We start from the raw sequence: 57671 nt of genomic DNA, 5'->3' as shown, positions 1-57671 counted from the left end.
GAATGGCGCTGGGAGCGTAGCCGCATCAAGGCGAGCCGGCGCGTCGTCGCGCAACCGCTTTGGCTCGGCGACTTTTCGCTCGCGGGTAAAACGATTCTGTTGCACGCCGAGCAGGGGCTGGGCGACACGCTGCAGTTCTGCCGCTATGCGGCAATGGTGTCGAAGCTCGGCGCGAAGGTCATACTCGAAGTGCAGCCTGAATTGCGGCGGCTGATGTCCACGCTCGACGGCGCAGATCAGATCGTCGAAGCCGGCGAGCCGCTGCCGCCGTTCGATTGCCACTGTCCTCTGTTGAGCTTGCCGCTCGCGCTCGGCACGTCGCCCGGCAGCATTCCATCGTCCACGCCTTATCTTTCTGCCGAGCCCGCTGCGGCGCGCGCATGGGGCGAGCGTATCGAGGCCGACGCACGAGGCCGCCTCAAGGTCGGCCTCGTCTGGGCCGGCGGCAACCGCCCGCACGTGGCGGAGCTTCGCAAGAACGACGCGCGCCGTTCGCTCACGTTCGCGCGCTTCGCGCCGCTTCTCGATGTGCCCAACGTGCAGTTCTTCAGTGTGCAGAAGGGGCCGGCGGCGCAACAATTGACTGCCGGCGAATGCACCGCGCATGTCGTGGACCACACCGTCGAACTGCGCGATTTCGCCGACACCGCAGCGCTCGTCGCGAACCTGGATCTGGTGATTTCCGTCGACACATCCACCGCGCATCTCGCCGGCGCGCTGAACAGGCCGGTGTGGATTCTGAACCGCTTCGACACCTGCTGGCGCTGGATGCTGGAGCGCAACGACACGCCCTGGTATCCGCGCGCGAGGCTCTTCAGGCAACCGTCGCTGGGCGATTGGGACAGCGTGATGGAAACCGTGCGCGCGGCGCTCGCCGACCACGCGCTCGCGTGGACCGGCGTAGACTGAACGTCCGTTTAAATGACGGCTATGCCACGGAGATTCATCAATGGAATACAGACATCTGGGTGCATCCGGTTTCAAGGTGCCGGTGCTGAGTTTCGGCACGGGCACGTTCGGCGGCAAGGGCGATTTTTTTCAGGCGTGGGGCTCGACGGACGTCGATGAAGCACGGCGTCTGATCGACATTTGCCTCGATGCGGGCGTGACCATGTTCGACACCGCCGACATCTATTCGCGCGGCGCTTCGGAGTCGGTGCTCGGCGAAGCGCTGAAGGGCAAGCGCGATAAGGCGATCATCTCGACGAAGGCGACCTTCCGTTTCGACGACGGTCGGAACAACGTCGGCTCATCGCGCTTTCATCTGATTCAGGCAGTGGACGCTGCGCTCAAGCGCTTGCAAACCGATTACATCGACCTTTTTCAACTGCATGGTTTCGACGCCAGAACGCCGGTCACGGAAGTGCTGTCCACGTTGGACGACCTGGTGCGCGCAGGCAAGATCCGCTACACGGGTGTGTCGAACTTTTCCGGCTGGCATCTGATGAAGTCGCTGGACACGGCGGACCGCTACGGCTATCCGCGTTATGTCGCGAACCAGACTTACTACTCGCTCGTGGGGCGCGATTACGAGTGGGAACTGATGCCACTCGGCGTCGATCAGGGCGTGGGCGCCGTGGTGTGGAGCCCGCTCGGCTGGGGACGTCTGACCGGCAAGATCAAGCGCGGCCAGCCGTTGCCCGATACGAGCCGTTTGCACAAGACCGCCGACATGGGACCGCCGGTGCCGGACGAGTATTTGTACCGCGTGCTCGACGCAATCGACGAGATCGCCGTGGAAACCGGCAAGACCGTGCCGCAGATCGCGCTGAACTGGCTGTTGCAGCGTCCGACGGTGTCGACGGTGCTGATCGGCGCCCGCAATGAAGAGCAGTTGCGGCAGAACCTGGGCGCGGTCGGCTGGAACCTGACGCCGGAGCAGGTCGCGAGGCTCGATGCGGCGAGCGCCGTGCGGCCGGCTTATCCGTACTGGCATCAGGAAGGATTCGCCGAGCGCAATCCCAAAGCGGTTTAGGCGGGCGGTTCGCTGCGAGTTCTAACGCGTGAGCCCGGCGGCTCGTCACGAGTGCCCGGACTCACGCGCGCTGCAAATCCGTTCAGGCCGCTGTTTTGAGCCGCTTCAGACCGCTGGAGCGGCGCCTGACACGCCTCAAGCCAATCCGCCGTTTGCCCGCAGCACTTGCCCGTTGACCCACGCGGCTGCCGGGCTCGCGAGAAACGCCACCACCGACGCAATATCTTCCGGTTGCCCGAGGCGCTCCAGCGGCGGCATCTTTGCAAAGTGTTGAATCTGCTCGTCGGTCTTGCCGTCGAAGAACAGCGCCGTCGCGACCGGGCCCGGCGCCACCGCGTTCACCGTGATGTTGCGCCCGCGCAGTTCCTTCGCGAACACGTGCGTGAACGTTTCCACCGCGGCTTTGGTCGCGCTGTAGATCGCGTAGCCAGGCATGTTCAGCGCGACGGTCGTGCTCGAAAAGTTGATGATGCGTCCACCGTCGTTCATGCGGCCCGCCGCTTCACGCAACGTATTGAAGGTGCCCCGCACGTTGATGTCGAACGTGCGGTCGTACAGTTCGTCGCTCGTGTCGGCGAGCGGCGTCGGCTTGATCACGCCGGCGTTGTTGATCAGCACGTCCACTTTGCCCAGCTGCTGCTCGGCGGTTTCGAACATGCGGCGCACGTCGGCAGCCTTCGACACATCGGCCTTCACCGCCACCGCCCGGCCACCCGCGCCGTTGAGTTCGGCGACGAGCGCGTCGGCCTCGCTGGAACTGGACGCGTAATTGACGACGACCGCAAAACCGTCGGTCGAGAGGCGTCGCGCAACGGCGGCGCCGATGCCGCGCGATGCGCCGGTAACGATAGCGACTTGTGCGTTCCTGATCGTGTTCATGGTGCGTTTCCTTTTCGGTATTGGGTTGGTGAGTGAATGATGAACGCTTTGTGCATCGAGATAATCGAGTTAGACTCGCCATCATCATTCGATCTTCTTTAACAATACCTCCCATATGGACCGTTTCGAGGAAATGCGTGTGTTCGTGCGGGTAGCCGAGCGGCAAAGCTTCACGCGTGCGTCCGACGACTTGCAGATACCGCGCGCCACCGTGACGAACCTCATCAAACGTATGGAGGAGCGGCTCGGCGCGCGGCTGCTGGAGCGCACCACGCGAACGGTTCGCCTGACGCCCGACGGGCAGGCGTATTACGGCCGCTGCGTGCGGTTGATCGCCGATATGGAAGAGGCGGAGGGCTCGTTCTCGAACCTGGCGCCGAAAGGTCTGTTACGTGTGAATCTGCAAGGCACGCTTGCTCGGCACTTCGTCGTGCCGACGCTGCCGGCGTTCCTTGCACGCTACCCCGATATCGAACTGACAATCGGCGAAGACGACCGCCTGGTCGACCTGGTGCGCGAGGGTATCGACTGCGTGCTGCGGGCCGGCACGCTGCAGGATTCGTCGATGGTCGGGCGGCGTGTCGCGCAACTGCAGCAAGTGACCGTGGCGAGCCCGACTTATCTGGAGAAGTATGGCGAGCCCGCCGATCCGTCGGTGCTCGAATCGCACCGCGCGGTCAACTATGTGTCGAGCGCAACGGGCAAGCCGGTGCCGCTCGAATTCGACATCGAAGGCCGCATTACGCCGATGCTGTTGCCCGGCGCAGTGTCCGTGACGGGCGTCGAACTCTATACGGGTTCGGCGGTGGCGGGGCTCGGCATTGTGCAGGTGCCGCGCTATCGCGTATCGGATGAACTGGCAAGCGGGCGTCTTAAGATCATTCTCGCGAATTTTCCGCCGCCGCCGATGCCGGTGGCCGTGCTGTATCCGCAGAATCGGCAACTGTCGTCGCGGGTGCGCGTATTTGCGACGTGGCTGCGCGATATCTTCGAGGCGGCGGGCACGGCGTGAGGGCGCGCCGCCGGGTAAGGTCTCGTGGGATGATGTGCGCCGCACATCGGGTGCGGAACCTGCAATCAAGGGAGCAGCAAGATGATCGATGGACTGGTGGGCGGGCGCCTGTATGGCGAGGCGCAGCTTCGCACGGGGCAAAACGGAACGCGCTTCGTGACCTGCAAGCTGCGCGCGGTCACCAATGACGGCGACACGATTTTCGTCAACGTGATTGCGTTCGATAACGGCGTGCAAACCGCGCTGCTTGGGTTGAGCGACGCGGACAGCGTTGCGCTGAGCGGGGCAATCACGCCCAAGGTGTGGACTGACAAGAACGGCCTGGTCAAACCGGCCGTCGACATGGTCGCTCACAAGCTCCTGACAGCCTACGAAGCGCGCAAGGACGGAGACGGCTGACGGCTGACACCGCGCGCGGCATGGCGCCGGCCGTGTGGCGGCGCGTTATGACACGACGTGCGCCAACCGTGGCCGGTGCGCGTCGTGGAAAACTGTATAAATATACAGTATAGTGTTCAACTGCAAGTGGGGCGCGGCTTCAGCGCCTTAGCGCCCGTTTGCACTGAACTTGCGCGGTCGCGAGGCGTCCGTGAGAGGTGGCCCACTCATTCAGACGGTCGAAAAATTGTCATCCAACGGCATCATCAAGATTCGCGGCGCGCGCCAGCACAACCTCAAAAACGTCGATCTCGACGTGAAAACCGGCGAAATGACGGTCGTTACCGGTCCGTCCGGGTCCGGCAAGTCGAGCCTCGTGTTCGACACGCTTTACGCGGAAGGGCAGCGGCGCTACGTCGAAACGTTTAGCGCGTACGCGCGGCAGTTCCTTGATCGCATGGACCGGCCGCAAGTCGACCGGGTCGACGGCGTGCCGCCCGCCATCGCGATCGACCAGACCAATCCGGTGCGTAGTTCGCGCTCCACCGTCGGCACCATGACGGAGCTCAACGACCACCTGAAGCTGCTCTACGCGCGCGCGGCCGAACTGTTCGACCGCAAGACGGCGCATCAGGTGCGTCACGACACGCCCGAAACGATCTACGCGGATTTGCTCGAACGCACGGAACAGGACGATCCGCGGCTGGTCGTCACGTTTCCGGTCGAGTTGCCGGAGTCGGCGTCCGAACAGGAAGTGGAGCAGTGGCTGTCGGCGAGCGGCTACACGCGCGTGCAGGCGCAGCGCGAGGTCGAGTCGCCTACCGGCAGGCGCAAACTGCTGGACGTCGTCGCGGATCGTTTCCGCCTGCGCCAGGCGGACAAGCAGCGCGTTGTCGAGGCGATCGAGGCGTCGCTCAAGCGCGGCGGCGGGCGCGTGAATATCTACGTGCTGCCGCCGGCTTCCGAAGGCCAGCAGCCGCCTGAGGCACAGCAAGCCGAGCCGCAAATCTGGCGCTTCTCCACGGGGCTGCATAGCCCGGAGAGCGATCTGCGCTACGCCGATCCGCAACCGGCGCTGTTTTCGTTCAACTCGGCCTACGGCGCGTGCGAGGTCTGCCGCGGGTTCGGCCGCGTGATCGGCGTCGACCTGGGTCTCGTGATTCCAGACGCGCGCAAGACGCTGCGCGACGGCGCGATCAAGCCCATGCAAACGCCGGCGTGGAAGGAGTGTCAGGACGATCTGATGCGCTACGCGGCCAAGGCCGACATACGCCGCGGCACGCCGTGGGGAGAACTCACGGACGCCGAGCGTGACTGGGTGATCAACGGCTCGCCTGACTGGAATGGCAAGTGGCAAAGCCATTGGTACGGCGTCAAACGCTTCTTCGAATATCTCGAATCGAAAGCGTACAAGATGCACATCCGCGTGCTGCTGTCGAAGTACCGCAGCTACACGCCATGCGAAACCTGCGGCGGCGCGCGCCTGAAAACGGAATCGCTGCTGTGGCGCCTCGGCAGCAAGAAGAACGCCGACGACGTGCTGACACCAGCACAGCGCTTCATGCCACGCGGCGTCGAGTGGAACCGTGCTCAGCTCGAAGCGTTGCCCGGCCTCACCGTGCACGACCTGATGCTGATGCCGATCGAGCGCATCCGCCGCTTCTTCGACGAAATCAGTTTGCCGAGCGCTTTGCTCGACGACGCGCTCAAGCTGCTGCTCGCCGAAGTGCGCACACGCCTCAAATACCTGTGCGACGTCGGGCTCGGCTACCTGACGCTCGACCGCCAAAGCCGCACGCTGTCGGGCGGCGAAGTGCAGCGGATCAATCTCACCACGGCGCTCGGCACGTCGCTCACGAAAACGCTGTTCGTGCTCGACGAGCCGAGCATCGGCCTGCATCCGCGAGATCTGAACCGGATTGTCGAAGCCATGCATCGTCTGCGGGACGCGGGCAATACGCTAGTGGTGGTCGAGCACGATCCGTCGGTCATGCTGGCGGCGGATCGCCTGATCGACATGGGGCCGGGGCCGGGCGAGCGGGGCGGCTCGATCATTTACGACGGTGCGCCCGAGGCCATCCGCTCGTCGGGCACGCTCACCGGCGAATATCTCGGCGGGCGCCGGCACGTGGCGGACGCGGCGCACTGGTCGCAGCGCCCGGTCGACGCAAGCACGCCGCGCATCGTGCTCGAAGGCGCGACCGAACACAATTTGCGCGACGTGACGGTGGAGATTCCGTTGCAGCGGCTCGTCTGCGTAACCGGCGTGTCGGGCTCCGGCAAATCCACGTTGCTGCAAGACGTGCTCTACCCGGCGATGGCGCGGCACTTCGGTCTCGCCACCGAGTCGCCCGGCGCATTTCGCAGCCTGACCGGCGCCGACCAGGTCACCGACGTCGTGTTCGTCGACCAGTCGCCGATCGGCAAGACCGCGCGCTCCAATCCGGCGAGCTACGTCGGCGCGTTCGACGAGATCCGCAAGCTGTTCGCGAAGGCGCCGCTTGCGCAACAACGCGGCTATGGCCCGGGCATGTTCAGCTTCAATTCCGGCGACGGGCGCTGCCCGACGTGCGGCGGTTCAGGCTTCGAACACATCGAAATGCAGTTTTTGAGCGACGTGTATTTGCGCTGTCCGGACTGCGACGGCCGCCGTTATCGCGCCGAACTGCTCGAAGTGAAGATCGAGCGCGGCGAACCCGCGCGTGCGTTGAGCATCGCAGACGTGCTCGAACTGACCGTCAGCGAAGCTGCCGCCTATTTTTCGAAGGACGCCGAAGTATTGCGCGTGCTGCAGCCCATCGTCGACGTGGGCCTCGAATACGTGAAGCTCGGCCAGCCGGTGCCCACATTGTCGGGCGGCGAGGCGCAGCGGCTCAAACTCGCGGGCTTTCTCGCTGAATCCTCGCAGGCGCGCACCGCGCGCGGCGCGAAGCAGGCAGTCGCCAAACGGCTTTTCATGTTCGACGAGCCGACCACCGGTCTGCATTTCGACGATATCGCCAAGCTGATGCAGGCTTTCGGCAAGCTGCTGGCAAGCGGCCATTCGCTGATCGTGATCGAGCACAATCTCGACGTGATTCGCGCGGCAGACTGGATCATCGACCTTGGTCCAGAAGGCGGCGACGGCGGTGGCCGCGTGCTGTGCGCCGGCACGCCGGAAGACGTCAAGGGCTGCCCCGAATCGCATACCGGCGAAGCGCTGTTGCACTACGACCGCGCAATGAGCGCGGCTGCAGAGCCTGCTGAGGAGGTTTCGCAAGGCATTCCGTTGCAGAAGGCGCTGAGCGCGGCGCGCGCACGCCGCGCAATCGAAGGCGAAGACGTGGTACGCATCGTCAATGCGCGCGAGCACAACCTGAAAGCGCTGGACGTCGACATCCCGCATGGCAAGTTCAATGTCATCACCGGTGTGTCGGGGTCGGGCAAGTCGACGCTCGCGTTCGACATTCTTTTCCACGAAGGGCAACGCCGCTATCTCGAATCGCTCAATGCGTATGCGCGTTCCATCGTGCAACCCGCCGGCCGGCCTGAGGTCGACGCCGTGTACGGCATCCCGCCGACGGTCGCGATCGAACAGCGTCTGTCGCGCGGCGGTCGCAAGAGTACAGTGGCGACCACGTCCGAGGTGTGGCATTTCCTGCGCCTGCTGTATGTGAAGCTCGGTTTGCAGCATTGCATTCATGACGGCACGCCGGTTACGTCGCAAAGCGTCGAGTCCATCGCCGCGCAATTGCTGCGTGACCATAAGGGACAGCACGTCGGCTTCCTCGCTCCGCTCGTGGTCAACCGCAAGGGCGTGTACACCGATCTAGCGAAGTGGGCAAAAGCGCGGGGCAATACGCATCTGCGGGTGGACGGCGAATTCGTGTCGGTGGACCCGTGGCCGAAGCTCGACCGCTTCCGTGAGCACACTATTGAATTGCCGGTCGCCGACCTGATCGTGTCGGCGGACAACGAAGCAGAACTGCGGCACGCGCTCGATCAGACGCTGGAAGTCGGCAAGGGTGTGATGCATCTGCTCGCACCGCTCGACGGTCTGCATGACGCAATAAACGGCGGGCAGCCCACCGCGAAGCTTGGCGCGGTCAAGGTTCTCTCCACCAAGCGGGCGTGCCCGGTTTGCGGCACGAGCTATCCCGAGCTCGATCCGCGCATGTTCTCGTATAACAGCAAGCACGGCTGGTGCACCACCTGTGTGGGCACGGGGCTCGCGCTCACGCGCGAGCAACGCGCCGCGTACGACGACACGATCGTCGTAGACGACAATCGCGGCCGCGAACAGAGTTTGCCGTCGGAAGAGCAGGAACCTGAGGGTCTCGTGGACGAACCGTGTCCGGATTGCGTGGGCACGCGTTTGAACCCCACGGCGCGCGCTGTCACGTTCGACGCGCAAGCCATTACCGACGTCGCGCAATGGACGGTGTCGGACACCCGCGCGTGGATCGACGGTTTGCACATGACAGGCCGCGACGCTGAGATTGCGCGCGACGTGGTCAGCGAGATCGGCAGCCGTTTGCAGTTTCTCGAAGAGGTCGGGCTCGGTTATCTGAGCCTCGACCGGGCGGCGCCGAGCCTGTCGGGCGGCGAGGCGCAGCGCATTCGCCTCGCCGCGCAACTGGGCAGTAACCTGCAAGGCGTCTGCTATGTGCTGGACGAGCCGACCATCGGCCTGCATCCGCGTGACAATCAGATCCTGCTGAACGCGCTGCGCAAGCTTGGCGACAAGGGCAATACGCTCGTGGTCGTCGAGCACGACGAAGACACAATCCGGCGGGCCGATCACATCATCGACATCGGGCCGGGCGCCGGCAAGCGCGGCGGCACGCTGATCGCGCAGGGCAGCGTGGCGGATCTGTCCGCGCAACCTGAATCGCTGACGGGGCAGTTTCTCGCAACGCCGATCGTGCATCCGCTGCAGCCGCGTCGCAAAGTCGTCGCGCCAGGCAAGCGCGCGGCGGCGGTGCCCGAGAACTGGCTGACCGTGCACGGCGGCAAACTGCACAATCTGCGCAACGTTACCGTGGGCATTCCGCTGTCACGGCTCGTCGCGGTGACGGGCGTCAGCGGCTCGGGCAAGTCCACGCTTGCGCGTGACGTGCTCATGGCGAATCTGCTCGACGCAGTTGGGCGTTCGGTGTTGTCGTCGCCGGCTACGCGTCGGGCGCGAGCGGCGGCAGAAGAGAAGCCCGCCGCGAACCGCCGTTCGAGCGTGCTCGCGCGTACCGCGCCGCGTGCTCCGCTGAACGTCACGCATGCGTGGCAGGGCTGCGATTCGATTACGGGTTGGGAAAGCATCGACCGCGTGCTGGAAGTCGATCAGACGCCAATCGGCAAGACGCCGCGCTCGTGTCCCGCAACGTACATCGGCGTGTGGGACGCAATTCGCAAGCTGTTTGCCGGCACGCTCGAAGCCCGCGCGCGCGGCTATACGGCATCGCGCTTCTCGTTCAACACAGGCGAGGGCCGCTGCCCGGCTTGTGAAGGACAAGGCGTGCGCACCATCGGCATGAGCTTCCTGCCGGACGTAAAGGTGCCGTGCGATGTCTGCCACGGGCAGCGCTTCAACCCTGAAACGCTCGCAGTGACGTGGCGGGGCAAGAATATCGGCGACGTGCTCACCATGGAAATCGACGAGGCTGTCGAGTTCTTTGCGCCGATCTCGAACATTGCCCATCCTTTGCAGTTGATGAAAGACGTGGGGCTCGGTTACCTCACGCTCGGTCAGCCATCGCCTACCTTGTCTGGCGGCGAGGCGCAACGCATCAAACTCGTCACGGAGTTGAGCAAGGTGCGCGACGACATTACGCGGCGCGGTCAAAAACCGCCGCATACGTTGTATGTGCTAGACGAGCCGACGGTAGGGCTGCATATGGCTGACGTCGCCAAGTTGATTCGCGTGCTGCATCGTCTCGCTGACGGCGGCCATAGCGTCGTGGTGATCGAGCATGACCTCGATGTGATTGCCGAGGCGGACTGGATCATCGACCTCGGACCCGAAGGCGGTGTGGGTGGCGGGACAGTCGTCGCTGCTACGGACCCCGAAGGAATAGTGCAGGTTCGCGCGAGCCACACCGGCGCAGCGTTGAAGCCTGTGCTCGACCGTACTGCACATGGCGGCGCGCGCGCTGCGCAAGTCGAAGCGGGCGAAGGCACCAACGGGTAGCAGAAACTTCGAGTCGCGCAGCAACAAAGAGAGGGCCCGCATTGCCGATCAGGCGATGCGGGCCCTTTCCATTCCACTAGAGCATGTTTAGTTCGAGATAACGTTTTGTTTAGTGCAATGTCACATCGTCGTATATCGCAAGCCGGGTTGGCACACGAGCAAATTCGAAAAACTTTAGAACGTCCCGTCGAAAAGGCCGGCAGTGCCAGATTGAAACAATGCCATCAAAAAAAGTTTGACGACCGATTTTGATTTGTTATTGTCCCTGTCCATTGAGTGTTTCATAACGCTTGGTGCGTTGGCGAGACACGCGCACCGGGCTCGTCTTCACGCTTTTCCAGCCTGATTGAAAGTCACGCGTCCGTAATTCGGCCGCCGATTCCGCTCGCGCTGGAAATTCGTAATCGCTTGCCACGACCGTCTGAGGAGTGGCCGAGCTTTGCGACATAGCAGTCGGACGAGCAGTGAGCGCCGCGCGAAACAATATTTGCTTATATCAAACAAATTTTGACTACATGATTCTGACTTGCTATGTTTCTGCCACCGTATGACATGGACCGCTACTTGAGCTCAGCCTTGCGCGAGTAGGCGGTTTTGGAGCAATAGTGTTCCCCAGTCAGTGAATCTTTCAACTCACTGACAGATCAGCTGGCAGAAGCAAGCTCGCACCGGAAGTGCCCTCGGCAGAATGCTAGTGGGTTGATGAAAAGTTAGGCATCCAGATTGTTGGTGTCGCAGTGAATGTGCCGGGTCGCGCCGAAAGTGACACGCCGCGAAAGCGCACAGGTTCATCTCGACATGAACATTGCACAAATAGAAAAGCTTTCATTTCTGTTAGGAAATTAGTAGTCCAATTCAATCGATTGAATTGGATTCGTACCGCCTTTCGCAAAGTGATTGGATTAAACGCAATTTAATCGTTTTGGACTTATTTGCACTAGTGCTGGGCATATTCGGTAAAGCGTGGTGCGCCGTCGTCGTAAAAAGGGCAGAGAAGTTCATAAGGCTTTTCTTTGCACAACAGGTGTGGTCTGACTGACAAGTGAGAAGGGGAAAATGAAACAAAGGGCATTGGCGTTGGCCATTAAAAGGATGCTTTGGGCAGAACTCGCCTTGTCGGCGGCTATGGCCGCACCGGCGTTTGCACAAAGCCAGCCGGCGACGACCGGCAATACCGCGGCCACTACGACGTCGGAAGCCACTCCGACAGCGACGGACTCGGGCAACGTAACGAAGATGCAGCGCGTGGAAGTCACCGGCTCGCTGATCCGCACGTCGGATAAGGTCGGCAATACCGAGGTGCAAACCATCACGCCGAAGGAAATCGAGCAAAGCGGTTACACGACCGTGGCTGATTTTCTGCGCGGCACCTCTGCCAATTCGGGCAGCAGCTGGGGCCAAACGACCATGAACAGCTCGGCGCAAGGCGGTGGCGGGATCGCGTTGCGCGGCTTGAGCGAGAAGTACACGCTAGTTCTGGTCGACGGCCAGCGCGTCGCCAATTACGGCAAGGCGGTGAACTTCACCGACACGTTCTTCGACGTGAACTCGATCCCGCTCAATATGGTGGATCACATCGACATCGTGAAGACGGGCGCCGTGTCGGTGTACGGCTCGGACGCGATTGCCGGCGTGGTCAACATCATCACGAAGAAGAACTTCCAGGGCTTGCAGTTCGACGGTCAACTGGGCAAGGCGCAGCATCCGGGCGACGCGCAGGGCAACTTCGGCGTGCTCGGCGGCTTCGGCGATCTGAATTCCGACCGCTTCAACGTAACGGCTGCGGCGAGCTATTACCGCGACACCGGTTCCTCGCTCGCCGATCGTTCGATGACGGCCAACCAGGACTTCAGCCAGTTCCCTGGTGGTCTGGCAGGCCCGCTCGGGCCGAACCAGCAGTCGTACTGGACGGCGCCTGACGGCACCAAGACCGCGCTCAGCCCATGCCCGCCCGGCAGCGTGTCGGCGGACGGCGGAGCGGAGTGTAAATCGAATCCCGCGAGCACGACCTCGCTGGTTCCGTCTACAACGCGTTTGAATGCGAAGGTGCGCGGCACCTTCAAGATCAATGACGACGTGCAGGCCTACGCGGACTTATGGGTGAGCCGCAACGAAACCGTGCAGAACGAGGGCCCGGCGGCACTGTCAAGCATAACCAACGCCTACAATCCAGCCACCGGCTCCGCGCTGCCGCTGTCGCGCACCGTTCCGGGGACCAATCCGTACAACCCGTTCGGCGCACCGGCGCAGATCAACTACACGTTCCCCAACACCATTTCAGCGGACACGGTGTCCACCTTCTGGCGCGCGATGACCGGCGTGAAGGGCTCGTTCACCACGCAGAAGTTCGGCGACTGGGACTGGTCTGCGGACTACGGTCATTCGCAAAGCACCGTGGACACGACCTACAGAAACATGTTGAACGTGGCGGGTGTCGAGAACATTCTGCAGAACGGCGTGTACGACTTCGCGAATCCGTCCGCCACGCCCAACGGGCTGAACGGCGTGTTCCAGAATGACTACGAGCAGGCGATCTCGAAGCTCGACAGCGTGACGGCGAAAACCTCGACCGGCAATCTGTTCAATCTGCCGGGCGGCCCCGTCGGCGTCGGCTTCGGTACGGAATTCCGCCACGAGAGTTCGCTGATCAATTCGCGCACGTACACTGTGCAGGGCATCACCGCGCCGGCCAACGTGCAGACGGTCGACGGCGAGCGCAACGTGGCCGCTGTCTACTACCAGGTCGACATTCCGATCATCCGCAATCTGACGTTCACGCAGGCGGGCCGTTACGACCACTACAGCGACTTCGGCGGCGCGTTCTCGCCGAGCTTCGCGCTGCGCTTCCAGCCGGTGCAGGCGCTCACGGCATTTGCGTCGTATAGCCGCGGTTTCCGTGCGCCGACGCTCGTCGAAAACTCGCAGGCAACCTATCTTGCGCACCAGAACCTGGTCGATCCGAACGATCCGAGCGGTGCGTCGACCAAGCGCTTTACGACTGAACAGGTCAATGGCAATCCGAACCTGCAGCCAGAGCATACGAAGAACTACAACATCGGCTTCCAGCTCTCGCCGGATTCGTCGACCGATATCGGCGCGGCGTTCTACAAGATTCACATCGACGGCGTGATCGGCACCAACGATCCGAATGCGGTGATGAACGCGAACGACCCGTCGACGGTGATTCGCAATGCGGACGGCACGGTCGCCTACATCAAGGAACAGTTCGTCAATCTCGGCTCGCTCGACACCGACGGCTTCGACATGAACTTCCGCAAGTCGGTCGGCACGAAGTACGGCACGTTCACGCTCGCCGGCGACTGGGCCTATGTGTGGCACTTCAAGCTGAACAGCCCCGGCGCACCGACGCAGGACTTCGCGGGTAACAACCTTGCGCTGCTGCAACCGTTCGGCGCGAGCAACCCGCGCTGGAAGGGCAACACGAGCCTGAGCTGGGACTATCGCAAGCTCACGACCACGCTCACGTGGCAGTACACGGGCCCTTACACGAATGCGGTGGCGGCCGAATTCGGCGACGGCGGCACGTTGTCGGTGGCGTCGTACAGCCAGTTCAACCTCGTGGCCACGTATCGCGGCTTCAAGCACTGGACCATCTACGGCGGCATCAACAACATTTTCGATCGCAAACCGCCGTTCGACGTCGAGTGGCAGGCCACGCCGGATATCACCGGCTACGACCAGTCGCTTTACACCAACATCGGCCGCTTCTTCCAGGTCGGCGCGACGTACCGCTTCTAAGTCCTCGATGTCTGTTTTTAAAAAGCAGTCTGTTTAGTCGGTCGGCTGCTTCGGCTCCCGTCTTCGGGACCGAAGCGGCCCAACTTTGTTAGAGACGCAACTGGAGTTCCCCGTGCTCAATACCCTTATCAACTATTCAGTTCAATCGATGGGCCTGATTCCCGTTCTGGCCTTCATCTTCCTGCTGGGCATCTCGATCATCGTCGAGCGCTTCATGTTCTTCTCGCGAGCGGTCAAGGCGGGCAAGACGCTCGAACATGATCTGAAGATGGTCGAGCCGGCCAATCTGTCCGACGCACAGAAAGTCGCCGAGCACTACAAAGCAACCGTGCAGGGCGAACTGGTCAAAAGTGCGCTGAAGGTGCAAGGCAAACCCGAAGCGGTGGTGGAGCGCGAACTGGAGGAAACCATCATGTTCCAGATGCCGCGCCTCGACCGCAATCTGTGGATTCTCGACACGGCGGTGACGCTCGGGCCGCTGCTCGGCCTGCTCGGCACCATCATCGGCATGGTCGAGTCGTTCAACGTGCTCGGCACGAGCGGCACCGCGAATCCGAACGGCGTGACGGGCGGCATCGGCCACGCGTTGACGGCTACCGCGTGCGGCCTGACGATCGCCATTATCTGCGTGATCTTCCTTAACTATTTCAACAAGCGTATCCGGATGACGGTCAATCAGTTCGATCTGATCAAGTCGCTGCTCGTGTCGCGGTTCGCCGCCTGAACATCCGCTTCCAAGGAGAAGGATCATGCGTAACCATCGCAGCCATTACCTGGGCGCGGAAGAGAAGGCGCGCATCGAGATCATTCCGATGATCGACATCATGATGTTCCTGCTCGTGTTCTTCATGCTTGCCACGCTGAAGATGATTCAGGGCGCGGGCATCAAGCTCGATCTGCCGCAATCGAGCACGGCGGAACAGTTGCAGCAGACGGTCAAGGTGTCGATCGGCGTCACGAAGACCGACGAGATCTATCTCGACGCGAAGCCGGTCACACCCGCGGAGTTGACCGCGCATCTGCAAGGGCTCGTGCATGATTCGAAGAAGGTCGACGTGGCGATCGCGGGCGACGAAGGCACGAGCTACAAGAACATCGTCAAGGTGATGGACCTCGTGCGCGCAGCGGGCATCAGCTCGGTTGCACTCGCCACCAATCCGACGACATGAGCTCTCCGGTACTCGACATGAAAGACCCGCAAAGCCGCCTGAGCGGCGCGCTCTGGGCGTCGTCCAATCCGGCGCATCATGGCCGCATGTCCATGAAGACTGCGCTCGCTGCCGCCCTCGTTGTCGAATTGCTGATCGTCGCGGGGCTCTCGCAGGTGAGCTTCAGGCAGGAGCCGCCCGCGCCGCGCAAGATCATGGAAGTAACGATGGCGCCGCCGCCACCGCCGCCTCCGCCCGAGGTGAAAAAGCTCGAGCCGCCACCCGCGCCGACGCCGGTAAAACCGCCACCTAAACAGCAGCAACCCAAGCCGCAACCGACGCCGAAGCCGCCCCCGGCGATGCCGTCGGCGACGCCGAAACCCGCGAACATCGCGCCCGCCGCCAATCCGAGCGCAAACGCTCCCGCACTCGCCACGGCGAACGCCACGCCGGGTCCAGCCACGGCGCCTGCCGCTCCGCCCGCGCCGGTGGCGCCGCCGGCGTTGCACGGCGTGGTCGACGGACGCGGTCACTGCCAGGCCGTGCAGCCGCAGATTCCCCGCCGCGCATTGCAAGAGGGACTGTCGGCAACGGTGATCGCACATCTGTCGATCAGTCCCGACGGCAGCGTCAGCGACGTAAAAATCGTGCGCGTGACACCGCCGACCTCGGTCTTCAACGACGCGGTCATCACTGCGGCCAGGTCGTACCGTTGCGAGAAGAATGCCGAGCCGTACGTTGGCGAGGTTGCGTTCTCGTTCAAGACCGCACCGAGCGACGACGACCAGTAAGGCGGCAGCCGCAGTGGAGAAGGGAGCGCGGGCGATGGCCGGAACCATCCTCGCGCGATTCGACGTACCGCGCGCCGGCTCGCAGCCGGCGCGCGACCTTTTAGCGTTTGGAAGAAATGAGACCTGTGAAGTTTCGCTGGCCGCGCGCGTTGCGCATGCTCGCATATCTGCCGCGGCCGGGCTCTTGCGTGGCCTCGTCGTGGGCGCGCGCGGTCGGCGTCGGTCTTGGTCTCTGCCTCGGTCTCGCATTGGGCATGACATGCGCGCACGCGCGGCCATCGATATCGCAATACGACGAGCCCCGATATCCGGCGAACTTCACCCACTTCGACTACGCCGATCCCACCGCGCCCGCGGACGGCACGCTCAGCTTTCAGAACTACAACGAATTGCAGACGTACGATTCGATGAATCCGTTCCTCGTGCGTGGCGCACCCGCACCGGACGTGCTGCACCTGATGTTCGACACGCTAATGCAGCGAAGCTGGGACGAGCTTGCGTCGGAGTATCCGTTGATTGCGGACGACGTGGAAGTCGCGCCCGATCTGTCGTCGGCGACGTTTCACATCAATCCGGCCGCGCGCTTTTCGAACGGCGATCCGATTACCGCAGCCGATGTCAAATATTCGTTCGACACGTTGACGAGCCCGCAGGCGTCGCCGATGTTCAACGCGCAATTCGCGGTGATCAGGCGCGCGGTCGTGGTCGACCGGGCCACCGTGCGCTTTGAATTCAGGCATGCCGAGCGCGGCGCGCCGCTGATTGCGGGCGACCTGCCGGTGTTCTCGCCGAAATGGGGGATGCGCGCCGACGGCACGCGCGCGCCGTTCGACCAGATCGCGAACGAGGTGCCGGTTTCGAGCGGCCCGTATCTCGTCGAATCGCGCAAGAACGACAAGGAGATCACCTACAGGCGCAATCCGGCGTATTGGGCGGCGGACCTGCCGTCGAGGCGCGGCATGTACCGTTTTGCGCACATCACGTTCAAGCTGTATCGCGACCACTACACCCAACTCGAAGCCTTCAAGGCCGGCGACGCCGATGCGATCGTCGAATACAGCGCGACGCAATGGGCGCGCAAGTACGTCGGCAAGAACTTCGACAATGGTGTGTTGAAGAAAGGCAATTTCGCGGACGGCCCCGCGCAGATGCAAGGCATGCTGATCAATCTGCGCAAGCCGATGTTCCAGGACGTGCGGGTGCGCCATGCCTTGACCATGGCGTTCGATTACGACTGGATGAACCGGATGATGTTCTACGGCCAGTACCGGCGCACCGGCAGCTATTTCGCTGCGAGCCCGTTCGGTGCGAGCGGCATGCCGGGCGAGAAGGAACTCGCGCTGCTCGAACGGTACCGCGCGAGTCTGCCGCCTGAAGTGTTCGGCCCGATGGTGAAACCGCCGGACACGCTGCCGCCGAATTCGCTACGCGGTAATTTGCGCGTGGCGCGCGATCTGCTCGCGCAAGCCGGCTGGCACTATCGCGACGGCGCGTTGCGCGACGCCAACGGCACGCCGATGAAGATCGAGATCATCGACGATCAGCCCGGCATGGACCGGCTGATTCTTCCGTATATGCAGGCGCTGGCCAACCTCGGAATAGAGGCGCATCTGCGCCAGGTCGACAGTGCGTTGTATCAGAAGCGGATCGACAACTTCGAGTTCGACATGACGACGTATATCTATCCGCCGGTCACCATTCCCGGTGTGGAACTCGCACGCCGCTTCGGCAGCGCGGCGGCCTCGCAGGTGGGCTCAGAGAACTACCCGGGGATTCGCTCGCCCGCAGTCGACTCGCTGATCCATGCCGCGCTCGCCGCGACCACGCTCGACGATCTGCAGGCGGCAACCCGCGCGCTCGACCGCGTGCTGATCAACTCGTATTACCTCGTGCCCGAGTATTACGCGCCGGGCGCGCGCATTGGCTACAAGACCACGCTCGGTTTTCCGGAGATCGTGCCGGCCACGTACCAGTACGAGGATTGGGTCATCGACTACTGGTTCGCCAGACGACCAGCCGCGTCACATTGAGTTCATCGGGAAGCGACATGCTTGCGTACATTTTCAGACGATTGCTGTTGATGGTGCCGACCTTGCTCGGTGTCGTCACGCTGACGTTCATCGTCACGCAGTTCGTGCCGGGTGGGCCGGTCGAGCAGGTGATGACGCAACTCCGCCACGGCGGTGGCCGTGGCGGAGACGCGGGGGCGGGCGGCGGCGGTTATCACGGCAGCCAGGGTGTCGATCCGCAGCAGATCGAGCAGATCAAGAAGCAGTTCGGCTTCGACAAGCCGCCGCTCGAGCGCTATGTGCTGATGCTCGAACACTACGCGAGCTTCGACCTCGGACAGTCGTACTATCAGCACGCAAGAGTATGGGACGTCATCCGCTCGAAGCTTCCGGTGTCGATCACGCTCGGGGTCTGGACGGTGCTGCTCACCTATCTGGTTTCTGTGCCGCTCGGCATCGCCAAGGCGGTGCGCAACGGCTCGCGCTTCGACACCGTGACGAGCGTGCTCGTGCTCGCGGGCTACGCGATTCCCGGCTTCGTGCTGGGCGTTCTGCTGCTGATGCTGTTCGGCGGCGGCACCTTCTGGCAGGTATTCCCGATGCGCGGTCTCACATCGGATAACTTCGGTGAGCTGAGCACATTCGGCAAGCTGCTCGACTATCTATGGCACATCGTGCTGCCGGTCACGGCCTCGGTGGTCGGCAATTTTGCGGTCGTCACGATCCTCACCAAGAACACGTTTCTCGAAGAGATCGGCCGTCAGTATGTGCTGACCGCGCGTGCAAAGGGCGCGACCCAGCGCGACGTGTTGTGGAAACACGTATTGCGCAACGCGGCGATTCCGCTGCTGACCGGATTGCCGGCGGCGTTCGTCGGGGCGTTCCTGAACGGCAATCTGCTGATCGAGACATTGTTTTCACTCGACGGCATGGGCCAGCTCTCGTACGACTCCGTGATTCGCCGCGATTACCCGGTCGTGCTGGGCTCGCTCTTTCTCTTCACGTTGATCGCCCTTATAACCAAACTCATTGCTGACGTCTGCTATGTCCTCGTCGACCCGCGTATCCAGTTCAACCGGCTTGACCGATGACGCGTCCGCCGCGCCGCGCGGGTTAGTGCCGTCTCCATGGCGGCGCACGTGGCTGCGTTTCCGGCGGCAGCGTCTGGGCTACTGGAGCCTCATGATCCTCGCTTCGCTGTTCGTTCTCAGCCTGCTGGGCGAAGTGTTGTCGAATGACCGGCCGCTCGTCGTCCGCTATGACGGGCATTACTATTTCCCGATCGTAAAGGACTATCCGGAGACGCTTTTCGGCGGGGATTTTCCGGCGCGCGCGAATTACCTCGATCCGTACATTCGCTCCCGGCTGGAGGCGAACGGCAACTTCGCGGTCTATCCGCCGAACCGCTTTCACTACGATACGATCGATTATTTCGCCGCACATCCGTATCCGGCGCCGCCCACGTCGTCGAACTGGCTCGGCACCGATCAATACGGGCGGGACGTGCTCGCGCGGCTTCTTTACGGCTTCAGGCTGTCGGTGTCGATGGCGCTCGCGCTCACGGTCTCGGGCGTGCTGATCGGCGTGGCGGCGGGCGCGGTACAGGGCTTTTACGGCGGGCGCACCGATCTGATCGGCCAGCGCCTGATCGAAATATGGAGTTCGATGCCGGACCTGTATCTGCTCATCATCTTCGCGTCGATCTTCGAGCCGACGCTGTGGCTCCTGTTCATTCTTCTGTCGATGTTCGGCTGGCTCGTGCTGTCCGACTACGTTCGCGCGGAGTTCCTGCGCAACCGTTCGCTCGACTATGTAAAAGCCGCACGCACGATGGGCCTGTCGAACGGGCAGATCATCTGGCGGCATGTGTTGCCGAACAGTCTCACGCCGGTTATCACGTTCCTGCCTTTCCGGATGAGCGCGGCGATCCTCTCGCTCACCAGCCTCGATTTTCTCGGGCTCGGTGTGCCGCCGCCGACGCCGAGCCTCGGCGAGTTATTGCAGGAGGGTAAGAACAATCTCGACGCCTGGTGGATTTCGGTGTCGGCGTTCGCCGCGCTGGTCGTTACGTTACTGCTGCTGACATTTATTGGCGACGCGCTGCGCAATGCGCTCGACACGCGTTCGCGCGGTTCAGCATTCGGGGGGGCGCCGCGATGAGCGTCACGTCGAACGACCGGCCGCTGCTTCAAATCGAGCGCTTTTCCGCAAGTTTCGGCGACAAGCTCGCGGTGCGCGAGCTGAACCTTTCCATCGCGCGCGGCGAGCGCGTTGCGCTCGTCGGCGAATCGGGCTCGGGCAAGAGCGTCACCGCGTTGTCCATTCTGCGGCTCGTCGATCACGCGCATTTGAGCGGACGCATTCTGCTCGACGGTGAAGACCTGTTGCGCAAGACCGAGCAGCAAATGCGCGGGCTGCGCGGCGCGGACGTGGCCATGGTGTTTCAGGAACCCATGACCGCACTCAATCCGCTTTTCACGATCGGCAAGCAGATCGCGGAAAGCGTGCGCCTGCACGAGGGCTTGCGGCCGAACGCGGCACGCTCGCGCGGCATCGAGTTGCTCAGGCGCACCGGCATTCCAGAGCCGGAGCGCCGCATCGACAGTTTTCCGCATCAGCTGTCAGGCGGCCAACGCCAGCGCGCGATGATCGCGATGGCGCTCGCATGCCGTCCTCGCCTGCTGCTCGCCGACGAGCCCACTACCGCGCTCGACGTGACCGTGCGCCAGCAAATCGTCGACCTGTTGATCGAACTCCAGGAACAGGAAGCCGCCGAGCGCGGCATGGCGGTGTTGCTGATCACGCACGACCTGAATCTCGTCAGGCGTTTCGCGCAGCGCGTCGCGGTGATGGAGAAGGGCGTGCTAGTCGAAACGAATACGACGCAAGCGTTGTTCGACGATCCGCGGCATCCGTACACGCAGCGTTTGCTCGACAGCGAACCGCGCCGCTCCATAGCGCCGCTCGAAAAAGGCGCGCGCCGTCTGCTCGAAGTGCAGGGGCTTTCGGTCGACTACAGCACGCCCGCCAAAGGTTGGCGGTCGCTGTTCGGCCGCTCCACGTTTCGCGTGGTACATGACGTCGATTTGAGCGTGCGGCGTGGCGAAACCCTCGGCATTGCAGGCGAATCGGGGTCGGGCAAATCGACGCTTGCGGCAACCGTGCTCGGTTTGAACAGAGCTGCTGCGGGTCATGTGCATATCGACGGTATGCCGTTGTCGGTGTTGAAGACGGCTGCTTCACGGCGGGCCTTGTACTCGCGCATGCAGGTGGTGTTCCAGGACCCGTTCGGCTCGCTGTCGCCGCGCATGACGGTCGAGCAGATCGTCGGTGAAGGCCTTGCCGTGCATCGGCCCGAGATCGACGCAAAGGCGAGGCGTGCACGCGTTGCCAGTCTGCTGGAGGAAGTGGGGCTGTCCGCCGACGCGATGCCCCGTTATCCGCACGAGTTTTCCGGCGGGCAGCGTCAACGGATTGCGATTGCGCGGGCGCTTGCAGTGGAACCGGAACTGCTGGTGCTCGATGAACCGACGAGCGCGCTCGACGTGTCGATCCAGCAGCAAGTGCTCGCTCTGCTGGTACATTTACAGAAAACGCGCAAGCTAAGCTACCTTCTCATCACGCACGATCTCGCTGTGATGCGGGCCATGGCGCATCGTGTAATCGTCATGAAGTCGGGGCGGGTCGTCGAGGCCGGTGATACGCTCGAGGTCTTGCATGCGCCGTCGCATCCCTATACGCGCTCGCTTCTGGCTTCGTCGCTGCTGATGGCGCGGCCGGATTCCACGCAAACCCTAAGGAGTGTGAATGATTGACGAACGCTGGGCGCAGGCCGCCCGGTCGCTTAAGAGCCGCGCGGAGTTCTGGTCGCTGCGCATCGTCGACGAACGGATCGACGATCACGAGGTTCGCAACGACATCGCGCAACCGCTGCGCACGGTGCGCGATCGTGGCGCGATGCTCATCGCGTGGGCCGGCGCGGGCGCCGGCTACGCGGCGACGGCGAATCTGTCGGCGGCGGGCTTGCAGCAGGCGCTCGATCTCGCCACCGCACGCGCCGAGGCGAGCGCGGCATTGTCGTTGATCGATCATCGCGAAGTGGCGCGTCCGTCGGCGAGTGGCGAGTACGTGTCGCCAAATGCGCAGCACACGCTGCCGGGCCGCGCCGAATGGATCGACCGGCTCGGTGCCGAATGCGCGGCGGCGAAGGTGGATTCGCGCATCGTCGAGCGTGTGGCCGCGATGCAGATCATTCACACCGATCAGCTCTACATGACCGGCGACGGCGTGCGGATCGATCAACGGTTCCGCTTCGTGATGCCGCAGTTGAGCGTGGCCGCGCATGCGAACGGCGACACCCAGGTGCGCACACTCGGCGGCAACTACGGCACGCTCGGGCAGGGCGGCATGGACGTGCTGGCGCGCTTCGGTTTCGACGGCTGCGGCCCGCGCGTCGCCACCGAGGCGCTGCAATTGCTCGCCGCGCCAAACTGCCCGTCGGGCAAGCGCGACCTTCTGCTGATGCCCGATCAGATGATGCTGCAGATTCACGAGTCGATTGGCCATCCGCTGGAACTCGACCGGATTCTCGGCGACGAGCGCAATTTCGCCGGCTGGAGCTTCGTGAAGCCGGATATGTTCGGCGCTTACCGTTACGGCTCTGAACTGCTGAACGTGACCTTCGACCCGGAGTTGCGCGAAGAAGCCGCAGCCTACGCATTCGACGACGACGGCTCCGAAGCGAACAAGGAATATCTGATTCGCAACGGCGTGCTCGAGCGACCGCTCGGGGGCGCGCTCTCGCAGCAACGCGCGGGCATGCCGGGTGTGGCGAATTCGCGTGCGTCGAACTGGAACCGGCCGCCGATCGACCGCATGGCGAATCTGAATATCGAGCCGGGCGAGAGTTCCCTCGACGAGATGATCGGCAACATCGAACACGGCATTCTGATGCGCACTAACACGTCCTGGTCGATTGACGATCATCGCAACAAATTCCAGTTCGGTTGCGAATTCGGGCAACTGATCGAGAACGGCAAGCTTACGCAGATCGTCAAGCAGCCGAACTATCGCGGCATTTCCGCAAATTTCTGGCGCAGCTTGAGCGCGGTCGGCAACGCCGACACGCGCGAAGTGTATGGCACGTCGATGTGCGGCAAGGGAGAGCCGGCGCAGATCATTCGCGTGGGCCACGCGTCGCCCGCTTGCGTGTTCAGCAATGTCGACGTATTCGGAGGTGCGTGATGAGCGACCTCATGTCACCGCGCGCCGCGCATGCCGTGGACTGGCAGCGACACTTCACGTCGCTCGCCGATGCGATCGAGCGTCTCCAGCAACGCGGCGAAACCACGCTCAGTTCGTTTGCCGGCGAGCAGTCCGACTTCGTTCGCTTCAACGCGGGCAAGGTGCGGCAAAGCGGCACCGTCTCGCAAGGCAAGCTGACCTTGCGTCTGATCGACGGCGCGCGTCAGGCGTATTCCACGTTGACGGTGTGCGGCGAGCTGGAGCAGGACGTCGACGACGTGCGCGCCGCGCTGGCCACATTGCGCGAAGGTCTGCGCGATGCCGCCGACGATCCTCATTTGCTGTTCGATACTTCCGCATGGCAGCGCACCACGCGGCGTTCGGGCAGATTGCCGGATCCGCACGGCTTGTTGCGCGTTGTCGCCGAATGCGCGCGGGGCCTCGATTTCGTGGGGTTTTATGCGGGCGGCACCATCGTGCGCGGCTTCGCGTCGACGCGTGGCAGCCGCGGCTGGTACGAAGTCGACAACTTCAATTTCAGCTGGTCGCTCTATGACCCGAGCGGTCGCGCGATCAAGACCACGTATGCCGGCGACGACTGGAGCGATGCCGTCTTCGCCGGCAAAGTGGAACAGGCGGCCACGCGTCTCGCGGTGCTCGCTCGCGCGCCTCGTGCGCTCGCGCCTGGACGCTATCGCGCATGGCTCGCTCCGGCGGCGCTTGCCGAGCTATTGGGCGTGACGGCGTGGCGCGGCTTTTCTGCACGCGCGCAGGCCAGTTCGCGCAGCGAGTTGTACAAGCTGCACGTGGGCGAGATCGCGCTGGATCGTCGCGTCACTCTCAGCGAAGAACTCGGCCTTGGCATCACACCGGGCTTTAACGACGACGGCTACTTGCGCGACAGCGTTGCGCTGATCACAGCGGGCCGCAGTGCCGGGCAGCTGACCAATGCACGCAGCGCAAGGGAATACGGCTTGACGCCCAACGGCGCGCTCGCCGAAGAGGCGCCGGCGTCGCTCGCCATGCAGCCGGGCGAACTGATGGACGAGGACGTGCTTGCGCAGCTGGGCACCGGGCTTTACATCGGCAATTTGTGGTACGTGAACTTTTCGGACCGGATGAATTGCCGACTCACCGGCATGACGCGCTTCGCCACCTTCTGGGTGGAGAACGGCCAGATCGCCGCGCCGCTCGAAGCCATGCGGTTCGACGACAGCCTGTATCGCCTTCTTGGCAGCGAACTCGAACAGATCGGCGCTCACGCCGAAATGCTTCTGAGCGACGGGACGTGGGGCGAGCGGGCGACGGGCGGCATGCAATTGCCGGGCATCCTCGCCAGGTCGTTCGAGCTGACCCTATAAGCACTGCGACGCGGCTCGCCGTTCGAGGCGAGTCGCGCGCCGGCCTCCCGTCTACCTGAACGGGGAGCTTCACACGCCATTCCAATCATCTGAAGAATAAGCGTTTCACCCGTGAAACGGCGCCAAAGAGCCGCAGATTAATCTGAAGAATAAACAGAGCGTGTTTCAGAAATGAAACATTTTGGACAATTTTAAAAGGCTCGCATAAACAGATAATCGCGCGAATAGAATCGTTACGCGCTAATTACCACGGCTGACAAGGCACATTCTGAATGTGCGAATAACAAATCCAATTAAAAGGGCCATTGCGGCGCACTGTTGTGTTCAGCTTTGAAACGTTTTGATAGCGTTCCAATGCCGCACACGCCGCGGCGCGTATGCACACGGCATTGGGAGGGGTAAGCGGGGCGGGCGCCAGTCCCGCGCCGGTCGTGCCGCGCCGGGCTTGGCGGCGGCGCCCGGTAGATTTTCCCGACCCCGATTCACTCATTGCCTAATTATTACTTGCATCAAATGAGAATAATTTTCGTCAGACGTTAAATGCCTGGCTAATTCCGTTGTTTTCAAATTTACTAACGCGATTCATTCAGCTAACATCGCTGATAATGCGTGAAGCGGCGTTCACCGATGTTGAATAGCGATTATCAGTTGATCCATATCGTCGGAGTAACGCGCGTCCTCGTCCAACCACGTAGACATTTTGAGGAAGACCATGTCCCACATCCACGTCGATTCCGCGAGGGTTACCTGGTTACACACACCGGCTGTCAATGTGCGCACAGCGGCGCGGCGAATTGGTGTGCTGTTGTTCGACGGCTTCTGGTTGCTTGGCCCCGGTACGGTCGTCGAAATGTTCCAGACCGCGAACGAACTTTCCGGTACGCGCCCAGGCGAAGAGCCGCCGTATGAAGTGCAGTTCCTGTCGCTCGACGGCGGCAGCGTGCCGAGCTCGTCGGCCGCGCGCATCTGGACCGATCGCATCGACACGCGCTATGGAACTGGCTTCGACGTCCTTTTCATTGCTGGCGGTCACGGCGCGCATGAGGCGGCGCGCGACCAGCGGCTGCTCGGCTGGCTGCGCTCGGTGCAGGCACGCACTCGTGCAATCGAAACCATCGGCGAAGGGCGGCTCGTGCTGGAGGCGGCCAATCCGGGCGACCCGGAGGCGCTGCAAATCGGCCGCTATGGTCGCGGCGCGGCGGACGCTATCCTCAGCGCGTCCAACGATCGCAACGACTGCGCTCGCAGCGCGCTGATGTTCATCAAGCGCGATCTAGGCGCGGAACTCGCGCGCAGCGTCGCCGAACGCGTGATGCCGGGCATGGCTGCGACATGGGTTCCGCTGCCCGCCGAGGGCGGCACGCTGAGCGTGGCGGAAAAAATCCGCGCGGCCGCGCGCTGGATGGAAGCGAACTGCGACCGTCCTGTGTCGGTTGCCGACGCAGCTCAGGTCGCCGCCATGAGTGAGCGCAATTTCCTGCGTCGTTTCAAGCATGAAATGCACGTCACGCCGTCCGACTACCTGTTGCAGGTGCGTCTGCGCATTGCTTGCAACTTCCTCACTGAAACCGAACTGCCGGTCGACAAGATCGCGCGGCGCAGCGGCACCGGCAACGGCGACCGCCTTGCAAAGATCTTCCGCAAGCGCATGGCGCTGTCCCCAACCGAATATCGCGCCCGCAGCCGGCTTGCCTCCTCGGAGCTCTGACAATAGAGCGCGTCTGTAGGGCAGGCTCGTCTCAAGGCCGCCGCGCGGACGCGCGGCGGTATCCTCGTTCTTTGTCGAGCAGCTTCTTACGGGCACAGTGGCATGGGCAACCAGGTGTTGGCGACGGCACTGCCGGAAGTGAAACTGATCGAGCCCGAGGTGTTTGGCGACCCATTCGGTTTCTGTTATGAGAGCTTTGCCGCGGACGAGTTTACCGCCGACGTCGCACGCGGTTTCGACTTCGTGCAAGACCGGCATCTGCGCGCGGTGCATGGCGTGTTGCGCGGACTGCACTATCAGGTCCAGCGTCCGCAAGGCCGGCTCATGCAGGTCGTGGCAGGCGAAATTTTCGATGTTGCCGTGGACGTGCGGCTCAATTCGCCGAACTTCGGCAAGTGGTGCGGCACGCACCTGAGCGCGGAAAACCATCGGCAGATCTGGGTGCCGCCGGGCTTCGCGCATGGCTTCGTTGTGCTTTCCGACGTCGCCGAGTGCCTGTGGAAAACCACCGAGTACTGGTTCCCCGAACTGGAGCGCTGCATCTTGTGGAGCGATCCGGACATCGGCATTGAGTGGCCGATCGATTTCGAGCCGATTGTCGGCGCGAAGGACGCTGCCGGGCGGCGTTTATACGAAGCCGAGAACATTGCTTAGCGCGCATGCGCGGTCACATTTGCGTTGTCGTTACTGCGCGGCGCGCTCAGTGGCTCCCAATGCTCCGTCGTTAACGTGCGGCCACCACCGCGCCGACACTCGCGGCCACCACGAACAAAGTGCCCGCGACCTGCAGAATACCCATCGGCTGATGCAATACGACAAAGCCTGCCACCGCGCCGATGGCTGGCTCTACACTCATCAGGATACCGAACGAACCTGCAAGCATATGACGCAACGCCACCATTTCCAGCGCATAGGGCAGTAGAGGAACGAGTATCGCAAGGCCGGCGGTCGCCGCGAGTTGGCCCGCGGCCACGTGCACGCCGCTCTGTGCGAGGCCGAAAGGCGTGGCCACGAGCGCCGCCGCGATCAGCGAGACCGACAGGCCTTCCAGACCGGCGAAGAGCTTGCCGGTCTTTTTCATCAACACGATGTAGCTGCCCCAGCCGCAAGCGGCGGCAAGCGCAAGGAACACGCCGAGCGGTTCACCCACCCAGCCGCCGCGATCGCGCGAAAGCAGCACGACGCCCGCAATCGCGAGCGCGGGCCACAGAAGCGCGCGTGCACGGCGCACGGCCAGGGTTGCCACCGCCAGCGGCCCGAGAAAGTCGATCGCCACCGCGAGGCCGAGTGGAATACGTTGAAGCGCCGCGAAAAAACACAACGTCATGCCGGCCATCGCAGCGCCGAGCGCGCCCGCGGCGAACCAGTGCGCGCGCGAGTAGCTGCGAACGCGCGGCCTTACCAGCACTGCGAGCACGAGCGCGGCCCAGCAGAGCCGCAGCCAGGTGGTGCTGAGCGAGCCGTAGACCGACATGGTCGGTTCGGAAAGCGCTGCGCCGAACTGGACGCTCGACATGGACAGCACGCACAGCAACGCTGCACCGGCTGCGGCGCGCGCAGGTTTGGCGTCGGCCGGGTCGGGGGCGGCTGCGCACTTGATTGTCGTGTCCTGCATGGTTTTTTCGCGTCGCTGTTGGAATGTTCACGCTATCTTATCGGCTCCCGCGCTACTAAGATAAGTTGATATTTCTTATGCCGACTTCAACAATCGTGATGACCCGTGACCTCGACAGCAGTCTGCTTCGCACATTCGTCACCGTCGCGGAGACGGGGGCGGTGGGCGCGGCCGCGATCCGTCTCGCACGCACCCAGGCGGCGGTGAGCATGCAGTTGCGCCGTCTCGAAGAAGACCTCGGTCAGCGGCTGCTCGACCGTTCGCCACGCGGCGTGCAACTCACCGAAGCCGGCCATCTGCTGCTGCCGTACGCGCACACGATTCTCGGCGCGGGTGCCGATGCGCGGCGTGCGCTGAGCGCGGGGCAGGTGTCGGGCACGGTGCGGCTCGGCATGCTCGAGGACATCGCCGTCGGTCGCTTGCCGCGTGCGTTGCGGCGTTTTTCGATTGCCTATCCGCGTGTGGCGCTCGAAATCGTCGTCGACAGCAGCGCCGCTTTATCCAGGCGGCTCGTAGACGGCGGCCTCGACGTGGTCGTTGCCGATCCCGCGTTGGTGAACGGCACGCCTTTGCTCACATGGACCCAACCGTTGTTCTGGGTCGGTGCGCGCGGCTATTCGCGCGACGCCGAAGCGCTCTTACCGCTGGTCGCGTTCGGCGACACATGTCTGTGGCAACAGAATGTGTTGACGGCGCTGCGCCGCGCCGGCACCGGCTGGCGCATTGTGTGTACGAGCACAAGCTTGCCGGCGGTGCAGTCGGCGGTCGAAGCGGGGCTCGGTGTGTCGGTATTGCTCGAAGGCAACATTCGTTCGGAGTCCATGAGAATTCTGGGTCGTGCCGATGGCTTGCCCGATGCGCCCGCTGCGGATTTCGGCCTGTTCACGCGCGAGGTCGCGGGCGCGCAGGAGGCCGCCGTGCAGACGTTGCAAGGTTTTCTATGCGAGGAGTTGCATCTGGGCATGCGGGAGAGCGACTCGCGCGTGCTGTCGGAGGAATGAAGCAGATGTAGACGAGGGAATGCTGGGGGGGCGCGTTGGACGCACTGGAAACTGGCGGTACACGTATAGCGATGTGCGTGCTGCGTCGCGGAGAAGCCCGGCGTGAGCGGCAACTATTGCAATACACCGTGGCAGGTATTGCAACAGGTTGTTCGCACGCGCCGGGGCGGGTATTCCTCCGCTTATACAGCCGATGCGGTGATCAGCGCCGCATCACGCCCATCAGCAAGGTGACGAGGAAAATCACCACGAAGATGAAGAACAGCACCTTGGCGATCTCCGTCGCGCCAGCGGCGATGCCGCCAAAGCCGAATACCGCGGCGATGATAGCGATGACGAAGAAGATTGCAGCGTATCGAAGCATGAGGCCTCCCACCGATGAATACTGGATTGAAGTAGAACGGCGGCTCGCCTCGGGTCCAGGTCCCCGAACGAGCGATCTGCCGGCGAGCGATGTTGAGCAATGGCTGTGCCTGGTGCCGCCAACTGTCAGCTGCGACCTTGCCGTTGTTTCACTGCAACGACCCGCTATGCGCCGCGAGGCGTTTCTATGCCGGGAAAAAAGGATATCGACCGACGATAACGTTTGCGCGAGTCAATAAGCTCGCTGCCGAATCGATCGATACGTCAGTTAATTTGCGCTGCATCAAAAGCGACGTGTCAAATGAAAAATAGTTAATCTGCATTTAATAAAGGTTCAGGAGCGTGGGTGCTCTGGCGGCAGAAACAGCAAGATCTCGTGCGGCTGCCGTTGACTCGCAGAACAAAAATCCGCCCCAAACGTGGCCGTATTAACGCCACCTCGCGACTGCAAAATCAGCGTTATCTATCCGTACCGCAATGGCACAAATCGGGTTCTCGAGATTGGCAGGGAAGTCCACTGAGCGGTTTCCAGCTAAAACGGTTTATCGAAGATCGCTTCACCAAACGGCCAGCGGCGAAATCCCGGCGATCCTTCTCTCGCGCCGGATGGCGCATCAATAGCCACGTGCGGCGGCGACGATTCCGCAGCAGAGTACCTGACACAACACTGGCGCGGCGAGACCCATCTCGCCCGCTTAAGCCTGCTCGAAAGCTCTCCGCCGAAAAACGATTAAGTCATTCCCGGATTGTTAATTGTTGTCAGGCCGAATGATTTTGGACACCCCGGGTGGTGAAGTGGTGAAACGTTTGCGCCGTGATATAGGATTGAGTAGCACAGTAGTTCGTTGATGTTCCGGGCGTTTTTGGCGATTGTTGGTAAAAAACCCGAGCGCCAGAATACTCGTGCAATTTGAAATAACAGCTATTAGAATGCGCAGCCTGGACGCCGGGCGGCTATTAACGCCAGAGGGCCGTGGCGGTGTTTTATTACACCGTTGTAAAGGTCGGCGCAGCGCGCGTCGAAAGAGGGGCAGTCAATCGAGTGGGCTGCAGTAAAGCCCAAAAAGAGCCGCGTTCAATGCGGGCCGGTAAAAGAGCATAAACCGAAGAAGAAATCACATGCCATTGGGGATTCAAACGATCGGGGGTGCGCGCCGGGCGCTTCGCAGCGTGCCGGGCGGCGAGACCAGGCCGGCGCGTCTCGAACGGGGACGTGCTCGTCAGCGCCTCATGCGTGTGTCCGAGTGCGCTGTCCTTGCGGCGCTCGCGATCGTCTGCGGCAGCGCGAACGCTCAGTCGACGTCACCGCAATCCCGATCCGCGACGTTACCCGCGGCACCGCTAGCGCAGGCAGAAGCGCGCACTGTGCAAGCGGGTCCCTCTGCGTCAATCAATCTCGCGTTTTTCGACGGCGCCAATGTGCCGGTCAATCTGTTGCAAGCTTTCGATGCTGTCGTCGTCGATCCGTCGCACGGTTTCGATCCGGCGGCGAACCCGTTGCGCCATACCGTATGGCTTGCGCGCACCGGTGCGGATGCCGCTGCCAGCACGCCCAGTGCATTCGTCGCGAGCGTAATCGAGCCGCTGTGGCAACGCGGTTATCGCGGGTTCCTGCTTGACACGCCGCAAGCGCTTGCATCGATCGACGCGATTCGCGCGGCGTATCCCGACGCGCGAATCGTGATCGGCGGCGATGACGCGCTTACGCTCGCCACGCCGCATGCCAAAGCGCTGTATGCGGTGGTGGGCCCGTCGCTCGTCAGCGGCGCGAGCCCGAGCGGTGCCGGGCAGATCCTCGTTTCCGCAGACGACCGTGCGGCGCGCGTCGCCGCGGCGCAAGCGTTCATGCGGCAGACGGGCGTGCCCGTCGTGTCGATCGAATACTGCGGCGCCGATGACCGCGCGTGCGCGCGCAGGACGGCGGCCCAGGTGGTGGCGACGGGCGTCACGCCCTATGTGACCGACGTGGCGCGCGACGTGGTCGGCATCGGCGCAATCGAAGTGCTGCCGCGCAAGGTGCTCGTCGTGCAGGACACGGGCGAGGATCTGCTGCTCGACGAAACCCCCGGCGTGCGCGACCTGGCAATGCCGCTGAACTATCTCGGCTATGACGTCGAGTACGCGAACGTCAACGACACGCTTCCCGATGACATTACGCCCGACCGCTACGCAGGCGTCGTTGCGTGGCTGCAGGGCAGCGGCACGCAGGACAGCGCCGTGTGGCGCAGATGGGTCGATGCGCGCATGGCCGCGCACGTTCCCGTTGCGTTTCTTGGCCAGTTCGGTTTCGACGCGGCCGAGGACGAAGGACGCGCGCTCGATCTGCAGGCGGTTCCGGGTCCCTTCAGCGACAAGGTAGACGTCGTCTCGCGCGATCCGATGATCGGCTTCGAGATCGATCCGAAGCTCGGCCCGCGCGACCTGACGGGCGTTCAGGTCGGCGCGGCCAGCCGGCCGCTGCTGCGCGTAAAGAGCGGTCAGGCGACGCTGGACCCGGTCGCGATCACGCCATGGGGCGGCTTCGCAATGAGCCCGTACACGGTCGTGTCGCTCAACGGCATCGACCAGGAGCGCTGGGCGATTCAACCCATTTCGTTCCTCACCGCCGCATTGCGTCTGCAACAGATGCCGTCGCCGAGCGTTACCACCGAAAACGGGCGGCGCCTTTTCATGTCGCATGTCGACGGTGACGGTTTCGCGTCGCGCGCGGAATTCCCCGGCGCGGACTATTCGGGCGAAGCGCTGTATCAGCAGATTTTTACCCGCTACAAGGTGCCGATGACGCTGTCCGTCATCGAGGGTGAAGTAGGCCCCACGGGTCTTTACCCGAAAATCTCGCCGCGCCTGGAAGAGATCGCCCGCAAGATGTTCGCGCTGCCGTATGTCGCGATCGGTACTCATACCTACTCGCATCCGTTCGACTGGGGCAGCGTGGACGCGAAGACGGGCGAACGTGTGGATCGCGGCGGCGGCGATACTGCGTTCTCGCTGAACATTCCGAACTACACGTTCGACATCGACCGGGAGGTAACCGGCTCGATCGATTACATCAACACGCGCCTTGCGCCTCCCGGCAAGAAGACGACCATCCTGCAATGGCCCGGCAACTGCAAGCCGCCTGCGCTGGTCGTGCGCAAAGTCTATGCGGCGGGCGTCGCGAACGTGAACGGCGGCGACACCGTCATCACGAAGAGCGCGAGCAGCTGGACCAACATCGCGCCGATCGGCGTCGATAAGGGGCCGGGTGCGTATCAGGTGTATGCGCCGAATCAGGACGAGAACGTCTACACAAACGACTGGCTGGGTCCGTTCTACGGTTTCACGCGCGTGCTTGAAACCTTCGACATGACGGACAAGCCGTTGCGTTTCAAGCCGATCGACCTGTACTACCACATGTATAGCGGCACGAAGGTCGCTTCGCTGCGCGCGCTCGACCAGATCTTCACTGCCGTGCTCAAGCAAGCCGTGCTGCCCGTGCAGATGACCGACTACACGCAGAAGGTGCTCGACTGGCGTTCGTTCGCTGTCGCACGCGCGGTGCGCGGCGACGTCGACGCGGATGCGGATGCAGGTGCCACTGGCGGCAAGCGCGCGGACGGCGACTGGATCGTGCGCGGCAACGGGGACGTGCGGGAGTTGCACTGGCCGCTTTCGACGGCGCCGGATCTGCATGCATCGGCCGGCGTCACCGGCTATTCGGCCGGCCCCGACGGCACTTATGTCCACATCGCCGACGGCGCCGCTCGCGTGTCGTTCAACGGTGCCGATGCTCGCGATAGTGCCGCGGGAGCGCTTTCGAAAGCAGCCGCATTGCCCTACATCGCTGAAGCGAACGGCTTCGTTCGCAACTTCAGACGCGGCGCAAACGGCATGTCGTTCGAATTCGGGGGCTACTACCAGCCGTTCGTCAGGCTTGCCCACGCGGGCAGTTGCAGTGTGAATGTCGCCGGACGTCCCGTCGCCGTCCACCGCGACGCCGCAGGCTTGCGCTTCGACACCCCGGCCTCCGCCGGTCTGGAGGTGAACTATCAGCCCGTCGAGATTTCCTGTGAGCGCTAAACGTCCCCGTATCGCACCGACCTGGCTCGTTTGTCTGATGGCGGGCGTCGTACTGCTGACAATATACGGCGTGTCGCCGCGCGGCGGCTTGCGCCAGCGCGTGGCGTCGGTCGGGGCTCCCAGCGACCTGAGCGTCGCGTATCTGGAAGCATGGTCGAAGGTGCGGCCGGATAACGAGGAGTTTCTGTCGTTGCTCGGCGCGCAGTATTCGTATCTGGGCCGCACCGCCGACACCGAGCGGATCGCCGCACGCATGGATGCGCTCGGCACCGACGACATGCATCGCACCGCGACGATGCTGCGTCTTTCGGTGGCGGAGCAGCGCACCTTTGCGATTGCCGAAGACGATCCGCGCCGCGCCCGCGAACTGAACGATTTGCGCGTGCATTTGCAGGAAGCGGCAAAGCTGCAGTGGGCGCCGAAGGACCTCGAATGGCTCGCGCAACGCGCGGCTGCCGTCGGTCTGCCCGATCTCGCGGTGCAGCTTTACGCGCGGCTCTCGGCTAACGATCCCGATGGCCGCAACAAGTGGGACACGCAGATCACGCGCTACGCGCTGCAAGTGGGCGACTATCGCGCGGCCGCGGATGCGTGGTTCCGTCAGCAGGCTGCGGCTCGCACGCGCGACGAACAGCGCCGTTGTTTCGTGGCCGGCCTGCGCGCGTTGCAGTCGGGCAATCTGCTCGATGACGCGCTTGCCGCGGCGGACGCACATGGCAGCACGCTCGCCGACGATCCGGCGACGCTCGTCGTGCTGCTGAATCTCGCGCGTGCCGCGAACCGGCCGCAAGCGGTCGATCGCTACGCGAAGATGCTGGCCCGCTATACGTCGATCGAATTACGTGAGATGCCGCCGCAAGCGCAGCCTTCCCAGCGCGCGCAATACGCGTATATGGACGGACCTGTCGCGCGGCCTCACGACTTCGTGCTCGCGAGTCTGCGCGAGGCGATGCACGGCGAGGCGCAGAATCCGCGCACGGTGCACGTCGTTCGCATTGCGACTGCAGCAAGCCCGGCAAGCCGAGCAACCCCGGCAACCCAGACTAACCCGGACCCCGGCATCGCGAACACGGTATTCCAGGCGTTCGTCGAATCCGGCGACCTGCCCAACGCGCAGAAAATCGCCGCGCAACAGGTGCAGCGCGATCCGCGCTCCGCCGTGTGGGTCAAGCGACTCGCTGAAGTGGCGGAATGGAATCGCGACCCCTCACTTGCGCTGAAGTCGTGGCTCGAATATGCGCAGGTGTCGAACGATCCCGTTGGCTGGCAAAACGTGCTGCGTATCGCACCAATGCTCAACGACGACGAAGCGTATCTCGTCGCGCTGGTCCACCAGGCGCGCGCGAAGCCCGGCGACATGAAACTCGTCGACAGCGTCACCGCCACCTATGAACGTCTTGGCCGGCCCGACGACGGTCTGGCGTTCCTGCGTTCGCTGCCGCGCGGCGCGAATGCCGATGCGATCGATCAACGCATAGGCGCGCTTGCCGAGCGGGCAGGGCACGACGAAGAAGCGCTCGCTACCTATCGCGCGGTGCAGGCCCGTCATCCGAACGACGCAACGGCCGCGCTGCGCACGGCGAGTGTGCTGTACCGCAAGGGCGACTATCGCGCCTCGCTCGCCGCGTTGTCCGCCGCGCGAGCAGGCGCAAAAGACGGTGACGAAGTTTTCTGGCGCAACTACGCCGAACTGGCGCGACTGCAGCAGCGCGACGACGACGCCAACGAGGCGTATCGCCACCTGCTCGCGAACGGCATGGCGACGCGGGAAGACCTCGGCGAAATGACGGATTTCTATGATCCGTATCCGATCGACGCAGGCCGCATTGCCGAGTTGCGCTTTCATCGCGAACACACGGCGCGTGCGTTGCGCGATGCGATCTACTACTACCTCGACGCGCAGGCGTTGGACCGGATCGCGACGCTCCTCGCGAATCTGACGCCGGACGAGCGCAAGACCGCCGATGCGTCGCCCGCATTGCTCGGCGTTCGCGCCGAATACTATCGCCTGATGGGTGAGCCGCAGAACGCGCTTGCCGATCTGAAGCGCGCGGTGGACCTGCCTGGCGCGGGCTCCGACGTGAGCGCCGCGTATCTGTGGACCCTCGTCGACTACGGCAGCGACGCGGACCTGCGCGCCGTGCTCAAGCGCTGGCGCGGCAGCGCCGCTCAAAGCTCGGCGTTGTGGGGTCCGTTCGCCGCCGCTGAAATGCGCCTGAACCGGCCCGTCGCCGCGCTCGACTATCTGCGCCGGCAGGCGGGCATGATGTCGCGCGATCCGCTTTGGCTCCTCACCTATGCCGACGCACAGGAACAGTCGGGGCACGCGGGGCTGGCCTGGACCATCCGCAAGAAGGTGTGGCTGCAACTGCGGGACGAACAGGCGAAGCTCGCGAAACTCCACGGCGCTCAACGCGCGTCGATGCGTGGCCGCGCCGCGCAGGACGCCGAAACGGCCGCCGATCTGCGCGGCCGCCGTGTGACGTTATCGACGGAGTTTGCAACGGGTGACGTCTCCGCCGCATTGCTCGACGACCTCATGTCCACGCACGCGACGCCGGCCGACATCGCGCAACTGCGCCGCACCCTGATCGGCAACGCGAAGGGTTTGCCCGGCGGTGCGCCGATGCAAGGCGCCGATCTGCCGCAAAATGCGCAAGTGCGCGGCGCGGTCGCGAAGGACGTCGCGGTTGCATGGGCGCTGTCGCACGAAAGCAATCCGCTTGCAAAGCGCTGGCTCGCGCAGCAGTATGCCGAACGCCTGTCGCGTCCCGCCGACGCGCGGCTCACGATCGCGCTTGCCGAGAACAACGTGGGCGAGATGGAGCGCCTGCTCGACCTGGAACGCTCGCGCTTGCCGGTCTACGACCGCATCGACGCGACCATTGCCGTCGATCATCCTGATCGCGCGCAGCAGCTCGCATTCGACGCCCTTGGCGGCGCGCCGGAAGACACCGAACTGCACACGCGGGTCACGGAGACGACGCTCGACTGGCCGCAATCGATCGACGCGAATGTCACCAACTACGTCGAGCATCCGCTCGATTATGTCGAGGCAACGCTTGCCGGCAGTCGCAAGATCGCCGAGCGTTATCTCGTTGGCGTGACTGCCGTCCAGCATTTTCAGCATTCCACCGACATCACCCAGCTCGTCAACGTGCCTTCGGTGGACCGATGGCTCAACATCTATGGCGAGCGGCGCACGCGCGACACGTCCTTCACGATCACCGGCGGCAGGCGCGTTGCGGCCGCCTCGTTCTACACGCTCGATCTGGCGGGAGAGGTGGGCCGCAACTCGGCCCTGACACTCGGGCTCCGCGCGGGCCGCAATCAGGTCGCGGACGAAACCCAGACGCTGCTGGTCGGCGGCATGAAAGACAACGTGATCGGCGATTTCACGTATCGCATCACGCAGCACATCACGCTCACGGGCAGCGTGGAGGCGGACCGTTTCTACAGCCAGGCGCGCACCTATATGGGCAGCGGCGTGCTGTCGACGGGCGAGGTGAGTTACCGGATTCGCACGCAGTACCCCGATTACACGCTGCGTGCGCTCATCACGCACGGCGGCTATGGCGCAAGCGGCCAGGCCGATGGCCTGATCTCGCGTCTGTTGCCGGTCGCGCTGCAACCGGCCACGCCGCGCGACTTCATGCCCGACACCTATACGCAATACGGCTTTTTCTTCGGCGCGGGCAACGATCTTCTCGAACAGTACACGCACCGCTGGCGGCCTTTCTTCGACGTCGGCCTGCTGCACGATTCGATACAGGGCTGGGGGCCGCAAATGAGCGTGGGTATCGCGGGCACCGTGTTCGGCGGCGATCACGTCGCGGTGTTCCTGCAACACCAGCGCGTGTCGAAGATCGGCACGCCTGTCACGGTGCTGGGCGCGCGCTACAGCTGGTACTACTGATTACCGATTCTGTTCGATTGACACTGCAGGCGTATCGCGCCTGCAACGAATAACGACGTTACTGAGGAGTGGTTCGATGAACAACATGAAAAGATGGTCCGGCCTCATCAAATGGTCCGCGGCGGTGACGGCGACGGCACTCGTGCTCGGCGCGTGCGGTTCTATCCGCCAAACGGGCTCGCCGGCGCTGGGCGCCAGGGACTCGGTTGCGGTCGTGTCGATGGCGAACTTCACCGAAACGCCGGCGGCGGGCAGCAGCGCTGCCGCAATCGCGGCCAACACGCTGCGCGCGAACGGCCTGACGGATGTGCGGATCGCTCCCGTCGATGCATCGGCGAACGCGATGTTCGATACCGCGCAGCGCGATCTCGGCGAGAAAAAACTCGCATGGGCGCGTGAGCAGCATGTGAAATACGTGCTGACCGGCGCAGTGGAAGAGTGGCGCTACAAGGTGGGCGTGGACGGCGAGCCGGTAGCGGGCGTCACCTTCGAACTGATCGACGTCGCATCGGGTCAGGTCGTCTGGAGCGCCACGGGTTCGAAGAGCGGCTGGACGCGCTCGAGCCTTGCAAGCGTTGCTTCGTCGCTGATCGGCAGTCTGTTGTCGCCGCTGCGCTCGCGCGGTTGATCCACGCGCTGCGCAGGCACGCTGTCATTCGTATCTCGAGATGTCATGAGGAGTCGGCTGTGAATACCGTCACCGCGCAATCCGCCGCCAGTGCGGCGAAGCCGCGCCATTCGAATCCGCTCGGCAACCTGAGCGCGTTGCGGCGCATCGTTGCGCCCGCGGTGGCTCGGCCGTTTTCAATTGTCGAGACGATCGCGTTCGTTGCGGCGGCCGGCGCGTTGAGCTGGGCGCTCGACCGCAACGACCCCTTCCTGCTGCATGCGGGTTTTCCGTGGCTGTGGTTCGCGCCGCTGATTGTGGCGCTGCGCTACGGCACGCTGCTCGGCTTGCTCGCCTGCGCGATGCTGATCGGCGCGTGGCAGGTGCTGATGCGCGGCAGCCCCGACGCATGGCCGACGCTGTTCTTCACCGGCGGCCTGTTGCAGACCATCGTTGCCGGTCACTTCGGCGATACGTGGGGCAACCGGGCGCAGCGCGCGAACGCGTTGAACGACTACCTGAACGACCGGCTCGTCGCAATTACGAACAGCCATTACCTGATGCGCCTGTCGCACGAGCGGCTCGAAAAAGATCTTTTGTCGAAGCCGACCACGCTGCGCGATTCGATTACCGAACTGCGCCGCCTGTCGGTCGCGCATGGGCTCGATAGTGCGAAGGACGTGCCGTCGCACGATCTGCCGGGCGCGCACGCGCTGCTCGAATTCGTCGCGCAGGCGTGTCAGATCGAAGTGGCCGCGCTGTACCCCGTGCACGTCGGCAAGCTCGGGCGTGAACCGCTCGCCCGGATCGGCGATGCGTTCGAGCTCGACCCGCGGGACGAACTCGTCGCACGGGCGCTCGAAACCCAAGCCGTCGCGCATCTGAAGAGCGGCGAGCATCCGTTCACGAACACGGGCCTGCTCGTGTGCGCGCCGATGATCTCGGCGGACGGGCGGCTCATCGCCGTGCTGGCGATCAAGCGCATGCCGTTCCTGTCGCTGAACTTCGACAACCTGCAGCTGTTGCTGGTGCTGCTCGGCTATTACGCCGACGGCGTCGAACACTCGCAGCAGGTACGCACGATCCTCGATGCATTGCCCGACTGCCCATACGAATTCGCGCTCGACGTGAGCCGCCTCACGCGCCTCGAACACGCGGCGGGCATTACGTCGTCGCTCGTCGCGCTGGTGTTCCCGCACGACGACGAAGGCGACTCGTTCTTCGAGCATGTGATGCGTCGCCGCCGTGCTCTCGATCTGATGTGGCCGGTCAAGGCCGCGGGGCAGTCGGTGCTGATCAATCTGATGCCGGCGACCGATGCGACCGGCGTGGACGGTTATCTCGCGCGGATCGAAGCAAGCCTGCGCGCGCAGTTCAATCTCGATCTCGAAGGCGCGCGCATCGGCGTGCATACGCTGCATCTCGGCGGCGAGCCGGGTCCGGCGTTGAAGCGTCTTCTCGTGCGCAGTGGCGTCGATGTCTGAAACCGTTCGCCCTCACTCCACAGGCCGCGCGTCGCGCGTACTTCGCGCTTTCGTCGCTTTCGCTGGCATCGTGCTCGTCGTGCTGGTGCAATGTGCTTTGGTCTGGCGCGTCGCGAACGGGCAGGTGGCGTTCGATCCGCTGTTGCCCGTCGTCGCGATCAATCTGATCGGCGGTGCATTGCAGGCGCTCCTGTTTCGCGCGCTGTTACCGCAGCACTATCGCGAGCCGCGCGGCTGGAGCTTGCTGCTGCTGTGGCTCGGATGCGCATTCGTGCCGCTGTTCGGCGGCCTCGTCGTACTCGTGAGCTGCGCGTGGGCCGCCTGCTATCCGCGTTCACACAGCGGCGAGGAGCTGGACGACGTGCCGCCGCCCGAATTCGTCACGCACCTGATGTCGCGCGTATCGCATGGCGGCGGCGCGCGCTTGCAGGCGCGCATCGTCAATACGCAGGTGAATGCGTCGGATCGTCTGTCGGCGCTCGTCGCGATCCAGAGCATGCCGACGCGCACCACGGGCACGCTGCTGCGCGAACTGCTTGCGGACCCGGTTGAAGACGTGCGCCTCATCGCTTATGGCACGCTGGATCAGGCGGAAAACGAAGTGACGCAGCGCATTTTCCAGACCGGGCAAAGTCTCGAGACGGCAAGCACCGACGATCAGCGCCACGCGATCAATCGTCAGCTTGCGGAGTTGTACTTCGAACTGATCTATCAGAACCTGGTGCAAGGCGCGGTCTACCGGCACACGCTCGAACAGGCCGATCGTCACGCACGCGCGGCGCTCGAGATCGACGACGGCGACGCCGCGCTATGGATGATTCGCGGCCGCCTCGCTCTCGCGAACGGCGCCGCGGACGAAGCGGCCGACTACATGGCGCGTGCCCAGGCGCTGGGCTTCCCACGGGAGCGTCTGGTGCCGTGGCTTGCCGAAGTCGAATTCCTGCGCGGGGATTTTGCGCGCGTATCCGAACTGTTGGCGTCGCTCGGCAATGCCGCGACGCTGCCGATGCTCAAACCTGTCGCGCGTTACTGGTCAACATGAAACCCTCACTGCTGCGCCGCGCTGCGGACGCCGATGTCTGCCTGCTACTCGAAGGCACGTTCCCCTATGTGCGCGGCGGCGTATCGAGCTGGGTCAACGGCATGATCCGCTCGTATCCGGAGTTGCGCTTTTCGATCGTGTTCGTCGGCAGCCGCGAAGAAGACTACGAAGGCGCGGCGTATGCGCTGCCGGATAACGTCGTCCATTTCGAAGTCCACTATCTGTACGAAGCGGCCCATGCCGATAAAGACGCGTCGCGTGAAATTCCCGGCGACGCGCAGGCATTCGCGCGCTCGGCCGCGTTGCACGACGCATGGCGCAACCGCGGCAGTTCCGACGCAGCGTCGGACCCCGGCGCGCTGATGGCCGACATGGTGCAAATGATCGGCGACGAGGGGCCGCTGAACGAGGAGCAGTTCCTGTCGAGCCGCGCCGCGTGGGACTTTATCGTCGACCAGTACGATCGATATTGCACGGACCCGTCGTTTACCGACTACTTCTGGACCGTGCGCATCATGCACAAACCGTTGTGGCAGCTTGCGCGCGTCGCGGAGCAAGTGCCGCCGGCGAAGGTGTATCACACGGTGTCGACGGGCTATGCGGGTTTTCTCGGCGCGCTGCTGCATTACCGGAGTGGGCGGCCGCTGCTCGTGTCGGAACACGGCATCTATACGAAGGAACGCAAGATCGATCTGCTGCAAAGCCAGTGGATACGCGACAACCGCGGCGCATTCGAGCGCGACATCTCGAAGATCAGTTACTTCCGCGAACTGTGGGTGCGTTTCTTCGAAGCGCTCGGCAAGCTCGCCTACGACGCCGCCGACGACATCGTCGCGCTGTACGAGACCAATCGACAACGGCAGATCGCAGACGGCGCACTCGCTTCGCGCACGCGCAACATTCCGAACGGCGTGGACGTCGACGCACTGGCGCCGCTCGTCGAACAACGCGTCGCACGGCCGCGCAACGTAGTCGCGCTGATTGGCCGCGTGGTGCCGATCAAGGACATCAAGACCTTCATTCGCGCGCTCTTTATCGCGTCGCGAACCATGCCGGATATCGAAGGCTGGATCGTCGGGCCGGAGGAAGAAGATGCGGCCTACGCGCTCGAGTGCCGCGCGCTGGTGCAAAGTCTCGGGCTCGCGAAGAACGTGAAATTCCTCGGCTTCCAGCGCATCGACGAAATCCTGCCGCAAGTGGACGTCATCGCGCTGACGTCGATCAGCGAGGCGTTGCCGCTCGTCGTGCTGGAAGGCTTCGCGGCTGGCGTGCCTGCCATCACGACGGACGTTGGCTCGTGCCGTCAGCTGATCGACGGTTACGGTGACGAAGACCGCGCGCTGGGCCCGGCGGGCAGCGTCGTGCCTATCGCGAATCCGGCAGCGTTCGCGCTGGCTGTGCTCGATCTGCTCGGCGACGAACCGCGCTGGCTCGCGGCGCAGCAGGCGGGCCTTGCGCGGGTGCGGCGTTTCTACACGAAGAAGCAGATGATCGATCAATACCGCGTGCTGTATGAATGCCTGACGGCCGCGCCAACACGTGACGGTCGCGAGAGCGGCAACGCGGCGGCTGCGCGTGGCGGCTGCCCGATGCATCACGGCGACGCGCGAATCCAACCGCAAGAGGTGCGCTGATGGCCGGCATCGGTTTCGAGCTCCGCAAGATACTCAAGCACCAGACGCTTTTCGGCGTCGCGCGCGCCTATGCGTACGCGGGATTGATCAGTTCGGGGCCGCTCATTCTGTCGATCTTCGGTATCCTGATTATTGGTGTGATGAGCCTCGCGTTCGTGATCCCGAAGTACGCGATCGTGCAGTTCCAGGTGTCGGTCACTTACCTCGTCGCGTGCAGCCTGATTCTGACCGGGCCGCTGCAACTGTCGTTTACACGTTTTATTTCGGACCGTCTGTTCGAAAAGCGCGACGACCTCGTGCTGTCGAACTACAACGGCGTCGTGCTGCTTTCAACGGCAGCCTCGGGCGTGCTCGGCGTGATCGCGGTCGCATTCGGCTTTCGCGGCGAGCCGCTGATCTACCGGCTGCTGATGGTGGCGGGGTTCGTGGTCGTCAGCAATATCTGGATCGCGGTGATTTTCCTGTCGAGCGTCAAGCAGTATCGGCAAATTCTCTATGTGTTCGCGCTTGGCTACGGCTGCACCGTTGCGTTCGCGTTGATGCTCAACCGTCATGGACTGCCGGGGCTGCTCGGCGGCTTCGTGGCGGGTCATGTCGTGCTGCTCGCCGGACTGTCCGGGCTGATCTATCGCAACTACCGAAGCGAACGCTTCATCTCGTTCGAGGTGCTGCAAAAACGCTTCGCGTATCCGAGTCTTGCGCTCGTCGGACTGCTGTTCAACCTTGGCGTGTGGATCGACAAATTCATGTTCTGGTACGCGCCTGACACCGGCGCGCGCGTGATCGGACCGCTGCATGCGTCGGTGATCTACGATATTCCCGTGTTCATTGCATACGTGTGCGTGATGCCCGGCATGGCAACCTTTCTCGTGCGGATCGAAGCGGATTTCGTCGAGTACTACGACCGCTTCTACGACGCAGTGCGCAGCGGCGCGACGCTGCGCCATATCAACGACATGCGCGACATGATGGTCGGCAGCGTGCGGGCAGGGCTGTACGAGATCGTGAAGGTCCAGACGGTCGTTCTGCTGTTGATCCTCGCTTTCGGGCATCTCGTGCTGGAAGCATTGGGAATTTCAACTCTGTATTTGCCGCTGCTCATCGTGGATGTGATCTCGGCCAGTTTGCAAGTACTGCTGCTCGGCTTGCTCAACGTGTTCTTTTATCTCGACGCACGCCGTGCCGTGCTCAAACTCACGGCCGCGTTCGTCGTGCTGAACGCACTGTTCACGGGCATCACCCTCTGGCTCGGCCCGGATCTATACGGCTATGGATTCGCGCTCGCTCTGCTGCTCGTCGTGATGGCTGCCGTGACGCTGCTCGACCGCAAATTCGCGTCGCTCGAGTACGAGACTTACATGTTGCGCAACTAGGCGGGGATTCGCGGATGAGTATCGGAAAACGTCAGCGCCGCGACATGTGCTCGTTTTATCGGCGCGTAGTATGCGCGGCGCGTCTGGTGCTGGTGGGCCTGCTGTCTTCGATCGCACACGAACGCGCGTGGGCCGACGCGGGAGCGGGGCCCTCGATTGCGCTCTTTTATGGCACGCAGCCGCCGGTTAGCCAGTTGCGCAACTTCGACGTCGCGGTGGTGGAACCCGACAGCGGCTTCGAGCCACTGAAGCACAAGAATCCGGACACCGCTTGGTTCGCTTATGTGAGCGTGGGAGAGGTGGAGCCGCAGCGTCCGTATTACGCTGCCATTCCGAAGGCCTGGCAACTGGGCGACAACACGGTGTGGGGCGCGAAGGTGATCGATCAGGACGTGGCGGACTGGCCCGCGTTCTACGTGGAGCATGTGATCGCTCCGCTATGGAAGAAAGGCTATCGCGGCTTTTTTCTCGACACTTTGGATTCTTACCAGATCGTCGCAAAAACGGACGCGGCGAGGGCGCGCCAGGAGCGTGGTCTCGTTGCCGTGGTCCGCGCGATCAAGGCGCGGTATCCGCGTGCACGGCTGATTTTCAATCGCGGGTTCGAGATATTGCCGCAGGTTCACTCGCTGGTATATGCGGTCGCATTCGAATCGCTGTACCGAGGCTGGGACCAGGCGGGAAAGCGCTACACCGAGATCACGCAGGCCGATCGCGACTGGCTGCTCGCGCAGGCGAAAACCATTCGCGAGCAATACCGGCTGCCGGTGCTCGCAATCGACTATTGCGCGCCGGCCGACAGCGCTTGCGCCGCCGACACCGTCAACAGGATCAGCGCTGCGGGCCTTGTTCCATATGTCACGGACGGCGGCCTGCAGTCGGTCGGCGTGGGGCCGGCTCGTGCGATGAGGCAGTGAGGCAGTGATCGGGCGAACGTAGTCCGCTTCAACGCAACTGCGTCACGGCGAGCAACAACACCATGCTGCCGATCGCGCCATCCAGCACACGCCATGCGCTTGCCCGGCGAAACAGCGGCGCAAGCGCTCGCGCGCCGTAACCCAGCGCTATAAACCAGACGCAGCTGACTGCCATCGCACCGACGGCGAACGCGACGCGTGCGCCGTCCGGTTCGCGTGCCCCGGCGGTACCCACCAGCAAGAAAGTGTCGAGATAAACGTGCGGGTTGAGCCACGTGAAGGCGAGCGTCATAAGCACGATGGGCATCGCGCGTTGCGCGGGCTGTGCGCCACGGTTCGCGTCGGCGTCCATCACCGCATGCCCGGCCGCACTGCGCGGCGCAATGCATTGATGCCGAACCACGCGAGATAGGCGAGGCCGACGTACAGCATGACATGCACGAACACCGGATAACGCTCGATCAGCACCGACGCGCCGCCGACACCCGCGCTAATCAGAATGCAGTCCGACACTGCGCAAAGCGCGACGATCTTGCCCACATGCGAGCGCATGATGCCTTGCCGCAGTACGAAAGCGTTCTGCGCACCGATGGTCACGATCAGCGACGCACATAATGCAGCGCCGTGAGAAAAAGACAGCCAGTTCATAGCGGATCCAGTAGACGGGAGAAGCGAACATGGCTAGTCTGCAGTTCTGTGCTTCATAAGAGAAGCTAATTTAGCTAACGCTGATTAAGGAACGCTAATGCTCGACTATGCGTTGCTCGACGCGCTCGCGGCCGTCGTGCGTCATGGCTCGTTCGACCGCGCAGCGAGTGAACTCAACGTCACGCCCTCGGCGGTATCGCAGCGGGTGAAGCTGCTCGAGGAGCGAGTGGGCAGTGTGCTCGTCAAGCGCGGTCAGCCGTGCGTCGCGACAACGTCTGGCGCGTTGCTGTGCCGTCATACCGAACGCGTGCAACTGCTCGAAGCGGAATTGACCGGTCGTGTGCCGGCACTGCCGGGCGGTCTGGTCGAAGCATGGCCGACGCTGCGCGTGGCGGTGAACGACGACAGCGTCGGCACATGGTTCATCGACGCAGTTGCGCCGTTTTGCGCCGAGCGTCAAATGCTGCTCGACCTCGTGATCGACGATCAGGATCACACTGCGCAGCGGATTCGCGACGGCAGCGTGCAGGGCGCGGTGACCACTCAGGCGGAGCCGGTGCAAGGGTGCCGCTCGACGCGTCTTGGGCGCATGCGCTATCTCGCGGTCTGCTCGCCGGCGTTTCTCGCGCGTCATTTCGCGGACGGCGTCACGCGCGACAGTTTGCGGCACACGCCGTGCGTGGATTTCAATCCGAAGGACCAGTTGCAAAAACGCTTCATGCGCCGCATCACGCGAGCGGAGGTCGATCCGCCGTTGCACTGGATTCCGCATGTCGCCGGCTTTCTGCGCGCGTGTGTGACGGGTCTCGGCTGGGGCATGTGTCCCGAGCGCATGATCGCGTCACATCTGGCGAGTGGCGAACTCGTGGATATGGCGCCAGGCAAGCATATCGACGTCGATCTCTACTGGCAGAGCTGGCGCCTGTCGATTGGCTGGCTGGACGACTTCAGCGCGGTGTTGCGCATGCGCGCGGCTGAGTTTCTGGATTGAGCGGCCTCGCCGCGACGATCCGGCATGCGTCGGGCGGCGCACGGGCCGATTGAATCGGGAGTCCGGTTCTGCCTGGGTGCAACAGCGCCACAGACAGAACCATCGCGACTTACCTGACCGCCGACCCACCGCCGTCTGTCACCGGCGCGCTGTCTTCTGCCGCTGCCGCGTCGCGCGTCTCCGGCATCGCCGCCCACACCAGCAAGACCGCCAGCGCACCTGCGGCGGCCAGTCCGAAAAACGCGACCGCATTGCCGAAGTGATCGGCGATGAATCCGGCCGCGGTCGTACTCAACGTCGCGCCGATGCCCGCAGCAAGCCCGAACAGGCCGATGCACAGGTTGTAGCGGCCCTTGCCGCCGGCCACATCGGCGGCGATCAGAGGCAGCATCACACCGAACACGGCCGCGCTCAAACCGTCGAGCATCTGCACGGGCACGAGCAGGTAGGGGCTGCTGATTCCGGCGAACAGCAGCGCGCGGATCGGCAACGCCGAAAAGCCCAACAGCAGAATAGGCCGGCGTCCCCAACGCTCGGCGGATCGGCCGACCCACGGGGACATCATCGCGACGATCGCCTGCGGCACGATGATGCACGCGGCGATCACGAGCTGCACGTTGTCGCCCATGCCGGCGGTCACTTCGCCGGCGGCGAGATTGAGCATCGCTGCATTGGACAGATGGAACAACACAATGCATGCAGCGAACAGCAGCATGCGCCGGTCGCGCAGCAACTCGCGCAGGCTTTCGCGGCGCTCGGTCTCTTGCGGCGTCGGCGCCGCTTTCGGCAACTGGATCGTGTCGGTGCGCTGGATCATCGCCAATGCGAACAGCGCGGGCACGGCGAGCCCCGCGGTCAGCCAGAACACCGCGCGCGGCGAATAGTATTCGCCGAATACGCCCATCAGTCCCGCCGCAACCGCGCTGCCGATCGACGCCCAGCGCGCATTGCGTCCGAGCCGGTCGCCGAGATTCGCACGTCCGACGAGCGCAAACGAAATCGCGGCCAGTGCCGGCGTCAGCATGCAACTGGCGAAGCCGTGAAAGACCTCGGCGGCGATCACCGGCAGCACCGTCGGACTGGTTGCCAGCAATACCGCGCTCAGGATGATCGCGAAGATCGCCCAGGCGGCCGCGCCCTTCTTGTTGCGCAACGCGTCGACGGCGGCGCCGCCCGGCACCTGACTCACCATTGCGCTGATCGTGCCGACCGACAACGCCATGCCGATCTCGCCCTGCGTCCACTTGTGCGACGCGAGATATGACGCGATGAACGGTCCAAAACCCGTCTGCACATTGGCGACGAAGAAGTTCAGCCAATCGAGCGCGCGCAGGCTTCGCGCCGTAACCAGAGTGCGGCCTGTCATCGGACCGCCCGTGCGTTGGAAGCGGCCGTGGCTGTCGGCCCGGAGGCGGGCGCGGCAGCGGCAGCGGGCGCTGGCTGGGCGGGCGGCGCGGGCGGCGCGGGCGATACCGCGCGAATCGGCTTGTCGTTCGCGTAGGGCGGCGTCGCGTTGATCTGCGCATCGCTCAAATCGATTTGCGGATGCAGTTCCTTGTCTTTCGCGACGAATCGCAGCGCCGACCAGTTCGCCGCAATCGTGCGCCGCTCCGTGCTGACCATGCCGTTGACGTCCAGCACGACCGCCTGCGGCTGCGCATTGGCGTCGATCAGCACGTCGATCACGCGGCCCACTTTCGCGCCGTTCGAGCGCTCAACCGTCGCGTCGATCACCGGCAACTGCATCGCGGCATTCGCCTTCGCCGGATTCACCGGAGTCGCCGACGGATTCAGCGTGATCGGCGCGGCTTTCGCGGTCGGCGTGAAGCGGAATGCGTTCCACGCGAAATTGACCTTGCGATCGCCGACCCCGAGGAAACCTTGCAGATTCACCACGACTTCACGCGGCTTGCCGCTCGCGTCGGCGATCATGTCGATCGCTCGCCCGACCACCTTGCCGTCCGGTTTCTGCACCTCGCTGTCGAGCAGCGTATGCGCGTCGTTGCGCTCGATCGTGCGCAGCACGATCAGCGGCGGGGGCGGCGGCGGTGGAGGCGGCGCCGCGACGACGGGCGGCGGCGGCTCGACTTTGTGCGGCTTGACGACCGGCTTCTTCGGCTTCTTCGGCTGCTCGGGTTCGGCGGTTTCGGTCTCGACCGGCTCGGGCGCGGAAGCGGCCACGGGCGCGCTTGCGGCTTCGACCGGCATGACCGTGGCTTCGACGATCGGCGCCTGCTGCGTTCCCCACAGCAGGCTGCTGCAGCCGGACAGTGCAAGAAGCGCCAGCAGCGCGAACGCCGCGAGGATCGTATGACGCCAGGCAGGGAGCGAAAAGCCGCCACTCATCAGGAAGAACTCCATGGACCGGGTGCGGCTGTAGAGCGCCGCGATTAAACAGTACGGCCCAGAGTTTAACCCGCGACGTCGAGCGGTCCGCTTTTGAGGGCCATGTGAGGGGTATGCCGCAAGCACGCTTCATGCCGCGCCGCACACGACCGTCACTCGCGGCGGGCATCTCGCAGCGTCCATCAAGCTCTCAAAACGCTTTCATATGTGGACGAGAAAGCGTGACGAGCCGTAGGTGTTAACGCGCGGATCGCACATGCGCTTCGCCGTCGCTTGGACGATATAACTGCCGCGACATGCCCGGCATGCCATTCATGCGATGGGCGATATATTTGGGTTGCCCTACATTTCGAGACACAAACGGGACACGAAGCGCCCGGCGCACATTAAACCAACGCAAAGAGACGAACCTGATGACGGCCACTTCGACGGCCGTTTCAGCATGCTGATAAAGGAGGCACTCATCATGATGGAACCCCACGCCCAGCCGCTTTCCGAAGCCGGCGCCGAATCATTCGACACAAAGGGCTTTCTCGACCGCTACTTCGAAATCTCCTCGCGCGGCAGTTCGCAGCGCCAGGAAATCGTAGCGGGCATCACGACTTTCCTCGCGATGGTCTATTCCGTGTTCGTCGTGCCGGGCATGTTCGGTAAAGCGGGCTTCGACACGAGCGCGGTATTCGTCGCCGTGTGTCTCACGACCGCGTTCGGCTCGTTGCTGATGGGTGTGTGGGCGCGCCTGCCGATCGCGATCGGCTGCGCGATTTCGCTGACCGCGTTCACAGCGTTCGGTCTCGTGCTCGGCAAGGGCTTGCATCCGACAGTCGCGCTCGGCGCGGTATTTCTGATGGGTGTCGTGTTCACCGCGATCTCGGTGACGGGCGTGCGTTCGTGGATTCTGCGCAATCTGCCCACGGGCATCGCGCACGGCACGGGCATCGGCATCGGGCTGTTCCTGTTGCTGATCGCCGCCAACGACGTGGGGCTCGTCGTGAAGAATCCGGGCGCCGGTTTGCCGGTCTCGCTCGGCAAGATCACCGCACTGCCTGCACTGATGTCGGTCGCGGGGCTCGCCGCGATCTTCGGGCTCGTGCGCCGCCGCGTGCCCGGCTCGATCCTGATCGTGATCATTGGCATTTCGGCAATTGCGCTGCTCGTCGATCCGGCCGTGTCGTTTCATGGCGTATTCGCGGTGCCGTCGCTGAGCGCGCCGGGGCACGAGTCGCTGATCGGTGCGATGGACATCAAGGGCGCGCTGTCGATGGCAGTGCTGCCCAGCGTGCTCGCTCTCGTGATGACCGCCGTGTTCGACGCCACCGGGACGATTCGCGCGGTCGCCGGCCAGGCGGGCCAGCTCGATGAAAACGGCCGCATCATCAACGGTGGCCGCGCGCTCACGGCCGACTCGGTCAGCTCGATTTTCTCTGGCCTGCTCGGCGGCGCGCCAGCCGCGGCGTACATCGAATCGACGGTCGGCGTGGCGGCCGGCGCGAAGACCGGCATGGCGGCAGCGGTGGTCGGCCTGCTGTTTCTCGGTGTGATGTTCTTCTCGCCGCTCGCGAGCCTCGTACCGTCGTACGCGACAGCGCCCGCGCTGATGTATGTCGGGCTGCTGATGCTGTCGAATGTCAGCAAGCTGCATATGGACGACATGGTCGACGCGATGTCGGGACTCATGTGCGCGGTATTTATCGTGCTGACCGCAAATATCGTGACCGGCATCATGCTCGGTTTCGCAACGCTCGTGATCGGCCGCGTGGTGAGCGGCGAGTACCGCAAGCTGAACGTGGGCACGGTGGCGATTGCGATTGTGCTGGTCGGGTTCTATCTCGGCGGATGGGCGATCTGATTCGCTCGGGACGTCGCGGCGCAGCCGCGGCACGCCGAGTCATCTGCTGTAACGCCAGCACGGCGGAGTATTCCGGCGTGCCGCGGTCTGGACCGTAGTCGGTCGTTCCCCCTGACGCGGCACGTCGCAATGTTTGATCTGCGACGTGCCGCGTTTCTTTTTGCTCTGCGCGCGCGCCGGTTTACTGCGTGCTCCGGAGAAACTGCGTACCTGTTCTTGACATTCGCGAGTCCGTTTCTAAACTTAACCTCATGGTTAAGTTTAATGAAGCATTGCTCGATCGCACCTTTGCGGCGTTGTCGGACCCCACGCGGCGTGCGCTGCTTGCGCGTTTGTCCGAAACCGAACTATCGGTGAGTGAGCTTGCCGAGCCGTTCGCCATGTCCTTGCCGGCGGTGATGAAGCACCTTGACGTTCTCGCGGGGGCCGGCCTCATCACGCGTAGCAAGAACGGCCGCACGGTCGCGTGCCGGCTTTGCGCCGGACCGATGGAAGAAGCCATGGCGTGGCTCGGCCGCTACGAGCGCTTCTGGGCGAAATCGCTCGATCGTCTGGCCGCTTTCGTCGAGGAAGACGAAGCGCCGCCCGCGCGAAAGCCAGCCCGCCGTATCGCTGCACTGTCTACACCCGGGCCGCGCAAATCGTCGCCGTCACGAGGAAAACGGCGCGGCCCGTGACGCCCAGACCAGTCTGTCGTGCGCGCAGTCGTCGATGAGTTGCACATGCCGCGTATTTACATGCCGTGTACGTCACTGTAAAGGAGCCGCAGATGGAACCGATGCAAACACCAAAGCAATCGCAGCAAGACCCGCAGCACCGGGTCGGCTCGCGGCAGGAATGGCTGGAGGCGAGCAGGGCGCTGCTGGTGGAAGAAAAAGCGCACATGCGCGCCGGTGACGAACTCGCTCGCAAGCGCCGCGAACTACCGTGGGTGAAGGTGGATAAAACGTATGTGTTCGATACGCCGCAAGGTCGCAAGACGCTTGCCGATCTCTTCGACGGGCGTAGTCAGTTGATCGTTTATCACTTCATGCTTGGGCCGGATTGGGAAGAGGGTTGTATTGGCTGTTCGTTCCTGTCGGATCACATGACCGGGATCGTCACGCATCTGGAACATCACGATGTATCGTACGTGACCATCTCGCATGCGCCGCTCGCCAGGATCGAAGCGTTTCGAAAACGCATGGGCTGGACATTCCCGTGGGTGTCGTCCGACGGAAGCGATTTCAATTTCGACTACCACGTGTCGTTCACGCCCGAACAACTGGCGAGCAAGAAAGCCTTCTATAACTTCGTCGAGCAGGACGTCGGCATCGACGAACTACACGGCCATAGCGTCTTCTATAAAGACGCGAACGGCGACGTTTATCACACGTATTCCTGCTATGGCCGCGGCGACGAGCGGTTCATCAATACGTACGCGCATCTGGACGTTACGCCGAAAGGGCGCAATGAAAAGAGCAGTCTGATCGATTGGGTCAAGCACCACGACCGCTATGAAGACAAAGAGGAGCAGGTGCTCGGCGGCGGTTGTGCCGCTTGCGGTTAATGAATCTGCGAGAGAAGGAGTAGAGCGCCGCGTGGCTACAGTGCCATGTCGAACCCGGGCTTGAGAAACAGTTCGATCGCCATCACGGCGAGACCCATTAAAGCTGCTGACAGCGTCAACGTGCCGTATTCGTCGTAGCGTGCGTCGTAAAGGCACGCCACGACGAAGAGGATCGCCAGCAGGTTGGTCAGCCAGTCGAAATTCAACGCCAAGGTCATCGATCAAATCCGGGCTCGTGTGCGGCTCGAGCATCGAGCCGCGCGGGTCAGATGAGCACGATTCTATCGAGCCGAGCTTACGGATTCGCAACGCCGGCGCTTACACAAATTACGACGAAAAGCGAGAACCTACGCCGCCGGGCCGGACATCATGTCGTGCTCGATCCAGTCGATCACCGACGTGCGTTTGGGCTGCCAGCCCAACAGCTTGCGTGCGCGCTCGCCGCGTACGCGGCTATTCGAGCCAAGCCCGTACGAAGCCATTTCGTAGCCCCATTCCTTTTGCGCTTCTTCGAGCGGCCAGTCTTGCGGCTCGCCGAGCTTCATCGCGCGCGCGATGGCCGCGCTCATTTCGCGGAACGATGCTTCGCCGCTTTCGACGAAGTAGAACGTGCCGGCCGGGCTCTTCTCCAGCGCGAGACGATAAAGCTCGGCGACGTCGTCGATATGCACGTTCGACCATGTGTTGCCGCCGCTGCCGACGTGTCGCACGACGCCGCTCTTTTGAGCCTGTCGCACGAGGCGCGGCAACTGCACGCTCGCGCTGCCCGCTACCGCACCGTGGCCATAGATCAGCGTATTGCACAGCACCGCCGAGCGGATGTTCTGCTGCGCGGCTTCGAGGACCCGGCGGTCGATCGCAACGCGCGCGGCCTTGTCGGCGGTCGGCTCCGGCAGCGCGTCTTCGTGATAGATGCGCGCTTCAGCCGCTTCGCCGCCGGATGCGTCGCCGACGATACTCGAACCGCTCGTGTGCAAGAACGGTTTGCCCGAGCCTGAGAGTCCTTCGATCAGCGCGCTCACCGCGCCTTCGTGATCGCTGCTGGCGGCGTTGATGACAGCGTCGGCAGCTTGCGCCTCGGCAATGAGCAACGCGCGGTCGTCGAGCGCGCCGATAACCGGCTCGATGCCGAGCCGGTTCAGCTCGTCGCTATGTTCGGGCTTGCGAATCAGACCGCGCACCTGATGACCGGCACGCACGAGATGCGCCGCAATGGAACCGCCGATAAAACCGCCCGCGCCTGTAATGAATATCTTCAAGACCTTCTCCTGAGTGGAAATCTGGTGACAGGCAAGCAGTATCCGCCGTCTTCATTCTCGCAAAAAGCGTGTTAGTCTCAAATCAATCTTGACTGTGAATCAACAATGAAAACATCCACCGACGAGTTGCTGGTGTTCGTCAGCGTGATCGACAGCGGCTCGATCACGGCGGCCGCGGAAAAGCTCGGGCAGACCGTGTCGGGCGTGAGTCGCGCCCTCACTCGCCTCGAAAAAAAGCTGGACACGGCGCTGGTGAGGCGCACGACACGCCGTTTGCAATTGACCGAAGAGGGCGAAGGCTTCCTGCAGCGCGCCCGCGCGATTCTCGACGCGATGGAAGAAGCCGAGGAGTCGGTCACTCGCAAGCGCCGCAGGCCTTCGGGGCGCTTGCGCGTCGATGCGGCGTCGCCGTTCATGCTTCACTGCATTGCGCCGCATATGACGGCGTTTTCCGAGCTGTATCCCGAGATCCGACTGGAGTTGACCAGCAACGAACGGATCGTCGATCTGCTGGAGCAGAAAGTGGATATCGCAATCCGGATTGGCGCGTTGCAGGACTCCACGCTGCATGCTCGCGCACTAGGCAGCAGCAAACTGCGTGTGGTGGCGAGTCCCGCGTATCTGGCCGAGCACGGCGAGCCCAGATTGGTCGATGCTTTGGCCGAGCATCGGCTGATCGGGTTCACGGCGCCGGAGCATCTGAACCGCTGGCCGTTGCGCGAGCGGAGCACAGGCAAGGGTAAGGGGAGCAGCAACGGCAACGCAGAGCCGTTCAGAATCGAGCCGTCGATCATCGCATCGAGCGGCGAGACCTTAAGGCAACTCGCGCTGTCGGGCTGGGGCATCGCGTGCCTCGCTGAGTTCATGATAGCCGCCGATATCCGCGACGCTCGCCTCGTGCCGATTCTCGGCAATGTGCTACTCGACGAGCGCCAGCCAGTCAGCGCGGTGTATTACCAGAGCGCGTCGCTCGCGGGGCGCGTGCAGTGTTTTCTGGATTTCATGGCGGCACGCGTGCAGTTGTAGCGCTGCACCCGGAAGTCACCCGTTGTCGAAGGAAGCCCGTGGCTCGCATGAGCCGGCGGGCTTCGTTGCGTAATGGGCTGGTTTTTCCAGCGCCGCTCTTCGATGCCGGGAAGGTTTTTTTCCGCGTGGCGGCCACGGTTTTGGACGTGTATATACAAGTTGGTCGTTGATAAGGGCAGCAGCTTGGGCCCGCGCTGGCGGTGCGCGCCGGTTAAGGAACCCCTTGCGATGCGGTGCCGACGGCCTTAATGGAAAGCCCTGGTCCCGAAAGCATTAAAAACAAGTTGTATATACAAGACGGCGCAGCTAGACTTCTTTCAAATTGTATAGACAGGACAACAACCATGATGACTTTGAAGCCCGGCCACCTCACTCTCCCGCAACTGCGCCAGATCGCGCGGGAGCATGTGCCGCTGCGACTCGATCCCGCAAGCCACGCGGCCATCGACGCATGTGCGAAAGCGGTAGCGGACATCGCCGCGAAGGGCGAGCCCGCGTATGGCATCAATACGGGCTTTGGGCGTCTCGCCAGCACGCATATCCCGCATGACCAGCTCGAACTGCTGCAACGCAATCTCGTGTTGTCGCACGCGGTCGGGGTAGGCGAGCCGATGTCGCGCCCGGTCGTGCGACTGCTGATTGCGTTGAAGTTGTCGAGCCTCGGGCGCGGCCATTCCGGCATCCGCCGCGAAGTCATGGAAGCGCTGATCACGCTTTACAACGCCGACGTGTTGCCGGTGATTCCGGTGAAGGGTTCTGTCGGCGCATCCGGCGACCTCGCGCCGCTCGCGCATATGTCGGCAGTTCTGCTCGGCGTAGGCGAGGTCTTCGCGAAAGGCGAACGCCTGCCGGCCACCGAGGGTCTTTCGCTCGTCGGTCTGAAGCCGCTCACGTTGCAAGCGAAGGAAGGCCTCGCGCTGCTAAACGGCACGCAGGCGTCGACTGCGCTCGCGCTCTACAACATGTTCGCGATCGAGGACCTGTATCGCACCGCGCTGGTAGCGGGCGCGTTGTCGGTCGATGCGGCGGCCGGTTCGGTCAAGCCGTTCGACGCGCGCATTCACGAATTGCGCGGTCATCAAGGCCAGATTGACGCGGCATCGGCATATCGCTCACTGCTGCAAGGCTCGGGCATCAACGTGTCGCACGCCGATTGCGACAAGGTGCAGGACCCGTACAGCCTGCGCTGCCAGCCGCAAGTCATGGGCGCGTGTCTCGACCAGATGCGTCACGCCGCCGACGTGCTGCTGCTCGAAGCCAACGCCGTGTCCGACAATCCGCTGATTTTCCCGGACACCGGCGAAGTGCTGTCTGGCGGCAACTTCCACGCGGAGCCGGTCGCATTCGCCGCGGACAATCTCGCGCTCGCCGCCGCGGAAATCGGCGCATTGGCCGAACGCCGCATCGCGTTGCTGATCGACGCGACGCTGTCGGGCCTGCCGCCGTTCCTCGTGCGCGACGGCGGCGTGAACTCCGGCTTCATGATCGCCCACGTGACGGCTGCCGCGCTGGCATCGGAAAACAAGACGCTCGCGCACCCGGCTTCCGTCGATTCGCTGCCCACCTCCGCGAACCAGGAAGATCACGTTTCGATGGCCACGTTCGCTGCGCGCAAGCTCGGCGACATCGCCGAAAACACGGCCAACATTCTGTCGATCGAATTGCTCGCCGCCGCGCAAGGTGTGGACCTGCGCGCGCCGCACAAGACGAGCCCGAGTTTGCAGAAAGTGATGGACGTGGTGCGCAAGGACGTCGCGCATTACGAACTGGATCACTACTTCGCGCCGGACATCGCGGCCGTTACGCGACTCGTGCAGAACGGCACGATCGCGAAGCTGAGCCCGTTTGCCTTCGTGTCCGAACAGTAAGCGAAGTAGTGCGGGGCTACGCGCAATGAGGCGCCACTCAGCATCCCTGAGCGGCACTCAGCGCCTCTAGGCGCTCCGACCGGACCATGAGACACAGCAGCCAATGAACGCACCTGCATATCAGGGCATCAAGGACTTCATCCTCGCGCGCATTCACGCGGGCGAATGGGGCGAAGGCGACCAGGTGCCCTCCGAAAACGAGCTTGCACGCGAATTCAACGTCGCTCGCATGACGGTGAACCGCGCGCTGCGCGAGTTGACCTCGGAGCAGGTGCTGACGCGTGTGCAAGGCTCGGGCACGTTCGTGGCCCGTCCCAAGTACGAATCGACGCTGGTGGCGATCCGCAGTATCTCCGACGAAATCGTCGCGCGTGGTCATCGTTATCAGGCGAAGGTGCTGCACATTGGCGCGAGCATCGCCGATACGGCGCTCGCCGAAGAAATGCAGGTGAGCGCGGGTAGTCCGATATTTTATTCGCGTGTGCTTCATTTCGAAAACGACGAGCCGGTGCAGCTTGAAGAGCGCTGGGTCAATCCGGCTGTCGCACCCGAATACACGTTGCAGGATTTCACGAACACCACGCCGAACCAGTATCTCGTGCGGGTCGCGCCGTTGCAGCGCGTCGAATATCGCATCGAGGCATTGGCGGCGGACGGCGATACCCGCGAGCTGTTGACCATGGACGAACTGGAGCCTTGCCTCGTGCTGCATCGGCGAACCTGGTCGCAAAGCCAGGTCGCTTCGATCGCGAATCTGTGGCATCCGGGCAGCCGTTACCGTTTCACCGGACATTTCTGATTTTCGCTTTCCCTGATTCTTCCCTGACATATCCCGATCATCTTCAGGCATTCCGAGGGCCACCATGAACAACCCGAAACACATCGACCCGCGTCTCGACCCCACCCGCACGATCCGTGCGCCGCGCGGTGCTGAGAAGACCTGCAAGACCTGGATCGCGGAAGCCGCGTACCGGATGATCCAGAATAATCTGGACCCCGAAGTAGCCGAGCATCCTCACGCGCTTGTGGTTTATGGCGGCATCGGCCGTGCGGCGCGCAACTGGGATTGCTTCGACCAGATCCTTACTTCGCTCAAGGACCTGAACGAAGACGAGACGCTGCTGATTCAATCGGGCAAGCCGGTCGGCGTTTTCCGCACGCATGCAGACGCGCCGCGCGTGCTGCTCGCGAATTCGAATCTGGTCCCGCACTGGGCGACATGGGAGCATTTCCACGAGCTCGATCGCAAGGGCCTGATGATGTACGGCCAGATGACGGCGGGCAGCTGGATCTACATCGGTAGCCAGGGCATCGTGCAGGGTACGTACGAAACGTTCTTCTCGGTGGCCAACCAGCATTTTAACGGCGATCCGGCGGGCCGCTGGATCCTGACTGGCGGTCTGGGCGGCATGGGCGGCGCGCAGCCGCTCGCCGCGACGATGGCCGGCTTCTCGATGATCGCAGTGGAATGCGACGAAACGCGCATCGACTTCCGTCTGAAGACGCGTTACGTGGACAGGAAAGCGAAGACACTCGACGAAGCGCTCGCCATGCTCGAAGAAGCGAAGCAGGCGGGCAAGGCAGTGTCTATCGGTTTGCTCGGCAACGCCGCCGACGTGTTCGCCGAGTGCGTGACGCGCGGCATCACGCCGGACTGCGTGACCGACCAGACGAGCGCGCACGATCCGATTCACGGC

General features: G+C 63.3%; 41 protein-coding genes and 1 pseudogene (2 of these 42 running past the window's edge). 34 read left to right on the top strand and 8 right to left on the bottom strand.

Features of this window, described 5'->3' with window-relative positions:
- Both BCA01S_RS13770 and BCA01S_RS13765 read left to right on the top strand, forming a co-directional pair.
- Positions 1–909 carry the 3' portion of a tetratricopeptide repeat protein gene (locus BCA01S_RS13770; protein ID WP_027777387.1) on the top strand. It extends 816 nt beyond the left edge of the window, so the window shows 909 of its 1725 coding nt (coding positions 817–1725); its start codon lies off the left edge, out of view; its stop codon occupies positions 907–909.
- A 40-nt stretch (positions 910–949) separates the two neighbouring features.
- Positions 950–1975 (top strand): aldo/keto reductase, encoded by a 1026-nt coding sequence (locus BCA01S_RS13765; protein WP_027777386.1) that lies wholly within the window; start codon positions 950–952, stop codon positions 1973–1975.
- 135 nt (positions 1976–2110) lie between these two features.
- Here the strand turns inward: BCA01S_RS13765 and BCA01S_RS13760 are convergent, their stop codons facing one another.
- Positions 2111–2854: an SDR family oxidoreductase gene (locus BCA01S_RS13760; protein ID WP_027777385.1), complete on the bottom strand. Its 744-nt coding sequence runs from the start codon at positions 2852–2854 to the stop codon at positions 2111–2113.
- Between the two features lie 115 nt (positions 2855–2969).
- On the opposite strand from BCA01S_RS13760, the gene BCA01S_RS13755 reads away from it, so the two are divergent.
- From BCA01S_RS13755 to rfbC, 15 genes are all read left to right on the top strand, one after another.
- Positions 2970–3866, top strand: a complete 897-nt coding sequence (locus tag BCA01S_RS13755; protein WP_027777384.1) for a LysR family transcriptional regulator — start codon at positions 2970–2972, stop codon at positions 3864–3866.
- Positions 3867–3947: 81 nt separating this feature from the next.
- On the top strand, positions 3948–4265 hold the full coding sequence (locus tag BCA01S_RS13750) for a single-stranded DNA-binding protein (protein ID WP_027777383.1): 318 nt from the start codon (positions 3948–3950) through the stop codon (positions 4263–4265).
- Between the two features lie 226 nt (positions 4266–4491).
- Positions 4492–10407: an excinuclease ABC subunit UvrA gene (uvrA, locus tag BCA01S_RS13745; RefSeq protein ID WP_042318602.1), complete on the top strand. Its 5916-nt coding sequence runs from the start codon at positions 4492–4494 to the stop codon at positions 10405–10407.
- Between the two features lie 1056 nt (positions 10408–11463).
- Positions 11464–14166, top strand: coding sequence for a TonB-dependent receptor plug domain-containing protein (locus BCA01S_RS13740; RefSeq protein ID WP_027777381.1), 2703 nt, complete (start codon positions 11464–11466; stop codon positions 14164–14166).
- Between the two features lie 112 nt (positions 14167–14278).
- Positions 14279–14890: a MotA/TolQ/ExbB proton channel family protein gene (locus BCA01S_RS13735; protein ID WP_020069917.1), complete on the top strand. Its 612-nt coding sequence runs from the start codon at positions 14279–14281 to the stop codon at positions 14888–14890.
- Positions 14891–14915: 25 nt separating this feature from the next.
- Positions 14916–15335 carry an ExbD/TolR family protein gene (locus BCA01S_RS13730; RefSeq protein ID WP_027777380.1) on the top strand — a complete coding sequence of 140 codons (420 nt, stop codon included), beginning with the start codon at positions 14916–14918 and terminating at the stop codon, positions 15333–15335.
- Positions 15332–16105, top strand: coding sequence for an energy transducer TonB (locus BCA01S_RS13725; RefSeq protein ID WP_027777379.1), 774 nt, complete (start codon positions 15332–15334; stop codon positions 16103–16105). The genes BCA01S_RS13730 and BCA01S_RS13725 overlap by 4 nt, the downstream gene beginning before the upstream one ends.
- 116 nt (positions 16106–16221) lie before the next feature.
- Entirely contained in the window at positions 16222–18135 is a 1914-nt protein-coding gene (locus tag BCA01S_RS13720) for an extracellular solute-binding protein (RefSeq protein WP_027777378.1), read from the top strand.
- A 17-nt stretch (positions 18136–18152) separates the two neighbouring features.
- Positions 18153–19205 carry a microcin C ABC transporter permease YejB gene (locus BCA01S_RS13715; protein WP_027777377.1) on the top strand — a complete coding sequence of 351 codons (1053 nt, stop codon included), beginning with the start codon at positions 18153–18155 and terminating at the stop codon, positions 19203–19205.
- The gene (locus BCA01S_RS13710) at positions 19159–20274 is read left to right on the top strand and encodes an ABC transporter permease (protein WP_027777376.1); all 1116 of its coding nucleotides are present in this window, start codon (positions 19159–19161) and stop codon (positions 20272–20274) included. Before BCA01S_RS13715 ends, BCA01S_RS13710 begins: the two co-directional genes overlap by 47 nt.
- Positions 20271–21929 (top strand): ABC transporter ATP-binding protein, encoded by a 1659-nt coding sequence (locus BCA01S_RS13705; RefSeq protein ID WP_027777375.1) that lies wholly within the window; start codon positions 20271–20273, stop codon positions 21927–21929. Before BCA01S_RS13710 ends, BCA01S_RS13705 begins: the two co-directional genes overlap by 4 nt.
- On the top strand, positions 21922–23358 hold the full coding sequence (locus tag BCA01S_RS13700; protein ID WP_027777374.1) for a TldD/PmbA family protein: 1437 nt from the start codon (positions 21922–21924) through the stop codon (positions 23356–23358). Before BCA01S_RS13705 ends, BCA01S_RS13700 begins: the two co-directional genes overlap by 8 nt.
- On the top strand, positions 23358–24719 hold the full coding sequence (locus BCA01S_RS13695; protein WP_027777373.1) for a metallopeptidase TldD-related protein: 1362 nt from the start codon (positions 23358–23360) through the stop codon (positions 24717–24719). The genes BCA01S_RS13700 and BCA01S_RS13695 overlap by 1 nt, the downstream gene beginning before the upstream one ends.
- Positions 24720–25431: 712 nt before the next feature.
- A complete protein-coding gene (locus tag BCA01S_RS13685; RefSeq protein WP_027777372.1) occupies positions 25432–26427 on the top strand; it encodes a GlxA family transcriptional regulator in 996 nt (331 codons plus the stop codon).
- Between the two features lie 102 nt (positions 26428–26529).
- Positions 26530–27081: a dTDP-4-dehydrorhamnose 3,5-epimerase gene (rfbC, locus tag BCA01S_RS13680; protein WP_027777371.1), complete on the top strand. Its 552-nt coding sequence runs from the start codon at positions 26530–26532 to the stop codon at positions 27079–27081.
- 70 nt (positions 27082–27151) lie between these two features.
- Here rfbC and BCA01S_RS13675 read toward each other — a convergent pair whose 3' ends face one another.
- Positions 27152–28042 carry an EamA family transporter gene (locus BCA01S_RS13675; RefSeq protein ID WP_027777370.1) on the bottom strand — a complete coding sequence of 297 codons (891 nt, stop codon included), beginning with the start codon at positions 28040–28042 and terminating at the stop codon, positions 27152–27154.
- Between the two features lie 77 nt (positions 28043–28119).
- Here BCA01S_RS13675 and BCA01S_RS13670 point away from each other — a divergent pair, with 77 nt between their 5' ends.
- Positions 28120–29043, top strand: a complete 924-nt coding sequence (locus BCA01S_RS13670) for a LysR substrate-binding domain-containing protein (protein ID WP_174447047.1) — start codon at positions 28120–28122, stop codon at positions 29041–29043.
- Positions 29044–29245: 202 nt separating this feature from the next.
- On the opposite strand, the gene BCA01S_RS37105 is transcribed toward BCA01S_RS13670, so the two are convergent.
- A complete protein-coding gene (locus BCA01S_RS37105) occupies positions 29246–29407 on the bottom strand; it encodes a DUF1328 domain-containing protein (protein WP_006051149.1) in 162 nt (53 codons plus the stop codon).
- A gap of 1229 nt (positions 29408–30636) precedes the next feature.
- Between BCA01S_RS37105 and BCA01S_RS13660 the strand changes: the two genes are divergently transcribed.
- The 8 genes from BCA01S_RS13660 to BCA01S_RS13625 all read left to right on the top strand — a co-directional run bounded on the left by BCA01S_RS13660 (position 30637) and on the right by BCA01S_RS13625 (position 44438).
- Positions 30637–33465, top strand: coding sequence for a polysaccharide deacetylase family protein (locus BCA01S_RS13660; protein WP_425176062.1), 2829 nt, complete (start codon positions 30637–30639; stop codon positions 33463–33465).
- Positions 33466–33502: 37 nt separating this feature from the next.
- A complete protein-coding gene (locus BCA01S_RS13655) occupies positions 33503–37381 on the top strand; it encodes a tetratricopeptide repeat protein (protein ID WP_042318558.1) in 3879 nt (1292 codons plus the stop codon).
- 76 nt (positions 37382–37457) lie between these two features.
- Positions 37458–38009: a hypothetical protein gene (locus BCA01S_RS13650; protein WP_027777366.1), complete on the top strand. Its 552-nt coding sequence runs from the start codon at positions 37458–37460 to the stop codon at positions 38007–38009.
- Positions 38010–38068: 59 nt separating this feature from the next.
- Entirely contained in the window at positions 38069–39472 is a 1404-nt protein-coding gene (locus BCA01S_RS13645; RefSeq protein WP_027777365.1) for a PelD GGDEF domain-containing protein, read from the top strand.
- Positions 39465–40514 carry a hypothetical protein gene (locus tag BCA01S_RS13640; protein WP_027777364.1) on the top strand — a complete coding sequence of 350 codons (1050 nt, stop codon included), beginning with the start codon at positions 39465–39467 and terminating at the stop codon, positions 40512–40514. The genes BCA01S_RS13645 and BCA01S_RS13640 overlap by 8 nt, the downstream gene beginning before the upstream one ends.
- Entirely contained in the window at positions 40511–42148 is a 1638-nt protein-coding gene (gene pelF / locus BCA01S_RS13635; RefSeq protein ID WP_027777363.1) for a GT4 family glycosyltransferase PelF, read from the top strand. The genes BCA01S_RS13640 and pelF overlap by 4 nt, the downstream gene beginning before the upstream one ends.
- On the top strand, positions 42148–43521 hold the full coding sequence (pelG, locus tag BCA01S_RS13630) for an exopolysaccharide Pel transporter PelG (protein ID WP_027777362.1): 1374 nt from the start codon (positions 42148–42150) through the stop codon (positions 43519–43521). Before pelF ends, pelG begins: the two co-directional genes overlap by 1 nt.
- A gap of 14 nt (positions 43522–43535) precedes the next feature.
- Positions 43536–44438, top strand: a complete 903-nt coding sequence (locus tag BCA01S_RS13625; protein ID WP_027777361.1) for an endo alpha-1,4 polygalactosaminidase — start codon at positions 43536–43538, stop codon at positions 44436–44438.
- A gap of 28 nt (positions 44439–44466) precedes the next feature.
- Here BCA01S_RS13625 and BCA01S_RS34855 read toward each other — a convergent pair.
- A pseudogene (locus BCA01S_RS34855) lies at positions 44467–45086 on the bottom strand (LysE/ArgO family amino acid transporter).
- 97 nt (positions 45087–45183) lie between these two features.
- Between BCA01S_RS34855 and BCA01S_RS13615 the strand changes: the two are divergent.
- On the top strand, positions 45184–46077 hold the full coding sequence (locus BCA01S_RS13615; RefSeq protein ID WP_027777360.1) for a LysR family transcriptional regulator ArgP: 894 nt from the start codon (positions 45184–45186) through the stop codon (positions 46075–46077).
- A gap of 109 nt (positions 46078–46186) precedes the next feature.
- Here BCA01S_RS13615 and BCA01S_RS13610 read toward each other — a convergent pair whose 3' ends face one another.
- The gene (locus BCA01S_RS13610) at positions 46187–47443 is read right to left on the bottom strand and encodes an MFS transporter (RefSeq protein WP_027777359.1); all 1257 of its coding nucleotides are present in this window, start codon (positions 47441–47443) and stop codon (positions 46187–46189) included.
- Positions 47440–48423 (bottom strand): PRC-barrel domain-containing protein, encoded by a 984-nt coding sequence (locus tag BCA01S_RS13605; protein WP_027777358.1) that lies wholly within the window; start codon positions 48421–48423, stop codon positions 47440–47442. Before BCA01S_RS13605 ends, BCA01S_RS13610 begins: the two co-directional genes overlap by 4 nt.
- A 466-nt stretch (positions 48424–48889) precedes the next feature.
- On the opposite strand from BCA01S_RS13605, the gene BCA01S_RS13600 reads away from it, so the two are divergent.
- The 3 genes from BCA01S_RS13600 to BCA01S_RS13590 all read left to right on the top strand — a co-directional run bounded on the left by BCA01S_RS13600 (position 48890) and on the right by BCA01S_RS13590 (position 51821).
- Positions 48890–50272, top strand: coding sequence for an NCS2 family permease (locus BCA01S_RS13600; protein ID WP_027777357.1), 1383 nt, complete (start codon positions 48890–48892; stop codon positions 50270–50272).
- A 251-nt stretch (positions 50273–50523) separates the two neighbouring features.
- Positions 50524–50949, top strand: coding sequence for an ArsR/SmtB family transcription factor (locus BCA01S_RS13595; protein WP_027777356.1), 426 nt, complete (start codon positions 50524–50526; stop codon positions 50947–50949).
- Between the two features lie 92 nt (positions 50950–51041).
- On the top strand, positions 51042–51821 hold the full coding sequence (locus BCA01S_RS13590; RefSeq protein WP_027777355.1) for a DUF899 domain-containing protein: 780 nt from the start codon (positions 51042–51044) through the stop codon (positions 51819–51821).
- 35 nt (positions 51822–51856) lie between these two features.
- Here the strand turns inward: BCA01S_RS13590 and BCA01S_RS13585 are convergent, their stop codons facing one another.
- Both BCA01S_RS13585 and BCA01S_RS13580 read right to left on the bottom strand, forming a co-directional pair.
- Positions 51857–52039: a hypothetical protein gene (locus BCA01S_RS13585; RefSeq protein WP_027777354.1), complete on the bottom strand. Its 183-nt coding sequence runs from the start codon at positions 52037–52039 to the stop codon at positions 51857–51859.
- Between the two features lie 129 nt (positions 52040–52168).
- A complete protein-coding gene (locus BCA01S_RS13580; protein WP_027777353.1) occupies positions 52169–53080 on the bottom strand; it encodes an NAD-dependent epimerase/dehydratase family protein in 912 nt (303 codons plus the stop codon).
- 105 nt (positions 53081–53185) lie between these two features.
- Here BCA01S_RS13580 and BCA01S_RS13575 point away from each other — a divergent pair, with 105 nt between their 5' ends.
- The 4 genes from BCA01S_RS13575 to hutU all read left to right on the top strand — a co-directional run.
- On the top strand, positions 53186–54106 hold the full coding sequence (locus tag BCA01S_RS13575; RefSeq protein ID WP_027777352.1) for a LysR family transcriptional regulator: 921 nt from the start codon (positions 53186–53188) through the stop codon (positions 54104–54106).
- Positions 54107–54450: 344 nt separating this feature from the next.
- Positions 54451–55974, top strand: a complete 1524-nt coding sequence (hutH, locus tag BCA01S_RS13570; protein ID WP_027777351.1) for a histidine ammonia-lyase — start codon at positions 54451–54453, stop codon at positions 55972–55974.
- A 103-nt stretch (positions 55975–56077) separates the two neighbouring features.
- Positions 56078–56773, top strand: a complete 696-nt coding sequence (gene hutC / locus BCA01S_RS13565; protein WP_027777350.1) for a histidine utilization transcriptional repressor HutC — start codon at positions 56078–56080, stop codon at positions 56771–56773.
- Positions 56774–56837: 64 nt separating this feature from the next.
- Positions 56838–57671: the 5' end (the start) of a urocanate hydratase gene (gene hutU / locus BCA01S_RS13560; RefSeq protein ID WP_027777349.1), read on the top strand. 855 nt of this gene lie beyond the right edge of the window; the window shows 834 of its 1689 coding nt (coding positions 1–834); the start codon lies at positions 56838–56840; its stop codon lies beyond the right edge, outside the window.

The organism is Paraburkholderia caledonica NBRC 102488, assembly GCF_000685095.1.
In the GTDB taxonomy this organism is placed as follows: domain Bacteria; phylum Pseudomonadota; class Gammaproteobacteria; order Burkholderiales; family Burkholderiaceae; genus Paraburkholderia; species Paraburkholderia caledonica.
Note: the sequence above shows the minus strand (reverse complement) of the source record. Positions and strands in the feature narration are given on the sequence as shown.

Bases quoted from the DNA above. Each gene is read 5' to 3' on its own strand.
- BCA01S_RS13765 (WP_027777386.1), top strand. From the start codon at position 950: ATGGAATACAGACATCTGGGTGCATCCGGTTTCAAGGTGCCGGTGCTG.
- BCA01S_RS13760 (WP_027777385.1), bottom strand. From the start codon at position 2,854: ATGAACACGATCAGGAACGCACAAGTCGCTATCGTTACCGGCGCATCG.
- BCA01S_RS13755 (WP_027777384.1), top strand. From the start codon at position 2,970: ATGGACCGTTTCGAGGAAATGCGTGTGTTCGTGCGGGTAGCCGAGCGG.
- BCA01S_RS13750 (WP_027777383.1), top strand. From the start codon at position 3,948: ATGATCGATGGACTGGTGGGCGGGCGCCTGTATGGCGAGGCGCAGCTT.
- BCA01S_RS13740 (WP_027777381.1), top strand. From the start codon at position 11,464: ATGAAACAAAGGGCATTGGCGTTGGCCATTAAAAGGATGCTTTGGGCA.
- BCA01S_RS13730 (WP_027777380.1), top strand. From the start codon at position 14,916: ATGCGTAACCATCGCAGCCATTACCTGGGCGCGGAAGAGAAGGCGCGC.
- BCA01S_RS13725 (WP_027777379.1), top strand. From the start codon at position 15,332: ATGAGCTCTCCGGTACTCGACATGAAAGACCCGCAAAGCCGCCTGAGC.
- BCA01S_RS13720 (WP_027777378.1), top strand. From the start codon at position 16,222: ATGAGACCTGTGAAGTTTCGCTGGCCGCGCGCGTTGCGCATGCTCGCA.
- BCA01S_RS13715 (WP_027777377.1), top strand. From the start codon at position 18,153: ATGCTTGCGTACATTTTCAGACGATTGCTGTTGATGGTGCCGACCTTG.
- BCA01S_RS13710 (WP_027777376.1), top strand. From the start codon at position 19,159: ATGTCCTCGTCGACCCGCGTATCCAGTTCAACCGGCTTGACCGATGAC.
- BCA01S_RS13705 (WP_027777375.1), top strand. From the start codon at position 20,271: ATGAGCGTCACGTCGAACGACCGGCCGCTGCTTCAAATCGAGCGCTTT.
- BCA01S_RS13700 (WP_027777374.1), top strand. From the start codon at position 21,922: ATGATTGACGAACGCTGGGCGCAGGCCGCCCGGTCGCTTAAGAGCCGC.
- BCA01S_RS13695 (WP_027777373.1), top strand. From the start codon at position 23,358: ATGAGCGACCTCATGTCACCGCGCGCCGCGCATGCCGTGGACTGGCAG.
- BCA01S_RS13685 (WP_027777372.1), top strand. From the start codon at position 25,432: ATGTCCCACATCCACGTCGATTCCGCGAGGGTTACCTGGTTACACACA.
- rfbC (WP_027777371.1), top strand. From the start codon at position 26,530: ATGGGCAACCAGGTGTTGGCGACGGCACTGCCGGAAGTGAAACTGATC.
- BCA01S_RS13675 (WP_027777370.1), bottom strand. From the start codon at position 28,042: ATGCAGGACACGACAATCAAGTGCGCAGCCGCCCCCGACCCGGCCGAC.
- BCA01S_RS13670 (WP_174447047.1), top strand. From the start codon at position 28,120: ATGCCGACTTCAACAATCGTGATGACCCGTGACCTCGACAGCAGTCTG.
- BCA01S_RS37105 (WP_006051149.1), bottom strand. From the start codon at position 29,407: ATGCTTCGATACGCTGCAATCTTCTTCGTCATCGCTATCATCGCCGCG.
- BCA01S_RS13660 (WP_425176062.1), top strand. From the start codon at position 30,637: ATGCGTGTGTCCGAGTGCGCTGTCCTTGCGGCGCTCGCGATCGTCTGC.
- BCA01S_RS13655 (WP_042318558.1), top strand. From the start codon at position 33,503: ATGGCGGGCGTCGTACTGCTGACAATATACGGCGTGTCGCCGCGCGGC.
- BCA01S_RS13650 (WP_027777366.1), top strand. From the start codon at position 37,458: ATGAACAACATGAAAAGATGGTCCGGCCTCATCAAATGGTCCGCGGCG.
- BCA01S_RS13640 (WP_027777364.1), top strand. From the start codon at position 39,465: ATGTCTGAAACCGTTCGCCCTCACTCCACAGGCCGCGCGTCGCGCGTA.
- pelF (WP_027777363.1), top strand. From the start codon at position 40,511: ATGAAACCCTCACTGCTGCGCCGCGCTGCGGACGCCGATGTCTGCCTG.
- pelG (WP_027777362.1), top strand. From the start codon at position 42,148: ATGGCCGGCATCGGTTTCGAGCTCCGCAAGATACTCAAGCACCAGACG.
- BCA01S_RS13625 (WP_027777361.1), top strand. From the start codon at position 43,536: ATGAGTATCGGAAAACGTCAGCGCCGCGACATGTGCTCGTTTTATCGG.
- BCA01S_RS13615 (WP_027777360.1), top strand. From the start codon at position 45,184: ATGCTCGACTATGCGTTGCTCGACGCGCTCGCGGCCGTCGTGCGTCAT.
- BCA01S_RS13610 (WP_027777359.1), bottom strand. From the start codon at position 47,443: ATGACAGGCCGCACTCTGGTTACGGCGCGAAGCCTGCGCGCGCTCGAT.
- BCA01S_RS13605 (WP_027777358.1), bottom strand. From the start codon at position 48,423: ATGAGTGGCGGCTTTTCGCTCCCTGCCTGGCGTCATACGATCCTCGCG.
- BCA01S_RS13600 (WP_027777357.1), top strand. From the start codon at position 48,890: ATGATGGAACCCCACGCCCAGCCGCTTTCCGAAGCCGGCGCCGAATCA.
- BCA01S_RS13595 (WP_027777356.1), top strand. From the start codon at position 50,524: ATGGTTAAGTTTAATGAAGCATTGCTCGATCGCACCTTTGCGGCGTTG.
- BCA01S_RS13590 (WP_027777355.1), top strand. From the start codon at position 51,042: ATGGAACCGATGCAAACACCAAAGCAATCGCAGCAAGACCCGCAGCAC.
- BCA01S_RS13585 (WP_027777354.1), bottom strand. From the start codon at position 52,039: ATGACCTTGGCGTTGAATTTCGACTGGCTGACCAACCTGCTGGCGATC.
- BCA01S_RS13575 (WP_027777352.1), top strand. From the start codon at position 53,186: ATGAAAACATCCACCGACGAGTTGCTGGTGTTCGTCAGCGTGATCGAC.
- hutH (WP_027777351.1), top strand. From the start codon at position 54,451: ATGATGACTTTGAAGCCCGGCCACCTCACTCTCCCGCAACTGCGCCAG.
- hutC (WP_027777350.1), top strand. From the start codon at position 56,078: ATGAACGCACCTGCATATCAGGGCATCAAGGACTTCATCCTCGCGCGC.